The organism is Rhizobium sp. CECT 9324, assembly GCF_918741265.1.
In the GTDB taxonomy this organism is placed as follows: Bacteria; Pseudomonadota; Alphaproteobacteria; order Rhizobiales; family Rhizobiaceae; genus Allorhizobium.
In genome coordinates this window covers 2860847-2916852 of sequence record NZ_CAKKMZ010000001.1, presented here as the reverse complement: position 1 = coordinate 2916852, position 56006 = coordinate 2860847, and the positions used below count along the sequence as shown (strand labels likewise).

General features: G+C 58.7%; 53 protein-coding genes and 1 riboswitch (1 of these 54 cut by a window edge). Of the genes, 23 read left to right on the top strand and 30 right to left on the bottom strand.

Annotated elements, in window-relative coordinates; translation table 11 throughout:
- The first annotated feature begins 144 nt into the window (after positions 1-144).
- The 3 genes from LQ231_RS14265 (at position 145) to LQ231_RS14255 (ending at position 2908) form a co-directional block, all read left to right on the top strand.
- Positions 145-969 carry a response regulator gene (locus LQ231_RS14265; protein ID WP_113141659.1) on the top strand — a complete coding sequence of 275 codons (825 nt, stop codon included), beginning with the start codon at positions 145-147 and terminating at the stop codon, positions 967-969.
- 254 nt (positions 970-1223) lie between these two features.
- Positions 1224-2150 (top strand): ABC transporter ATP-binding protein, encoded by a 927-nt coding sequence (locus tag LQ231_RS14260; protein WP_113141658.1) that lies wholly within the window; start codon positions 1224-1226, stop codon positions 2148-2150.
- Positions 2147-2908: an ABC transporter permease gene (locus LQ231_RS14255; RefSeq protein WP_230171814.1), complete on the top strand. Its 762-nt coding sequence runs from the start codon at positions 2147-2149 to the stop codon at positions 2906-2908. The genes LQ231_RS14260 and LQ231_RS14255 overlap by 4 nt, the downstream gene beginning before the upstream one ends.
- A gap of 4 nt (positions 2909-2912) precedes the next feature.
- Here LQ231_RS14255 and LQ231_RS14250 read toward each other — a convergent pair whose 3' ends face one another.
- From LQ231_RS14250 to LQ231_RS14240, 3 genes are read right to left on the bottom strand one after another with little or no spacing between them, the layout of a single operon-like run.
- Complete coding sequence (locus LQ231_RS14250; protein ID WP_230173364.1) at positions 2913-3614, bottom strand: TIGR02281 family clan AA aspartic protease; 702 nt, start codon at positions 3612-3614, stop codon at positions 2913-2915.
- Positions 3611-3832 carry a DUF1289 domain-containing protein gene (locus LQ231_RS14245; RefSeq protein WP_230171813.1) on the bottom strand — a complete coding sequence of 74 codons (222 nt, stop codon included), beginning with the start codon at positions 3830-3832 and terminating at the stop codon, positions 3611-3613. The genes LQ231_RS14250 and LQ231_RS14245 overlap by 4 nt, the downstream gene beginning before the upstream one ends.
- A 35-nt stretch (positions 3833-3867) precedes the next feature.
- Positions 3868-4653 (bottom strand): adenosylcobinamide-GDP ribazoletransferase, encoded by a 786-nt coding sequence (locus tag LQ231_RS14240; RefSeq protein WP_230171812.1) that lies wholly within the window; start codon positions 4651-4653, stop codon positions 3868-3870.
- Between the two features lie 123 nt (positions 4654-4776).
- Here LQ231_RS14240 and cobT point away from each other — a divergent pair, with 123 nt between their 5' ends.
- Both cobT and LQ231_RS14230 read left to right on the top strand, forming a co-directional pair.
- Positions 4777-5799, top strand: a complete 1023-nt coding sequence (cobT, locus tag LQ231_RS14235) for a nicotinate-nucleotide--dimethylbenzimidazole phosphoribosyltransferase (protein WP_230171811.1) — start codon at positions 4777-4779, stop codon at positions 5797-5799.
- Positions 5792-6217: a diacylglycerol kinase gene (locus LQ231_RS14230; protein ID WP_230171810.1), complete on the top strand. Its 426-nt coding sequence runs from the start codon at positions 5792-5794 to the stop codon at positions 6215-6217. Before cobT ends, LQ231_RS14230 begins: the two co-directional genes overlap by 8 nt.
- Here LQ231_RS14230 and LQ231_RS14225 read toward each other — a convergent pair whose 3' ends face one another.
- Complete coding sequence (locus LQ231_RS14225; RefSeq protein ID WP_230171809.1) at positions 6218-7753, bottom strand: HAMP domain-containing sensor histidine kinase; 1536 nt, start codon at positions 7751-7753, stop codon at positions 6218-6220.
- A gap of 65 nt (positions 7754-7818) precedes the next feature.
- On the opposite strand from LQ231_RS14225, the gene LQ231_RS14220 reads away from it, so the two are divergent.
- From LQ231_RS14220 to LQ231_RS14210, 3 genes are read left to right on the top strand one after another with little or no spacing between them, the layout of a single operon-like run.
- Positions 7819-8448, top strand: a complete 630-nt coding sequence (locus LQ231_RS14220; RefSeq protein ID WP_230171808.1) for a thermonuclease family protein — start codon at positions 7819-7821, stop codon at positions 8446-8448.
- 47 nt (positions 8449-8495) lie between these two features.
- Positions 8496-9173, top strand: coding sequence for a uracil-DNA glycosylase family protein (locus LQ231_RS14215; RefSeq protein ID WP_230173363.1), 678 nt, complete (start codon positions 8496-8498; stop codon positions 9171-9173).
- Between the two features lie 49 nt (positions 9174-9222).
- Positions 9223-9711 (top strand): Lrp/AsnC family transcriptional regulator, encoded by a 489-nt coding sequence (locus tag LQ231_RS14210; RefSeq protein ID WP_113141649.1) that lies wholly within the window; start codon positions 9223-9225, stop codon positions 9709-9711.
- Here the strand turns inward: LQ231_RS14210 and LQ231_RS14205 are convergent.
- The 4 genes from LQ231_RS14205 to LQ231_RS14190 all read right to left on the bottom strand — a co-directional run bounded on the left by LQ231_RS14205 (position 9708) and on the right by LQ231_RS14190 (position 13877).
- Positions 9708-10412: a DNA alkylation repair protein gene (locus LQ231_RS14205; RefSeq protein ID WP_230171807.1), complete on the bottom strand. Its 705-nt coding sequence runs from the start codon at positions 10410-10412 to the stop codon at positions 9708-9710. The two genes, LQ231_RS14210 and LQ231_RS14205, sit on opposite strands and share 4 nt — an antisense overlap.
- Positions 10409-11278, bottom strand: a complete 870-nt coding sequence (locus tag LQ231_RS14200; protein WP_230171806.1) for an NAD(P)-dependent oxidoreductase — start codon at positions 11276-11278, stop codon at positions 10409-10411. Before LQ231_RS14200 ends, LQ231_RS14205 begins: the two co-directional genes overlap by 4 nt.
- Before the next feature lie 55 nt (positions 11279-11333).
- On the bottom strand, positions 11334-12890 hold the full coding sequence (locus LQ231_RS14195) for a hypothetical protein (RefSeq protein WP_230171805.1): 1557 nt from the start codon (positions 12888-12890) through the stop codon (positions 11334-11336).
- Between the two features lie 174 nt (positions 12891-13064).
- Positions 13065-13877 (bottom strand): methyltransferase domain-containing protein, encoded by an 813-nt coding sequence (locus LQ231_RS14190; protein WP_230171804.1) that lies wholly within the window; start codon positions 13875-13877, stop codon positions 13065-13067.
- A 261-nt stretch (positions 13878-14138) separates the two neighbouring features.
- Here LQ231_RS14190 and LQ231_RS14185 point away from each other — a divergent pair, with 261 nt between their 5' ends.
- Positions 14139-14771: a DUF2270 domain-containing protein gene (locus LQ231_RS14185; RefSeq protein ID WP_230173361.1), complete on the top strand. Its 633-nt coding sequence runs from the start codon at positions 14139-14141 to the stop codon at positions 14769-14771.
- Between the two features lie 10 nt (positions 14772-14781).
- Here the strand turns inward: LQ231_RS14185 and LQ231_RS14180 are convergent, their stop codons facing one another.
- The 4 genes from LQ231_RS14180 to LQ231_RS14165 all read right to left on the bottom strand — a co-directional run bounded on the left by LQ231_RS14180 (position 14782) and on the right by LQ231_RS14165 (position 17773).
- Positions 14782-15048, bottom strand: coding sequence for an aspartate-semialdehyde dehydrogenase (locus LQ231_RS14180; RefSeq protein ID WP_113141643.1), 267 nt, complete (start codon positions 15046-15048; stop codon positions 14782-14784).
- 211 nt (positions 15049-15259) lie between these two features.
- Positions 15260-16090 carry an ABC transporter permease gene (locus LQ231_RS14175; protein ID WP_230171803.1) on the bottom strand — a complete coding sequence of 277 codons (831 nt, stop codon included), beginning with the start codon at positions 16088-16090 and terminating at the stop codon, positions 15260-15262.
- A complete protein-coding gene (locus LQ231_RS14170; protein WP_113141641.1) occupies positions 16087-16890 on the bottom strand; it encodes an ABC transporter permease in 804 nt (267 codons plus the stop codon). The genes LQ231_RS14175 and LQ231_RS14170 overlap by 4 nt, the downstream gene beginning before the upstream one ends.
- Positions 16891-16999: 109 nt before the next feature.
- Entirely contained in the window at positions 17000-17773 is a 774-nt protein-coding gene (locus LQ231_RS14165; protein ID WP_230171802.1) for an ABC transporter substrate-binding protein, read from the bottom strand.
- A 367-nt stretch (positions 17774-18140) separates the two neighbouring features.
- Here LQ231_RS14165 and LQ231_RS14160 point away from each other — a divergent pair, with 367 nt between their 5' ends.
- Positions 18141-20489 (top strand): OmpA family protein, encoded by a 2349-nt coding sequence (locus tag LQ231_RS14160; RefSeq protein ID WP_230171801.1) that lies wholly within the window; start codon positions 18141-18143, stop codon positions 20487-20489.
- A gap of 77 nt (positions 20490-20566) precedes the next feature.
- Here LQ231_RS14160 and mobB read toward each other — a convergent pair whose 3' ends face one another.
- The 3 genes from mobB to LQ231_RS14145 form a co-directional block, all read right to left on the bottom strand.
- Complete coding sequence (gene mobB / locus LQ231_RS14155) at positions 20567-21085, bottom strand: molybdopterin-guanine dinucleotide biosynthesis protein B (protein WP_230171800.1); 519 nt, start codon at positions 21083-21085, stop codon at positions 20567-20569.
- Complete coding sequence (gene mobA / locus LQ231_RS14150; protein WP_230171799.1) at positions 21082-21708, bottom strand: molybdenum cofactor guanylyltransferase MobA; 627 nt, start codon at positions 21706-21708, stop codon at positions 21082-21084. The genes mobB and mobA overlap by 4 nt, the downstream gene beginning before the upstream one ends.
- 83 nt (positions 21709-21791) lie before the next feature.
- A complete protein-coding gene (locus LQ231_RS14145; RefSeq protein WP_230171798.1) occupies positions 21792-22697 on the bottom strand; it encodes a DMT family transporter in 906 nt (301 codons plus the stop codon).
- Between the two features lie 253 nt (positions 22698-22950).
- Here LQ231_RS14145 and LQ231_RS14140 point away from each other — a divergent pair, with 253 nt between their 5' ends.
- Positions 22951-25485: a methyl-accepting chemotaxis protein gene (locus LQ231_RS14140; RefSeq protein WP_230171797.1), complete on the top strand. Its 2535-nt coding sequence runs from the start codon at positions 22951-22953 to the stop codon at positions 25483-25485.
- 32 nt (positions 25486-25517) lie between these two features.
- Here LQ231_RS14140 and moaA read toward each other — a convergent pair whose 3' ends face one another.
- A complete protein-coding gene (moaA, locus tag LQ231_RS14135) occupies positions 25518-26504 on the bottom strand; it encodes a GTP 3',8-cyclase MoaA (RefSeq protein WP_230173359.1) in 987 nt (328 codons plus the stop codon).
- 215 nt (positions 26505-26719) lie between these two features.
- Here moaA and LQ231_RS14130 point away from each other — a divergent pair, with 215 nt between their 5' ends.
- A complete protein-coding gene (locus LQ231_RS14130; RefSeq protein WP_113141633.1) occupies positions 26720-27082 on the top strand; it encodes a DUF971 domain-containing protein in 363 nt (120 codons plus the stop codon).
- On the opposite strand, the gene LQ231_RS14125 is transcribed toward LQ231_RS14130, so the two are convergent.
- Positions 27063-27566, bottom strand: coding sequence for a MarR family transcriptional regulator (locus LQ231_RS14125; protein ID WP_230171796.1), 504 nt, complete (start codon positions 27564-27566; stop codon positions 27063-27065). The two genes, LQ231_RS14130 and LQ231_RS14125, sit on opposite strands and share 20 nt — an antisense overlap.
- A 48-nt stretch (positions 27567-27614) precedes the next feature.
- On the opposite strand from LQ231_RS14125, the gene LQ231_RS14120 reads away from it, so the two are divergent.
- Positions 27615-28541, top strand: a complete 927-nt coding sequence (locus tag LQ231_RS14120; protein ID WP_230171795.1) for an alpha/beta hydrolase — start codon at positions 27615-27617, stop codon at positions 28539-28541.
- An 85-nt stretch (positions 28542-28626) separates the two neighbouring features.
- Entirely contained in the window at positions 28627-29235 is a 609-nt protein-coding gene (locus LQ231_RS14115; protein ID WP_113141630.1) for a pyridoxamine 5'-phosphate oxidase family protein, read from the top strand.
- A 37-nt stretch (positions 29236-29272) separates the two neighbouring features.
- On the opposite strand, the gene LQ231_RS14110 is transcribed toward LQ231_RS14115, so the two are convergent.
- From LQ231_RS14110 to fumC, 4 genes are all read right to left on the bottom strand, one after another.
- Positions 29273-30337: a diguanylate cyclase gene (locus LQ231_RS14110; RefSeq protein ID WP_113141629.1), complete on the bottom strand. Its 1065-nt coding sequence runs from the start codon at positions 30335-30337 to the stop codon at positions 29273-29275.
- A 206-nt stretch (positions 30338-30543) separates the two neighbouring features.
- On the bottom strand, positions 30544-32151 hold the full coding sequence (locus tag LQ231_RS14105; protein ID WP_230171794.1) for a fumarate hydratase: 1608 nt from the start codon (positions 32149-32151) through the stop codon (positions 30544-30546).
- A 123-nt stretch (positions 32152-32274) separates the two neighbouring features.
- The gene (locus LQ231_RS14100) at positions 32275-32535 is read right to left on the bottom strand and encodes a ribbon-helix-helix protein, CopG family (RefSeq protein WP_230171793.1); all 261 of its coding nucleotides are present in this window, start codon (positions 32533-32535) and stop codon (positions 32275-32277) included.
- A gap of 83 nt (positions 32536-32618) precedes the next feature.
- Complete coding sequence (fumC, locus tag LQ231_RS14095; protein ID WP_230171792.1) at positions 32619-34007, bottom strand: class II fumarate hydratase; 1389 nt, start codon at positions 34005-34007, stop codon at positions 32619-32621.
- A gap of 510 nt (positions 34008-34517) precedes the next feature.
- Here fumC and LQ231_RS14090 point away from each other — a divergent pair.
- Positions 34518-36377 carry a L,D-transpeptidase family protein gene (locus tag LQ231_RS14090; protein WP_230171791.1) on the top strand — a complete coding sequence of 620 codons (1860 nt, stop codon included), beginning with the start codon at positions 34518-34520 and terminating at the stop codon, positions 36375-36377.
- 88 nt (positions 36378-36465) lie between these two features.
- On the opposite strand, the gene LQ231_RS14085 is transcribed toward LQ231_RS14090, so the two are convergent.
- A complete protein-coding gene (locus LQ231_RS14085; RefSeq protein ID WP_230171790.1) occupies positions 36466-37143 on the bottom strand; it encodes an HAD family hydrolase in 678 nt (225 codons plus the stop codon).
- Between the two features lie 147 nt (positions 37144-37290).
- On the opposite strand from LQ231_RS14085, the gene rpiA reads away from it, so the two are divergent.
- The 4 genes from rpiA to LQ231_RS14065 all read left to right on the top strand — a co-directional run bounded on the left by rpiA (position 37291) and on the right by LQ231_RS14065 (position 42232).
- The gene (gene rpiA, locus LQ231_RS14080; protein ID WP_230171789.1) at positions 37291-37992 is read left to right on the top strand and encodes a ribose-5-phosphate isomerase RpiA; all 702 of its coding nucleotides are present in this window, start codon (positions 37291-37293) and stop codon (positions 37990-37992) included.
- Positions 37993-38010: 18 nt separating this feature from the next.
- The gene (locus LQ231_RS14075; protein WP_230171788.1) at positions 38011-38565 is read left to right on the top strand and encodes a DUF2059 domain-containing protein; all 555 of its coding nucleotides are present in this window, start codon (positions 38011-38013) and stop codon (positions 38563-38565) included.
- 114 nt (positions 38566-38679) lie between these two features.
- On the top strand, positions 38680-40068 hold the full coding sequence (gor, locus tag LQ231_RS14070; protein WP_230171787.1) for a glutathione-disulfide reductase: 1389 nt from the start codon (positions 38680-38682) through the stop codon (positions 40066-40068).
- Positions 40069-40855: 787 nt separating this feature from the next.
- Positions 40856-42232, top strand: coding sequence for a class II 3-deoxy-7-phosphoheptulonate synthase (locus tag LQ231_RS14065; protein ID WP_230171786.1), 1377 nt, complete (start codon positions 40856-40858; stop codon positions 42230-42232).
- An 81-nt stretch (positions 42233-42313) separates the two neighbouring features.
- On the opposite strand, the gene LQ231_RS14060 is transcribed toward LQ231_RS14065, so the two are convergent.
- Entirely contained in the window at positions 42314-44053 is a 1740-nt protein-coding gene (locus tag LQ231_RS14060) for a pilus assembly protein TadG-related protein (RefSeq protein ID WP_230171785.1), read from the bottom strand.
- Positions 44054-44476, bottom strand: coding sequence for a TadE/TadG family type IV pilus assembly protein (locus LQ231_RS14055; protein ID WP_230171784.1), 423 nt, complete (start codon positions 44474-44476; stop codon positions 44054-44056).
- Positions 44477-44861: 385 nt separating this feature from the next.
- Between LQ231_RS14055 and LQ231_RS14050 the strand changes: the two genes are divergently transcribed.
- Positions 44862-45263, top strand: a complete 402-nt coding sequence (locus LQ231_RS14050) for a GFA family protein (RefSeq protein WP_230171783.1) — start codon at positions 44862-44864, stop codon at positions 45261-45263.
- A gap of 44 nt (positions 45264-45307) precedes the next feature.
- On the opposite strand, the gene LQ231_RS14045 is transcribed toward LQ231_RS14050, so the two are convergent.
- Both LQ231_RS14045 and LQ231_RS14040 read right to left on the bottom strand, forming a co-directional pair.
- Positions 45308-46195, bottom strand: coding sequence for a hypothetical protein (locus LQ231_RS14045; RefSeq protein WP_230171782.1), 888 nt, complete (start codon positions 46193-46195; stop codon positions 45308-45310).
- Between the two features lie 204 nt (positions 46196-46399).
- A complete protein-coding gene (locus LQ231_RS14040; RefSeq protein ID WP_230171781.1) occupies positions 46400-48340 on the bottom strand; it encodes an LTA synthase family protein in 1941 nt (646 codons plus the stop codon).
- A gap of 190 nt (positions 48341-48530) precedes the next feature.
- Here LQ231_RS14040 and LQ231_RS14035 point away from each other — a divergent pair, with 190 nt between their 5' ends.
- From LQ231_RS14035 to bluB, 3 genes are all read left to right on the top strand, one after another.
- Positions 48531-50210, top strand: coding sequence for an NAD+ synthase (locus LQ231_RS14035; RefSeq protein WP_230171780.1), 1680 nt, complete (start codon positions 48531-48533; stop codon positions 50208-50210).
- 42 nt (positions 50211-50252) lie between these two features.
- Complete coding sequence (locus LQ231_RS14030; RefSeq protein ID WP_230171779.1) at positions 50253-51086, top strand: hypothetical protein; 834 nt, start codon at positions 50253-50255, stop codon at positions 51084-51086.
- A gap of 41 nt (positions 51087-51127) precedes the next feature.
- Positions 51128-51320, top strand: a riboswitch (cobalamin riboswitch).
- Positions 51321-51362: 42 nt separating this feature from the next.
- A complete protein-coding gene (gene bluB, locus LQ231_RS14025; RefSeq protein ID WP_230171778.1) occupies positions 51363-52121 on the top strand; it encodes a 5,6-dimethylbenzimidazole synthase in 759 nt (252 codons plus the stop codon).
- Here bluB and LQ231_RS14020 read toward each other — a convergent pair.
- From LQ231_RS14020 to LQ231_RS14005, 4 genes are all read right to left on the bottom strand, one after another.
- The gene (locus tag LQ231_RS14020) at positions 52072-52773 is read right to left on the bottom strand and encodes a DUF2865 domain-containing protein (protein WP_230171777.1); all 702 of its coding nucleotides are present in this window, start codon (positions 52771-52773) and stop codon (positions 52072-52074) included. The genes bluB and LQ231_RS14020 overlap by 50 nt on opposite strands.
- 535 nt (positions 52774-53308) lie before the next feature.
- Positions 53309-53950: an acyl-homoserine-lactone synthase gene (locus LQ231_RS14015; protein ID WP_230171776.1), complete on the bottom strand. Its 642-nt coding sequence runs from the start codon at positions 53948-53950 to the stop codon at positions 53309-53311.
- Between the two features lie 117 nt (positions 53951-54067).
- Positions 54068-54826 (bottom strand): helix-turn-helix domain-containing protein, encoded by a 759-nt coding sequence (locus LQ231_RS27220; RefSeq protein ID WP_290371361.1) that lies wholly within the window; start codon positions 54824-54826, stop codon positions 54068-54070.
- A gap of 134 nt (positions 54827-54960) precedes the next feature.
- Positions 54961-56006: the final stretch of an NADP-dependent malic enzyme gene (locus tag LQ231_RS14005; RefSeq protein WP_113141608.1), read on the bottom strand. Its footprint extends 1267 nt past the window's final position; 1046 of the gene's 2313 nt are visible here — the last part of the coding sequence; its start codon lies off the right edge, out of view; its stop codon occupies positions 54961-54963.

The window sequence follows — 56006 nt, the reverse complement described above, 5'->3', positions numbered from 1 at the left end:
GTAGAGATGGACGGCGCCGGGCAGTGCGTTCCGCATTACTTAACTATCGCTACGCGTTGCTGCCTTAAAATTGTCGAATTAACGGTTCCGCAAACGATCACTGCTAAATGACTAAGTGTTGAATAAAACACAAAAAGGCGAGTCATGGCAGTTCTAGGTATTTCCGGGATGCAATATTCAGGGGAAACATTCCCCGACGTTCGCATCATTCTCGGGGAAGATTCCAATGTCTTCACTCAGATGATTAGCCAGCGCCTCAATGAATTGATGGGCGTGGATATCGAGATCTGCAGAACCTTCGAAGACATGCAGATGGCCAATGAACTCAATGACGAACCGGTCGTTCTTGCGATTTCGAACATCAATCTGCCGGGTGCCGAAAATGGCGAAGCGCTCGAATACATGATCGACTGCAACATTCCGACGATCGTATTCACCGGGACGTTCCATGACGAGATCCGCGAAAAACTGCTGGCGAAGGATATTGTCGACTACATTCTCAAGGACAATGTCTTTGCAGTCGATATGCTCGCTGAATCGGTCTATCGGTTCCTCACCAATCATCGCCATCACGTGTTGATCGTCGATGACAGCGCCACGGCCCGCGCTCTGCTTTCGAGCCGTCTCAAGCGCTACAATTTTCGCGTCAGCCTTGCCGAAAGCGGCGCCAAGGCGATCGAGATCCTGAAGGCCAATCCTGACATCGGTCTCGTTGTCACCGACTACAACATGCCGGACATCGACGGTTTCGAACTGACACGGCGCATCCGGTCGGTTCGCGGCAGCCATGAACTGCGTATCATCGGTGTATCGTCATCCAACAATCGCCTGCTATCCGCGCGCTTTTTGAAGGTTGGTGGAAACGACTTCATGCTGCGTCCTTTTATCGACGAGGAATTCTACTGCCGCGTCAACCAGAACCTCGATACGCTGGTGCAAATCAGGGCTGCGCAAGCGCGTAACAAATAGGCGCTCAACGGCTCATTCCATGGATGATCGGCAAGCCGGAACTTGGTTTCGCGCCTGCCGTTTGCATTTCAGGCTGGTGGCCGACGTGAACAGGCGCGCATCCAGCGGTGCGCTGAATGGCCAGGGAACCATGTTGCAGCGCAAATCGGCTCGGCTGCGTCAGATGATGGTGATACGCGGGCGTTGTCACTGGTAACCCCGTATTCCAGACCTATATTCAGGCGGCAGATAGCAATAGCGAGTCCCCCAAGCCAATGGCGCCAATCATTTCCATCCGTTCCCTGTCCAAGACCTATGCCAATGGCTTCAAAGCGCTCGACAATGTCAGTCTTGATATCGAGGAGGGCGAAATCATTGCCCTGCTCGGGCCGAACGGTGCCGGCAAGACAACATTGATCTCGATCGTCTGCGGCATCACCAATCCGTCAAGCGGCCAAGTGCTGGTCGCGGGCCACGATGTGGTCAAGGATTTCCGCAAGACGCGCGGCGAGATCGGTCTGGTGCCGCAGGAATTGACGACCGACATGTTCGAGACCGTCATCAATACCGTGAGCTTTTCGCGCGGGTTGAACGGCAAGAAACCGAACCCTGAGCTGGTCGAATCCATTCTGCGCGAACTGACGTTGTTCGAAAAACGCAATGATGCATTGCGCGAACTTTCCGGCGGGATGAAACGGCGTGTGCTGATCGCCAAGGCGTTGTCGCACGAGCCGCGCATCCTGTTTCTCGATGAGCCGACGGCCGGTGTCGATGTCGCTCTGCGCAAGGATATGTGGCAGCTCGTGTCGCGGCTCAGGCAGACTGGCGTCACCATCATCCTCACGACCCACTATATCGAGGAGGCGCAGGAGATCGCCGACCGCGTTGGCGTGATCAATCGCGGCAAGCTGTTGCTTGTCGAAGACAAGAACACGCTAATGAGAAAGCTTGGCAAGAAACATCTGACCGTACAGCTTCACGCGCGGCTGGAAGAAATCCCTGCAAGCCTTTCAGAATGGAATCTAAAACTGAACGACACAGGTGACCAGCTGATCTACGATTATGAGCTTGGCAGCAATCACGGCGCCATCGCGCGCCTGCTGCAGGACGTCGATGCGGCCGGCCTTGGTTTCGATGATCTTTCCACGCGTCAGACCTCTCTCGAAGACATTTTCGTCTCGCTGATCGGAGAAGCCGAATGAATTTCGAGGCGATCAAATCCATCTACTATTACGAGATGGCACGCACCCGCCGGACGCTGCTGCAGAGCGTGATTTCTCCTGTTCTGTCGACGGCGCTCTATTTCATTGTCTTTGGCGCGGCGGTGGGCTCGCGTATGCAGGAAGTCGACGGCATCGCCTATGGCGGCTTCATCACGCCCGGCCTGATCATGCTAACGCTGATAACCCAGTGCATCTCGAACGGATCGAGCGGGATCTACTTCCCGAAATTTACCGGCACGATCTACGAAATCCTCTCGGCACCTGTGGCGATGAGCGAGATCCTGATCGGCTATGTCGGCGCGGCGGCGACCAAGGGCATGATGATCGCGCTGATCATCCTGGCAACGGCTGCCTTCTTCGTCGACCTGTCGATCGCCCACCCGCTTCTGATGCTGTTTTTCATGCTGCTGACGGCTGTAACGTTCAGCCTCGCTGGTTTCATTATCGGTATCTGGGCGAAAAATTTCGAGCAGTTGAGCCTGGTGCCGATGTTGGTTGTTCCGCCACTGACATTCCTTGGCGGTACTTTCTATTCAGTGAACATGCTGCCGCCCTTTTGGCAAACGGTCAGCCATTTCAATCCGGTGCTGTATCTGGTGAGCGGCTTCCGGTGGAGCTTCTTCGAGGTGTCGGACGTGCATCCGCTGTTGAGCCTTGGCATGGTCAGCCTGTTCCTGCTGCTTTGCCTCGGATTTCTCGCCTGGATCTTCAAGACGGGCTACAAGCTGCGGCCCTGATGCCTCAGTCGCGCAGCCGGAGCTCATCTGTCTGCATCTGCAGCAAACCCAGCGTCGAGAGGAAACTCATGCCGAGCAGGCTCCGGTCGAGCCTGCCTTCTTCGAGCACCACGCCTTCGACGTTGGTACGAGTGATCGGTCCGAGGCGGATTTCCGGGATCCGAACCGGGGCGGCGGATGCGCGGCCGTTGGCCGTCATCACGGTGCGGGTGAAATTGATCGTTGCTGGATCGATGCCGATGCGCACGGCATCTTCATAGCGTAGAGCGACCGAACTCGCGCCCGTGTCGATCAGAACCGGTACAGAGACGGGGCCGACGGCGATGGTTGTTTCAAAATGTCCACCCAGCGATTTGTGCAGCACGACCTCCGTCGATCCGTCTGCGGTCGTCACGGTCACGGCCTTTCCGGGCGCCAAACCGGCGAGGAGCCGCTCTCCGACTGCGCTGAAATCATTGCGATAGAGATAGCCGGTAACGAGGACCAACGCGATCAGTACCCAGATCGCCAGTTGTCTGATGCTCTGGCCAAAGGAGCGGCGGCTGGCGACAATGCCAGCAGACAGCATCAGAATGATCGGCAGTGTTGCAACAAGGCTGCCAAAATCGTCGTTGCGGATACCGAAACTCTCGCCAGCATCATGATTGAAAATCAGGACGGCAAGTCCAAGTCCGAGTATCGCCAGAACCACGATCAGACGCATCAGCCTGTCTCGCGCTCGCGTGACATCCGCGTGCGACGGGTTTCGCGGCGCGGTTTTCGTTCCATCGTTGCCAGTCTTGCTGGCAGGTCTGACATGATGCCGCGGCGTTCCGAGTCGGAATAACCCGTCCAGCTGCCGATTTCGTCGCGCGTGCGGCCACAGCCGAAACAATAGCCGGTCTTGTCGTCGATCGAACAGATCAGAATACAGGGTGATTCCATCGCGGCCTTCCAGTCGGTCTCTTTATATCGGTTGCCTAAAGCGCGATGGCAAGAGTGACAAGGAACCCGATCTCGGCAATCTGCTGGCAGGCGCCGATCGTGTCGCCGGTCTGGCCACCGAGCCTCTGGCGGATATGAGCGGTAAAGCCATAGCCGAGAATACCGGCGACAAGCACGGCGAAGAGCAGGGGAGCAAGGGGCAAGGCGAGCCAACCAAGTGCGATGGACAGTCCGCCGCCCAGCGCCAGCGCAAGATTGGCGATCGGCTTGTCTGGCGCACCCGCACGCGATGCCACGCCGTCGGTGCGGGCGGTCGGAAGCCTCGACCAGTGCCACACCATCAGCGCGCGACTGACGCTTGCGGCGGCCAGCCATGCGACGATGGCAGGCGCAGCGGTGCCGAGCACGCACAGTGTCGCAAGCGCTGTCGTCCTCAATGCGATCGACAGGATCAGGGCCAGCGCGCCGTAGGTGCCGATGCGGCTATCCTTCATGATCGCCAGGGCTTTTTCCCGATCATGGCCGCCGCCAAGACCATCGGCCGTATCGCACAGGCCATCTTCATGCAGGGCGCCGGTCACCATCACCTGAACCGCCAGAGCAAGAAGCGCGGCGATTGCGGGGGGGGCGGCAAACGTCAGAGCCAGCGCCAGAACGCAAGCAGAAGGCAGTGTGATCAAAAACCCGGCGAGCGGAAAAGCGGCTGCCGTTTTTGACAGACTGCCGTCATGGTCCCTGAAGTACCGGTTCGGGACGGGCAGGCGGCTCAGAAAGGAAATTGCCCTTGCCGTTTCATCAATAGAGGCACGCCAATCCAGCATTTACCGTCGTCCGTCGAATTGGTGACCACATCTGCCGTTTTTTAAGTTGAGACGGGTGCGCGTGGCCAGTATGAGAGAGCCACAAAGCCTGATTTGCAGGAAGATTACAAGGAAGCTCGCCTCATGACCGTTACTGGCCTGCCATTCGATGATTTCCGCGCTCTGCTGCGCGAGCTGCCGGGACCGGATACGGCTGCCCTGGTTGCGGCACGTGACCGTGACCGCCAACTGACCAAGCCGCCGGGAGCGCTGGGACGGCTCGAGGAAATCGCGATGTGGCTTGCCGCATGGTCTGGCCGGTCGCCGGCGGTCACCCGTCCGCTGGTCGCGATCTTCGCCGGCAATCACGGTGTCACCAAACATGGTATTACACCATTCCCGCCTTCGGTGACCCAGCAGATGGTGGAGAACTTTGCGGCGGGTGGTGCTGCGATCAACCAGATCTGCGTGACATACGATCTGGGCCTGAAGATCTTCGATCTGGCGCTGGACTATCCGACCGGCGACATCACCAGCGAACCGGCGCTGTCCGAACGCGATTGCGCCGCCACCATGGCTTTCGGCATGGAAGCGATTGCCGGCGGTACGGATCTGCTCTGCATCGGTGAGATGGGCATCGGCAATACCACAATTGCCGCTGCCATCAACCTGGCGCTCTATGGCGGAGAGGCCGAAGAATGGGTTGGGCCCGGCACGGGTTCGGAAGGCGATGTGCTGCAGCGCAAGATCGCAGCCGTCAAGCAGGCGGTCGATTTCCACAAGGAGCATCTGAACGATCCGCTCGAAGTCATGCGCCGCCTCGGTGGACGTGAAATTGCCGCCATGGCGGGCGCCATCCTTGCCGCGCGCATGGAAAAGATCCCGGTCCTGATCGATGGCTATGTCGCAACGGCCGCCGCGTCCATCCTCAAGGCAGCCAATCCGACGGCGCTCGACCATTGCCTGATTGGTCATGTCTCGGGCGAGCCTGGGCATCTCAAAGCGATCGGTAAACTTGGCAAGACGCCGCTTTTGGCGCTCGGCATGCGGCTGGGCGAGGGGACGGGTGCGGCCCTTGCCGCCGGCATCGTCAAGGCTGCGGCCGCCTGCCATTCCGGTATGGCGACATTCGATCAGGCCGGTGTGAGCAACAAGACCGATGGCTAAGCAGAAGAAGGGGCAGACGGCACCCGAAATCCTTGCGGCCGAGATTATCCAGAAGAAGACGGGCATCGCGCATCTCTTTGCGGCCGGACAGTATTCTTCACAGGGCTTTCGTCGACTGATCAGCGAGGCCGCCTTCCGTCATGAACTTCTGGCCTTGATTGTCGGTCTCGGCCTGTTCGCGTTCGTTGGTGCCACGCCGCTCGAATACCTCGGCTTCGTGATCATGATGCTGCTGATGTTCTGCGTGGAGGCGCTGAATACCGCAATCGAGGAACTCGTCGACAGGATCTCGCCGGAAATATCCACAGTTGGGCGCAATGCCAAGGATCTCGGATCCTTCGCAGTCTTCTGCCTGATCGTCGCCAATGCGTTGCTGGTTGGCTATGTGGTCGGCTCACGCCTGATCGGCTATCTCTGATCAGGCGAACTGGCGGCGGCGAGGCTCGATTGCCTTGGCTTCGGTGACAGCGGGCAAGCTCTCGAACACACGGCTTGATGGAAGAATGGCGATGACTTCCGTGCCCTCGCGCAGTTTCGACTTGAGCTTGAATTCGCCACCATGCTTGGCGAGAATTGCCTGAACGATCGGCAGGCCGAGACCGGTGCCCTGTTCGGCGCTCTTGATCGCGATCGAGCCTTGGCCGAAAGCGGACAGGACAACAGGGATTTCATTTTCCGGAATGCCGGGACCATTGTCACGGATGGAGACATACTGGCCGCCGCCGGCCGTCCAGCCGGCCTTGACGGTAATTTCGCCACCCTGTGGCGTGAACTTCACTGCGTTGGACAGCAGGTTCAGGATCACCTGACGCATCGCCTTCTCGTCGGCCCAAACAGACGGCAGGCTCTGCTCGAACTGTTCCTCGATACGGATATTCTTGGATTTTGCCCTGAGCTGGATCATGCCGATGCCATCTTCCGCGAGCTCCAGAAGGGAAACCACCTCTTCGCTCAGCTCATATTTGCCGGCTTCGATGCGCGACAGGTCGAGAATTTCGTTGATCAGTTCCAACAGGTGTTTGCCAGAACGATGGATATCGCCAGCGTATTCCTTGTAGAGCGGATTGTTGAGCGGACCGAGGATCTCGGTCGCCATGACTTCAGAGAAGCCGAGGATGGCGTTCAGCGGGGTGCGCAGTTCATGTGACATCGACGCGAGGAAGCGTGACTTTGCCATGTTCGCTTCTTCCGCACGGCGGCGTGCTTCGTCAGACAGCGATTTTGCCACTTCCAGTTCGGCGATCAGGTCGTCTTTTTCGGTCTGGAAGGAAAGAAGTTTCAAATTCGCCTGATGCAGGCGGTTGGTGATATAGATGAAAAAGATCAGTGCCGTGGTAAAGACGGCAGTGAGGCCGAGATCGAGCATCTGGCCATTGGTCAGCGAGAGGTAGACCAGCGCCGCGACCGTAGGCAGGAAGCCGAAAAGCACGGCCTGACGCAGCAGCATGTTGGCCATTGCCGTGACGGACAGGACCAGAAGCAGGACGGCGCCTTTGTAAAACGCAAAGCCGCTGCCACCACAGGTGGCGCATTGCTGAGTGGCAAAGATCGCCCAGGAACAGCCCATTGCGACCTGTCCCGCCAAGAGATATTGCCGCCACCGCCTGTGGTTGTCGGGGGTGATGCCGGTCTTGGAGGCGCGTTTGGCGACGAGGATGCAGAGCGCATGCATGCTCAGCGCAAAAATCCCCCAGAGAAACAAACGCGGCTCCGCGGTGAGGTATGTGCCAAATCCCGCGACGAGCAAGAGGATGGCGGGCATGATGGCTGCACCCTGAAGGGTTGCTGCCAGATGCATGCCAAGGATTTCTACGTCGAACGCAGGAGAGATGCCCTGATCCGATTGCAGGCGCTCACGCGTGAGGCGCACAGCTTTCGTCGCCGCCCGGTTATGATGGGTGCGTGTCAGGTCGACAATGTTCTTGTCGGTGGATGTGGTTACGCCGTTACTCATCACTAGGTGGATTTCTACCGCTGACTGAGCCGAGTTTATCGGCCAATTCTTAAGAAGATCCTGTCATGGAAGGATTTGTTTGCCATGTGTGCAAAGGTTTTGTTGTTGAAATGGGAGGGAATGTGGCGGTGATGATCAGGCGTTTGCGGGATGCGCTTGTCGGCCTCTGCATGCTGGCGCTATCGCTGATGATTATTGCGAAGCTGGAACAGGATGCTGCCATCGAACTTGGAGGCCCATTCCAGGTTGTCGATGGTGACACACTCTCATCGCACGGTCAGCGATTGCGACTTGTCGGGATCGATGCCCCCGAACTTGGACAAAGGTGTGAAAACGGGGATATGGTCAGCTATGACTGTGGCCTTGAGGCCCGTGATGGTCTGGAGCTGTTGATCGATCGCGCGGCCTGGGCCTGTCAGGGGAGCGCACAAGATCAATATCGAAGGACGCTGGTCCGCTGCGCGTTGCAGGGAGCCGATCTCGCAGAAGCAATGGTTCGGCAGGGGCTGGTTGTCGCAGAAGGCGACTATCTGTCGGCCCAAGCCGAGGCGCAGGTTGCAAAACGGGGACTTTGGGCCGGCAGGTTCGAACGGCCCGCGGATTGGCGGCGGGCGCGTAAACTAGACGAGATGGAACCGGCCGGCGGGTTCATGACGTATGTCTCCAATCAGATTGGCGCATGGTTGAATATTTGAAGCACAGGACAGGTAAAGTGCGGCAGGACACCGAAACACGTTTGCTCATGGAGAGCGGTATCGATGCTGACGCCGTCGGTGCACTTAGCAATACAGACGCACTTGGCCATGCAATTGCGCAATGTCGCATCTGTCGTGACCATGCCTTTGGCGGCGAAGCCTGCCGCTTGCCACATGAGCCGCGGCCGGTTGCCTACCTGTCAAACACCGCACGGATCCTGATCGCTGGCCAAGCACCCGGTCTGCGCGTGCATCAGAGCGGAGTTCCGTTCGATGATGCATCCGGCGACCGGCTGCGACAATGGCTGGATGTCGATCGGGATACGTTTTATGACAGGTCGCGGTTTGCCATCGTTCCGATGGGCTTCTGCTTCCCTGGATACAATGCGGAGGGCCATGACCTACCGCCGCGGCGCGAATGCGCGCCACGGTGGCGCCAGCCCGTGATGGATGCGATGCCGCAGGTCGAACTCATCCTGGCGGTCGGGCAATATGCCCAACTCTGGCATCTCCGGGACCGACGTCGCAAGACCATGACGGAGACTGTCGAGAACTGGCGCGAATTTCTGCTCAGCAATGCGCCGGGGCCGCGTGTTCTGCCCCTGCCGCATCCAAGCTGGCGCAACACGAGCTGGTTGAAAAAGCACCCATGGTTCGAGGTCGATGTGCTGCCGGTCCTCAGGCGAGAGGTTTCGCTGTTGATAGATCGAAATAATTTTCCTTAATTTGATCGAATCCCGCTATATCTGAGAAAATCAGTTTTCAGGGCTTGTCATGGATCGTCTCGACCGCAAAATTCTTCGCATTCTCCAGGAGGATTCTACCCTGGCGGTTGCCGACTTGGCCAAGAAAGTCGGGCTTTCGACAACACCGTGCTGGCGCCGCATCCAGAAGATGGAAGAGGACGGTGTAATCCGCCGTCGCGTGGCCTTGCTTGACCCGGCCAAGGTCAACACCAAGGTCACCGTGTTTGTCTCGATCCGCACGTCGAGCCATTCCATCGAATGGCTGAAGCGTTTTTCGGAGGTCGTGTCGGAATTTCCGGAAGTGGTCGAATTCTACCGCATGAGCGGCGACGTCGATTATCTGCTGCGCGTGGTGGTGCCCGATATTGCCGCTTACGATGCGTTCTACAAGCGCATGATCGCCAAGATCGAGATCCGCGATGTCTCATCGGCATTTGCCATGGAGCAGATCAAGTACACCACTGAGCTGCCGCTTGATTACATGATGCTCGACAACAACAAGTCGAACGAGGATTAAGCAGTCGCGCTTTTCCGAAGGCGGGCGAGTGACTTCTCGCTCGTCAGTTCCGTTACAGCCTCCCGGCCAATCCACCGCTCCGTCTTGTTGTCGCCTGCGGCCAGGCGTTCGGCGCAATCGAGTGCGGGGCCATGACAGTGCAGATTGCGCTTTCCGATATTGCGGAGGGCCCAGTTCACCGCTTTCCTGACGAAGTTGCGTGGATCGGTCGCGTGTCGTTCAATCAATGCGAGGAAATCGAGGAAGGTGGAATCCGGTTCGGATTTGTTGTGAACGCAAGCGCCGGCGATCATCGCGAAAGCGGCCCGCCTGACATATTCACGTTCATCGCCAGCAAATTGCGTAACCAGAGCCTGCCATTGTTCAAGTTCGGTGAAAAGATCGGCAGCGGCATCGACGATTTCCCAAGAGTTGAAATCCGCTGCCCATTCTGCGGCTTGAGACCTCGTCATATGCTCTGGCTCAGCCGTGTAGATCGCTACCATGCGCGCATCGCGCAGTCCGGTCTTCCAGAGTTCCAGCGCGCGCGCATGATTGCGGCCGATCTGGCGGGCAATCCTCTGCAAGTCCGGATTGGATATGCCGAATGCGGTTTCGGTGGCGATGCGGAAGCGTGTCATTGCCGCGACATTGTCGTCATTGCGCAGCGCCTTCAGATGCGCAATGAGCTCTTTGGTGGTGGTGAGCAGACCAAGGGTCATTTTTCCAGGCGGGCCAGCAGGGACGAGGTATCCCAGCGGTTGCCACCGAGCTTCTGGACTTCGCCATAGAACTGATCGACGAGCGCCGTGACGGGCAGGGTAGCGCCGTTGCTTTTGGCTTCAGTCAGCACAATGCCAAGATCCTTGCGCATCCAGTCGACGGCAAAACCGAAGTCGTATTTGCCGACCGCCATGGTTTTGTGGCGGTTTTCCATCTGCCAGGAGCCCGCAGCCCCCTTGGAGATGACTTCGACAACCTTTTCAATGTCCAAGCCGGCTTTCTTGCCAAAATGAATCGCTTCGGCAAGGCCCTGCACGAGGCCGGCAATGCAGATCTGATTGACCATCTTGGTCAACTGGCCGGCACCTGCCGGTCCCATGAGGCCGACCATTCGGGCAAAGGCCTCGATGACCGGTTTTGCCTGTTCGAAAGTTGTCTCCTCTCCGCCGCACATGACAGTGAGCACGCCGTTTTCGGCGCCGGCCTGACCACCCGAGACAGGCGCGTCGATGAAACCGCAGCCTTTCGCTTCGGCAGCCATCGCCAGTTCACGCGCCACTTCGGCAGAGGCCGTCGTGTTGTCGATCAGGATCGCGCCAGGCTTCATGCCGGACAGAGCGCCATTTTCGCCGATGGTGACGGAGCGCAGATCGTCGTCATTGCCGACACAGGTAAACACGAAATCCGCATCCTTGGCCGCGGCCGCCGGGGTAAGCGCATGACGGCCACCGTGCTGTTTGACCCAGGCTTCCGCCTTTGCGGTGGTGCGGTTGTAGACGGTCACGTCGTGGCCGCCCTTGGCTTTGAGATGCCCCGCCATCGGATATCCCATGACGCCCAAACCGATGAATGCGACCTTTGCCATGCTCATGCTCCATGCCTGCGAAAATGTCGGCACAAGGCATAGCGCAAGCCTACGTCTAGGGAAAGACGAATGGCGGTTGGAGCGGGAACGTGGACGTTGTACCCGCGTTTCTCCTGATCTCGTCATCGCCGAGCAATTCGAGAGACAAGGGGCCAAGGCGAACGGAAATCTCGTTCCATAGACGCCGCAAGCGACGAACGTGCAAATCATCGCCGATCCAGTCCATCAGATGTTCGATGGCGCGGGAGGCGTCTTTCGGTGTGCCGGTAATCGATGACAAGGCCCATTTGCTGAACTCTCCTGCATCCACTTCCCGCACCAGTCCCGGCTCGTCACCCGGGATCAGGAATTTTGCATTGCTCGTATTCTGGATGCCCTGCAACAGGCTATTTGGCGCGAAGAGGACCGCGGCGTAAATGCGGTCGAACTTGTCGATTGCAACCTGTTCTGCTGCCTCCAAACTGCGTTCCTGCTTCAAGGCGCGTTCCAGATCAAAGATCGTCCGGACGTTGAACTGGCGCAGTAGCAGGAAGCGGTCCAACCCGACAACGCAGCATAGTTGCGCCTGTGCGATCCAGTCGATCGCCTGGTAGATGCCGTAGGGCGTTTCGATATGGAGCATGATCGGATTGTAAGTGGCGAGAGACTGGACTTCGGAAATGCCGCACTCCTCCAACCGGAACCGGGTAAAATAGTCGATACCGTCGATGGCATCCAGCGGGATGACCCTTGTCCAGTCCTTGAAACGGTCGTCGGTCTGCTTGATCCAATTGATCACGGTGGTCGACTTGACGAGGGCAAATTGTATTGCGCTTTCCGGCAAGAGGCCGAAGCTCAGCGCCAGCAGGATCCAGATCAGAGGGATGCCCGGATTGTGCGTAAGAACGGTGTCATTGGGTGCAGGTTTTGCGAAGTCAGCGATGGCGAGAAGCGGATTGGGCAAGGCGCGGTAGAGGATGATCGTGACGAGCACGGAGATGACGATCATCGCGGCCTGGCGGATGAATGTGTATGCCGACAGGTCGAAGACGGCCAGAGCCTTGACCAGATAGCGGAGCGAAGCGACATAGGCGCCGATGAAGGCAAAGGCCGCAACGGTTGCCGTGTTTTCTGCGGCAAACCGCACCATTTGGCTTGCTTCTGCGCCGGCAGATCCCGGCAATCCGCCGGTGATGAACAGGCTGAGCACGAGGTCACGCGCACAGGTCGCATTGCTCATGCTGCATGACGGGATGAGGGCGAGATAGAAACCGCTCGTCACGACAAGTGCGTAGGGCAGCGATGACCAGAGCAACTGGCGATCATGCCGGCGACCGAAACGATGGGTCTGCTCGATGGTAGCGGTGATCTGGGAAACCAGTTCGTCAGCGTTTTCTTTTGCCCCGGGTTCCCCATTCGGCGGCGTTCTAGATGCTTCCGGGGGCGGCGCGTATGGCTCGACATCGGCCGAGTATTTCGTCCGGACGAACTCGAACGAAGGGTTGATCCCCTGCGCGCCATCGCCGCCTGCCGTGGTGGGGAATGCGGCAATGTAGTCGCGGATCATGCGCAGGCGGCGCAAGCGGATCTCATATCGACCGAAGATCAGGCCGATCACCGTGGTTGTGGCCATCGCCGCCGCCACCCAAATTGATTCAGTCGTCAGGAACTCAATCAGTGATGTCCACCACACAGCCAGTGTTTGCATCTGCGATCCCCCATTTTGGGGCGAGCCTAGCAACAACAAGAAAGGGCGCCACCAATCGGTGACGCCCTAAGATTGTATTTGGCAATTTTGGGTTGCTTTTTATTTCTTTTTCGCGATGACCAGGTGGCCGGGAGAGGGCTCGCCATCCTGCATGCGCACGTTGATATCGGTGATCTCAACGATTTCGAAGCCGGTGGCGGCCAGGCGTTCGCGAACATAGGCTTCGGCATGGACGAAACGCTGGTGCGGGCCGACGATATAGGGGCGGCCGGCCATGATCTCGGCCGGGCGGGTTTCGGAGGAGAAAATGAACAGGCCGCCATCGGTCATGTTTTCGGCCGCGCCGAAGAACAGCGGCTCGAGTGCCCCGAGATAGGGCAGGACGTCGGTTGCCGTGATCAGGTCGAAGGCTTCGTCGTCATTGTCCTCGAGGAAGTCCTCGATTTCAGCGACATACAGGGTCTCGTAGAGATCCTTTTCATGGGCGAGCTCGACCATGTTTTCCGAAATGTCGATGCCGGTTACGTCGGCGACCATGTCGCGCAACGTGCCACCGGTCAGGCCGGTTCCGCAGCCGAGGTCGAGCATGCGCTTGAAGGGGCCGAGGCCAAGCGACTGAAGGCGCTGGCGCACCAAAGCGGGCACGGCATATCCGAGCTGTTCGACGAGGATATCCTCAAACGCTTCGGCATGCTGATCGAAAAGGGTTTCGACATAGGCGTCAGGTGCCTTGGGCGGCGCTTCGCCGCGGCCGAGGGCAGCAATGCGAACGGACGCACCACCATGATCCTCGGGATCAATGTCCAGCACTTCGGCATAGGCCTTTACCGCAGCGTCGATGTCTCCGGACTTTTCCAGCGCCAATGCGCGGTTATAGGCCTCAGCCAATACATCTTCGTCGATCTTGGCCATCGTGGGCTCCTTGTGGTCTCTGTCGTATTTTCTGTGCCGTGGCTCTAGCGGCTCGCGCCACAGTTGGCAATGTTGACGCGCGACCATGATCGCTGCCGCATCTTGGTCGGAGTTATGCAATAGGGCAACGAAGGCATGCTGGGAGAAGAATTCATGGCAAATGATCTGGAACCAACGCTCGTCAACCTCGACCCGTCCGGCTCTGAGGCGCAGCAGGGATGCGCACCGGCGCTGCCGGCAAATTCGGCCGAAAAGGCCAATATGATCATCCACTACTACCGTGGTGAAATCGGGCGCATGACCAGTTGGCGTGATCGCATCGACAGGACGTCAAACTGGTCGATGACGGTGGTCGCGGGTCTGCTGTCGGTCTCGCTCTCGACGCCGACGTCGCATCACGGCGTCGTCCTGTTCGCCATGCTGCTCATTTCGGTCTTCTTGTTGATCGAAGCGAGGCGATATCGCTTTTTCGATGTCTACCGAGCTCGAGTGCGTCAACTTGAGCGACACTATTTCGCTCAGGCGCTGTGTCCGCAGGCCGAGTTGAATACCAATTGGGCGGAAGCGATCGCTGCCAGCCTGCGCAAGCCGGTCTTCCTGATAGAGTATCACGAGGCGCTCTTTCGCCGCATCCGGCGCAACTACGGCTGGATGTATCTGATCTTGCTGATGGCCTGGGGCCTCAAGATCTCAAGTCCCAAATTGCAGCCAGACGGCCAGCCGATCGAGTTTGTTTCAAGTTTCCAGCAACTGGTGGCCAATGCCCATCTTGGTCCGATCCACGGCGCAATAATCCTCATTGCCGTTGGACTGTTCTATACAGCCCTACTGGGTGCGGTATTGTACCGCGATCCGGACGATGGCGAATTCGCGCATGGAGAGGTTCATGTCTGATCACAGCCAATCAGTGCAGAATGAATTCACCTTTCAGCGCGCGCCATTCGCTGGACCCGATCATTTTCTGGTGCACATATTGCACTGAATGAAGAGGTCCTTCGATCTTCTCCTGCCAGAAGCGCAGGAAGCCCTTCATCTCGGGAAAGTCCGGGGCCAGATCGTAATGCTGCCAGACATAGGTCTGCAGCAAGAGCGGGTGATCGGGCAGGCGGTAGAGAATTTGGGCTGTCGTCAGACCGTAGCCCTTCAGCATCAGTTCCATTTCGGTATTCATGACCGTTCGTTCCGTGTCCCAGCTTAAGGGATCGGCGCGGACGGTGGAGCGCTTCCGCAACCGACCGGGGCCGCGACCGACGCGGGCCCTGTCGACAATGGAAACACTAGATGGCTAATCAAACGTTAATCGCCAGCAAGCGGCGCAAAAAAACTGATGGAAGTCAATGCTTTGGCAGCCTTCGGCGAGAGTGCTGCCAAAGTTTGCCATGTTAGCGCTTGAGGTGTCGGGTCAATCGTGCTTCCAGCCAGGCCCAGGTGTGGCGCAAGGCCTCGACGATCGTCAGGTAGAAGATCGCTGCCCATAGATAGGTCTGGTAATCGAAGGTACGGGAGAAGGCGTAGCGGGTCTGGCCCATGAGATCCAGAACGGTGACGACGGCGACTACGGCGGATCCCTTGATCATCAGGATGATCTCATTGCCGTAGGGGCGCAGTGCCACGATGAGGGCCTGTGGCAGGATGATCTTCCAGAACGTGACAGAGGCGGGTAGGCCCAGCGAATTGGCCCCCTCGGTCTGACCGCGGGGGACGCTCTGGATGGCGCCACGCAGGATTTCGGCCTGATAGGCAGCGGTGTTCAGTGTCATGGCGAGCACGGCACAGTACCATGCCTCGCGGAAGAACCACCAAAGACCCACTGCCTCGATCTGCGCCCGAAATGACCCTAGACCGTAGTAGATCATGAAGATCTGTACGAGCATTGGGGTCCCGCGGAAAACGTAGACATAGATGTAGGAGACAGTGTTCAGCAACTTGTTCGTCGACATGCGGGCATAGGCCACGGGAACGGAGAGAAGGGCACCGAGCGAGATCGAGGCTGCGACCAGGCCCAAAGTGGTGCCAAGGCCCGAGATATAGCGTGGGCCATACCGGACGAACTTGTCTGTGTCCCAATTGCTGATCATCATATAGGCGAGGCCGATGCCGAGCAGCGCCCAGACGCTGAGCGCGACATATCCAACCACACGGGCCGGAGTGAGCAGCCTTGCTCTTGCGGGCGGTGCAGGGCGGGCGGGGATCAATTCCAGGGCGTAACTCATCGGCTGGCTCCAGAACGATTGCTCCAACGTGCAATGGCGTTGATGCCAACCGAGGAAAGCGTGGCGAGGGCGAGATAAAGGCCGCAGGCCAATGCGTAGAAGAAGAAGGCTTCCTTGCTGACCTTTGCTGCAACCCCTGTCTGGCGCAGGATGTCGGAGAGGCCGATGACGGAGACCAGGGCCGTGTCCTTCAGCAGGTTCATCCAGAGATTTCCAAGCCCGGGTAGCGCGATGCGGATCAGTTGCGGCACGACGACCAGCCACATGGTTTTTCTGCGCGACAGGCCGACGGCGCTTCCGGCTTCGTACTGGCCCTTGGGAATGGCCCGGAATGCGGAAAGCAGGACTTCGGAACAGTAGGATGAAAAGACCACCGAAAGGGCCAGCATTCCGGCGAAGAAGGCGTTGATTTCGACGCGCTGATCGCTGCCGAACCAGGACAGCATCGTCTGGATCAGCATCTGGAAGCCATAGTAGACAATAAAGAGTGTCAGGAGTTCCGGCAGTCCGCGGAAGATGGTCGTGTATATGCCGGCGGCGCTGCGAAGGCTTTTTTCCTCCGACTGCATTGCCAATGCGATCATGAAGCCGAGGGCCAATCCGAGAGGCAATGTAATGACCGCGAGAGTGATGGTGACCTTGACCCCGAGTGCTACCTCGTCGCCCCAGCCTGTTGCGCCGCATGAAACGATACCGTCGCCCGCCAAGAGCGTGAACAGGCCGACCGGCCCGCAGAACGGATCGAATGTATATTCGATCCAGGCCCAGACGGAGCCCAGCGCGGAAAACAATCCGCTCATGCCATATCCCCCATAGCGGTTTTCCCGCATTTGATTATTGCATCGGCATCAAATGCAAAATGGCGGAAGCTCACTTCCGCCATTCGCAATCGTGTCAGCGATCCGGCGGTTACTGGCCGTAAACGTCGAAATCAAAGTACTTGTCGTTGATTTCCTTGTACTTGCCACTCGTACGGATGGCAGCGATTGCGGCGGTGAACTTGTCGGCAAGTGCTGTGTCGCCCTTGCGAACAGCAATGCCGGCGCCTTCGCCGTTGATCTCGACATCGACAGGAAGCGGGGTCAGGATCTTGCAGCATGTGCCAGCGTCCGACTTGACCCATTCCGACAGGACCACGATGTCGTCGACGACAGCGTCCACACGGCCGCCTTCGAGGTCGAGCTTGTATTCGTCTGCGGTCGGATAGAGCTTGAGCTCAGAGTCAGCCATATGCTTTTCGGCATAGTTGGCGTGGGTCGTCGAGGACTGGGCGCCGAGCGTCTTGCCCTTGAGGCCTGCGACGTCGGTGATCGGCGAGTCCTTCGGTACGGCAACGGCCGGCGGCGTGTTGTAGTACTTCTTGGAGAAGTCGACCTTCTCGAGGCGTTCCGGCGTGATCGACATGGACGCGATGATCGCGTCGAATTTTTTCGCCTGGAGAGCCGGGATGATGCCATCCCAATCCTGGGTGACGAATTCGCAGGTCACCTTCATCTCTTCGCAAAGTGCCTTGGCGATATCGATGTCGAAGCCGACCAGGGTGCCGTCTGCTTCCAGATTGTTGAACGGCGGATATGCGCCTTCGGTCCCGATGATAACCTTTTCCTGCGCCATTGCTGCGCCGGCAAAGAGCGACAGTGCGGCAATCGAAGCTGCAGCCAAGAAACGTGTGGGAATACGCATGAGATCCTCTCTGTTGGTGGATGCCGTTTGTTTTTGTTGGCGGCTGTCCGTGGTCGGTGCGGCAATTGATCGGCCACACTTGGGGCCAATATTCGTCTGGTTTTTCGATTGAAATCAACTGGAAACCGTAGCAGGCCGAAAATTAGCGTGTTTTCTTCTGTTGAAACCGCGTTTCTCGCCCTATTTCCCGCATAGGCCACGTGGATCAAATCCGCTGACTGCGCGTTCAGGTGGGGTTAATTTAACGGGACCTAGGGTCTGTGCGAGGCTCGGTTCTCCAGAATCGGCGAAACAGAATAAAAGTTACTGTCTGGATGGTTTGACAATCGTCGATCGCTGACGGGGCTAAGGGAAGGAAATGCAAGGCATGTTCAAAAACAGATTGCTGACCACAGTGGCCATACCGGTGCTGTCCATGGCGGTGATGGCCAAGCCGGTGATGGCGTCGACCATCGGGTATAGCGAGACGAAATCACAGTCGCGCCAGGCGGAAGAGGGCCTGATCCAGCTTGCTCAGGCCGTTGTCTGCAGCGACGGAGCGGAAGCCGCTGACCAGGACGCCTGCAATGCGCGCGATGCCCAGCGTGCGGCTGAACAAGAAGCCGCGCGCCAGGCTGCCGAAGCACAGGCTGCGGAACAGGCGGCAGCCGAAGAAGCGCAACGTGCCGCCGCCGAAGCCGAGGCCCAGGCTGCCCAGCAAGCTGCCGAGCAGCAGGCGCAGCAGGAAGCGCAGAGGGCCGCCGAAGAACAGGCAGCCCAGCAGGCCGCGGCGGAAGAAGCGCAGCGCGCCGCCGACGCCGAGGCTCAGGCCGCCCAGCAGGCTGCTGCTGAGGAAGCCGCTCGCCAGGCTGCCGAACAGCAGGCCCAGCAGGAAGCACAGAAGGCTGCCGAGGATCAGGCCGCACAACAAGCCGCTGCCGAAGAAGCCCAGCGCGCCGAGGCTGAAGCACAGGCTCAGGCTCAGGCAGCCCAACAGGCTGCAGAGGAAGAGGCTGCCCGCAAGGCTGCGGAAGAGCAGGCGGCTCAGCCGCAGGCCGAGCAGCCTGCTGCCGTTCCTGCCGAAATGGTAACGTGTGCGGATGGATCTCAAGCTGCCACTGCCGAGGCATGCCCAGTGCCGCAGACCGCCCCTCCCGCTACAGAGCAGGCTCCGGCAGAGCAGCCGCAAACCGAACAGGCTCCTGCTGCGGAAACGCCCGCCGAGACACCGACTGAAACCCCGGCCGAACAGCCAGCCAGTGGCGCAGAGCAGCCGGCGGCGCCTACGACAGAAGCCCCCGCCGAAGCTCCTGCAGAGGCTCCCGCTGAAACGCCGGCGGAAGTGCCAGCAGAAGCGCCGGCAGGCCAGACCACCGGCGAAGCCGCACCGGCCGAACAGCCCGCTGGTGAGCAGGTCCTCGTGCCTGCCGTTGTACCGCCCGCCGATCAGCCTGTGCCCGAACTGGTCGAGACCCAGACCGAGGAGCAGAAGCAGGAAATCGCCGCAGATCCGTCGCAGACCTCGGAGACAGTCGTATTGCCGGTTGAAGGCGGCGCTGCCGTTCTCGATAGCGACAAGGATGCGGACAATGTCGGTGGTATGCAGTCGCGCGATCTGCGCAACCAGCAGCGCGCAGCGGAGGAAGTCGCCCCGGCTCCCGAGAATGACGCTGCTGCGCAGGCCCAGGGTGTTCAGGTCGAAAGCCAGACCATCCAGGCGACTGTGGCGGAAACCGGCACAAAACTCGAGGCAGCTCCGACATTCGCCGTTCCGACATCCGTGACCAACAATGCCACGAACATCACCAACAACGTGACGAACAACAATATCACCAACAACACGGTCATTCAGAACAATGTCGTCAATCAGGTGACCGAGGTGAAGGTTATCGAGCAGATCGATGATCGGACGATCATCAATGTCGGCAACCAGATCGTTGTTCGTGGCGACGACCGTCAGCGTCTGCGTTACGACGCGGAAGAAACGTTCTACGAAGAGCTGTCGCGTGGACGTACCCGCGAGACGATCATTCGCCCCAACGGTTCGCGACTGGTGACGATCTACAACCGCTATGGCGATATCGTTCTTCGCTCGCGGGTTACGCGTGATGGTGAGGAATACGTCATGATGTATTCCCCGGAAGCCGACGAAGAGCGTCCGCAGGTCTTCGTCGACGTGGGTTACTCTCTTCCGCCGATGCGCCTGACGATCCCGGTTCAAGACTATATTGTCAGCACGTCGCGCGAGCCGGATCGTGACTATTACGACTTCCTCGGCCAGCCGCCGGTCGAGCGTGTCGAGCGTGTCTATTCGATCGACGAGGTGAAGTCGTCTGCCCGTCTGCGCGACAAGGTACGCCGTATCGACCTCGATACCATCACCTTCCCGTCTGGCTCGGCCGAGGTCCCGCTCGCGCAGGCCAAGACGCTGCGCCAGGTGGCCGCGGCCATGGAGCAGTTGCTGGCCAAGGATCCGGGTGAAGTGTTCCTGATCGAAGGTCACACCGATGCCGTCGGCTCGGATCGCACCAACTTGGTGTTGTCTGACCAGCGCGCTGAAACGGTGGCTAACCTCTTGACCGAAGTCTACGGCATTCCGCCGGAAAACATGTCGGTTCAGGGTTATGGCGAACGCTACCTGAAGATCCGCACGGAAGCCGGTGAACAGCAGAACCGCCGCGTCGCGATCCGCCGCGTCACCTCGCTGGTTCGTCCGGCCGCTGCTGCCAACCGGTAATTGCCGGTTTAAAATCGCCGAATAGGAAAGGCCGCCGGAGAGATCCGGCGGCCTTTTCTCGTTGGTGATCAGGGTCGTTAGCGGGTCGGCAGGCCGGTCACCTTGGCGACGAAGTCTGCGATGGCTTGGGTATCATCGAGGTTGAAGACGGGGAGGGTGGTGTCGTCGACAGGATGGTCTGCCGCTATCGCCATGATGTGGGGGTCGCTTGGGGCGAGCGGCTCGCGATTTTTGGCCTCCAGCCGTCGGGCTTCAATCTTCGGTACAAGTTCGCGTTTGTAGCCCTCGATCAGAACGAGGTCGCACGGACCGATGCGGGCCAAGATCGCCTCGAATGATGGCTCAGGACCTCCGCGCAATTCGTGCATGATCGCGAACCGCGTGCCTGAGACGATAACCACCTCGGCGGCGCCCGCCTGGCGATGGCGGTAGCTGTCAGCACCGACCTTGTCGATGTCGAAGTCATGGTGAGCATGCTTGATGGTCGATATGCGATAACCGCGGCGGGTGAATTCCTCCACCAGCCTGACGGCAAGCCCGGTCTTGCCGGAATTCTTCCAGCCGGAAATGCCAAAGATGCGGGGTGTCTCGCTCATTTCATGCCTTTCCGGAGCAGTATCCCGGCCTGGGCCAGATCGTCTGGTGTGTTGATATTGAAGAACGGATCCTGGAGGCCGATGTCGGTTTCAATCATGGGAAATTCGACGACCGCCTGAGGATGGCGATCGATAAAGTCGAAGACCCGGCGGTGGCTCGGATCGTCAAGCCAGGCCTCCAGATCGGCTGCCAGCTCTCTTGGCCATAGAGCGACGACGGGATGCGTCCTGCCTGCCGAGGCGGCCAGCACGACGGTTCCGGCCGAAGCCTTCGTGCTCAGACGCTCGACAAGGTCCAGCGGCAGAAATGGAGTGTCTCCGGGAACGGTCAGGAGATGGGTGTAATCACCGCCATGTCGCTCCAAGGCTTTCAATCCCGCCAACACGCCTGCTAACGGGCCTGGCCGGCCGGGTCTGGTGTCGGGACAATTGGGAATGCCGAGATCAAGCGGATAATCTGACACGGCGTTGAGCCATACAGGATCTGCCTGCGCTTGCAGGCGCTCGAGAACCTGGACGATCAATGATTTTCCGCCAAGAAGCATCTGCGTCTTGTCGCGCCCCATGCGACGAGACACTCCGCCCGCAAGGATGAGGGCTGGGAGCCCGTGCGGCGTGCTCATGTCCCACCTGCTACGACTTCCGGTCGACAAGACGATTGCGTGGCCAGGGACATCGTAGTCTGCCTTGTTTCTTTATGCAGGCTTCAGACCGGTGTCACCGGTCCTGTGCGTGCCGCCAATTCTGCCTTGCGTTTGTTTTCCCGGTAAAATGTGTAGAGGCCCGAGGCAATGACGATGGTTGCGCCGAGTAGTGTCGCAAGTGTCGGTATTTCGCCGAAGAAGACGAAACCGAGCAGTACCGCCCAGAGGAGGCTGGTGTAGCGGAATGGAGCGATGAAGGAAATTTCACCGGTTCTCATCGCCATGATGATCGATTGGTAGCCGACGAATAGAAAACCTGACGAGACGAGAAGTGTGCCATAGGCGCCATATGATACCGGTTGCCAGCCGCCATAAACCGGGATCAGCAGCAGTCCGGCAAACGAAATGCTGGCAGCGGTGAACAGGGTGACCGTGAACGAGGAGACATTCGGGTCAATCTTCTTGGTGACCAGATCGCGACCTGCTGCCGTGACCACGCTGATCACGACATAAAGAGCCGCCAGCGTGAAGCCTTCGGGGCCTGGCTGAATGATGATCATCACGCCGACGAAGCCAACGCCGATTGCGGTCCAGCGGCGCCAGCCGACAGGCTCGCGGAAAAAGAGCGCGGCACCCAGCGTGACGGCGAGCGGCAGAGACTGCAGGATGGCAGATGCGTTGGCGAGCGGGATTTGGCCAAGTGCGGTCAAAAATGTAATCGCGGCGATGGTCTCGAGGGCGATGCGACAGAGGATGAGCGGCTGAAACAGGTTGCGGATGTGACCCAGCGCGCCGAGCCGTCTCGCGACGAGATAGACCATGACTGTTGTCAGGGCACCCCGAACGAACATGATCTGGCCGACGGTCATTTCGCCGGTTACGGACTTGGTCAGCGCGTCGTTGAAAGTGAAGCCGGCCATCGAGAGCGCCATCAAGGCTGCGCCTCGCATATTGTCGGATAATGCCATTTTTAAAAGATCCTGAAACTTGCAGGCACCCTTCTAAACCAAGGTCGGAGAGGGCGGAACCGATTTTCTGGCAAAAAATATAAAAGTTCAGGTATCCGAACTGCCATGAAATGCCAAAAAACGAGCGGCGGTTAACCTTTGTTCAAACTTGGCGGGTGAAGCTCGATCAGCATGTTCCACATGAGGTGGAGCGCCCGTTTGACGCCGCGCAGATGTTTTTAAGCGTGGGCGCTGACCTCGTTCCGAGGGTTTCATGAGTTTCATTGATCGCCTGCTGCAGAGCCGCAGAATTGTTACGAAAGTTTTGTTGTTTGTCGTTCCTCTCGTCCTGCTCATGGCAGGTGTTGGACTTCTGGGTTACCGGACGGCCATTATGTTGAACGGCCACATGACCGTCACCCGCGCCACGATCGGCAATATCAGCGATCTTGAGCAGGTTCAGGGTGGCTTGCAGGAATTCAGCCTTGATCCGACCGAGGCCAGCCGCAAGAATGTTCTGGCTGCCGTCGACATGCAGGAAAGCGGCCTTGCAGTGCTTGATGGCGTTCTTGCGGATCAGGCACAGAATGCCGATCTTAGCGATCTGCGCGCGCTTCCGCAGCGCATGCGCGATCAGACAAAGGCGATGTGGGATAACCATCAACAGCGCAGCGCCTTCGATACCGGGCTGGTCGATGCGGTCGAAGCCTTGCAGGGCGATGGCAAGCAGATCGTCAAGCAGGTGGATTTCGTCCGCAAGGAACTTGCCGATAAGGAGCGTTTCGCCAAGGAGTTGCTGTTCGACGCATCGGCGTTCCAGTCTCTGATCGATCGTCTCGGTAAGCTCCGGGTTGCGGTTCAGATGGGATTTACACCGACAGAACAGCTCGATGAGGCCAAACTCTATGCCGGCGCGATGCAAAAGGATCTTGCCAAAGCTCAGGCAATCGCCTCCGAAAAGGGTAAAGTGCTGATCGACGAGGTGGCCGGCTCCATGAGCCGGATCGACGCGATCTTGAAATCGACAGATTCCGATGACGCCAAGGCGCAAGGCCTGAACAAAGTGTTGTCCGAGCTTGTCCTGATCGAACAGAAAATCACGCTGCAGGCTTCCAAAAACAGTGATGTGGCCGCCGACCGATTTGTCGGCCTCGACAAGCTTGTCGCGGACCAGAAGGAACTCATGAGCCTGGTCGATGACGCGGCCATGGAGATCGCAACGCTGGAACTGCGCGTGCAGAAAATGCTCGGAAGCCTGGATGAGGCCTCGCGCGGGATTGTTCTGTCGAACGTCTCGGCGCTTGCCGAGATGGCTGCGCGGATTTCCGAGCTTGGATCAAAGAATAGTGCGCTGCGCGATTTTCCGAAGACCATTGCACCACGCCTGAAGACGATCGAGGACAATTCGCAGGCCCTCCTGATGGCCGGAGAGAGCTGGCAGGCACTGCGGCTCGCATCCACCGACTATGTCTCGACGGCGATGGCATCCCTGCGCGATTTTGTCAGCAATGCGCAGGAGGTCGGCAAGGAAGACAGCGAACGATCGGCAAGCATCTCGATCATCACGATGGTGATCGGAACACTGTTGGCGATTGTCGGCGGTCTGATGTTGATCGAAACATTGCGTGGGCCATTGAAGCGGATCACCGGTGTGATGTCGCGCCTGGCGAATGGCGACCTGTCCGTGCCCATCGAGGGGCGCAATCGTGGTGACGAGATCGGCGACATGGTTCGTTCCGTGACGGTGTTCAGAGATGCCGCGCTGGAAAACAGGCGCCTGGAAGAAGAGGCAACACAGTCGCGCCAATTGTCGGCGCGCGAGACTGAACAGCGGGCAGAGGAGCGTGCGCGGGTCGAGGCTGATCAACGCGCAGCCCTCGAGGCACTGTCATCGGTGCTCCAGGCGCTTGCCAATGGCCACCTCAATGTCAACATGCGGGAAGATCTGCCGGCGGACTTCGTGGCCATGGCAACCACCTACAACCATGCCGTCGAAGCGCTGCGTCTGACGCTCGAGGACGTGCGTGGTGCCAGCGCGGACATCAATGCCGGCACGGAGAACCTTGCCGTCTCAGCCGATGATCTTGCCCGCCGCACCGAACAGCAGGCTGCGGCGCTGGAAGAGAGCGTGCGCGCGCTGTCGCATCTGAGCGACGTGGTTCGATCAACGGCGGATGGCGCCGGTCGGACCGCGCGCTCGGTGGCCTCGGCGCGAGATCATGCCCGGCAGTCGGGCGTCGTGGTCAAGAAAGCGGTCGAGGCGATGGCCGAGATCAGCCGCTCATCCGACAAGATCTCGACCATCATCGGCGTCATCGATGAGATAGCCTTCCAGACCAACCTGCTGGCTCTCAACGCCGGCGTCGAAGCGGCGCGCGCCGGCGAAGCCGGGCGTGGATTTGCTGTCGTGGCACAGGAAGTTCGTGACCTTGCCCAGCGCTGCGCGAATGCGGCCAAGGAGATCAAGGCGCTGATTTCGGTCAGCGGGGGCCAGGTCAAATCGGGTGTGGAACTGGTCGAGAACACCGGCGAGGTCCTGCAGACGATCATTAATCAGGTCGAGGAAGTTCAGGGGCTTGTCGAAACGATTTCAGCCGCAACTCGTGAACAGTCCACCGGCATCAGCGAGGTCACGAGCGCCGTTCGCGATGTCGAACTGATCACCCAGCAGAACGCCGCCATGGTCGAGGAAAACAATGCTGAAATCCATGGGCTTCGCCAGCGGGTCGAAAACCTGATGGCCAAGATCGAGCACTTCCGGACCGAGGCACCGCATGCACAGCGGCAGCCGCTGCGACGGAGTGCCTGAGGTCCTCTTGATATGAATAGAGCCGGCGGCGGTTAGCCGCCGGTGACGCTCATGTGGCGACCGACCGCGGGTTTTCGATGATCGCGGTCGATGATGAAATCATGCCCCTTGGGCTTGCGGGTGATCGCTTCGTCGATTGCCGCCGACAGATAGGCATTGTCATCGGATGCACGAAGCGCTGTGCGAAGGTCTGCCGCATCGTCCTGGCCGAGACACATATAGAGCGTGCCCGTGCAGGTCAGGCGGACGCGGTTGCAGCTCTCGCAGAAGTTATGCGTCAGCGGCGTAATGAAGCCCAATCGTCCACCGGTTTCCCCGACTTCGACATACCGCGCCGGCCCGCCTGTCTTGTAGGGGATTTCCCTCAGCGTGAAGCGTTCTTCCAGCCTGCTGCGCACAAGCGACAGCGGCAGATACTGGTCGGTGCGATCCTCGCCCGTTTCACCCATCGGCATGGTTTCGATCAGCGTCAGGTCCATGCCTTCTGCATGGGCGAATGACATCAGGTCAGGAATTTCCGCTTCGTTGAAATCCTTGAGGGCCACGGCGTTCAACTTGACATGAATGCCTGCAGCCTGGGCTGCCTTGATGCCTTCCATGACCTTGTCGAGTTCACCCCACCGGGTGATCGACTTGAATTTGGCAGGATCCAGCGTGTCGAGCGAAACATTGATCCGGCGCACGCCGCAGTCGGCCAGTTCAGCGGCATGGCGCGCAAGCTGCGAGCCATTGGTCGTCAGTGTCAGTTCGTCGAGACCGTCGCCGAGGTGACGTGACAGGCCGCGGATGAGAAACATGATGTTCTTGCGGACCAGCGGTTCGCCGCCGGTCAGCCTCAGCTTGCGCACACCCTTGGCGATGAAGGCGGAACAGAGGCGGTCCAGCTCTTCCAGCGTCAGCAGGTCCTTCTTTGGCAAAAAGGTCATGTTTTCCGCCATGCAATAGGTGCAGCGGAAGTCGCAACGATCGGTAACCGAGACCCGCAGATAGGTGACGCTCCGGCCAAACGGGTCGATCATCGGCGCGGTTCGCTCTGCGAGCGGCGCTGCAGTTTGCCATGAGGCAGGGCTGTGATCCAATTTCAGGTCTCCCGATGTTTGCCGTAATGTGGGCTCGCACCGTCGAAGCGTCAAGCGAACTGACCTGAATAGTCATTCAAATTCTCTTGCACGGGGTTGGCCAAGGCCCTACCTGTGCTGCACAATTTTGCGAATTTGATCGAGTGAGAACCGGCATGAGCGACACCTGGCCCAGCGAACTCAAGGTTTCTACAGACCGCCGTCTTTTGACCGTCAGTTTCAATGACGGGTTCGTGGCGCAATTGCCGGCCGAGATGCTTCGGGTTCTGTCACCGTCAGCCGAAGTGCAGGGGCATGGTCCGGGGCAAAAGGTGACCGTGCCGGGCAAGCGCAACGTCACGATCAAGTCGATGACCCCGACCGGAAACTATGCGGTGCGTATCGGCTTCGACGACGGGCATGACACCGGGATTTTCACCTGGATCTATCTGCGCGAACTTGGAGACGGCGGTGCCGCGAAATTCGCCGAATATGAAGGTGAACTCGCCACCAAGGGGCTCAGCCGCGATCCTCGCTGATTGGGGCAATGTCATGCGCGTCCTCGCCAAGATCGGCAGCCAACATCCGCTGAATCAGCTTGTCCATGCTGTCGGCCATCTTCAGGCAGTCCTCAAGCGGAGTTGCAGACAGCGTGCGCTCGATCAGATCTGTCTGGATGAGCATCGCCTGCTCGGTGAGAGCTCGTCCCTCAACGGTCAGGGACAGCCTTAATATGCGCTTGTCGCGCTGATCGGGGCGGCGCTCCAACAGACCACGTTTTTCCATTTGTGGGAGCAGCATGCTCATATTGGAGCGGCCGACAAGCAGCTTGCGGGCCAGTTCCTGCTGCGAGATCGCCTCAAAACGGTAAAGATTCACCAGGATATCGAGATGCGGCGGCTTGATGTCCAATGGAGCGAGCGCCCGTGTGAGCGCCTGTTGCATCAGCTGGCAGGCGCGGCCGACGGAGATCCAGCTGCGAAAACGGGGGTGATCCCAAGGGAAGGCTTGATTTTTGTTCATTCTTGTACTTTATTGTTCAATATTGAACATTAAATTGGATCTCCGACTATGACATCCTTCGCTTTCAAGGTCATCCGTTTCGGATTCTCCCGACTGGAGGCGCTGTCACCCAGGCTGTCCGGCAGCCTCGCTTTCAAGCTCTTCTGTCGCACACCCGGCCGTCAGCCGAAAGGGGAGAAAGCAAAGCGCGTGTTTATGGCGGGCCAGCAGACGCTGAAAAATGCCGCGCTCGTGCGGTTGCCGACGTCTGTCGGCAATGTTGGCACCTATCATCTGGCGAGCGGAACAATCCGGCGCGGGACACCGCGGCTGCTGGTGGTTCATGGATGGGGCTCCCGGGCGGAATACCTGGTCGATCTTGCCTTGGGCCTGAGTGCGGCAGGCGCCGAGGTAGTCTTGCTTGACCTTCCGGGGCATGGCGTATCCAGCGGACGCCGGCTTGATCTCCGGCTCGCCGCCGAGGCCATCGGCGCCACGGAGCGGCATTATGGTCCCTTTGACGGTGTGGTTGGACACTCCTTCGGTGGCGCGGCCGTCATGACGGCTGCAGGTGGGGTGTTTGGCGAGCGGTCAAGTCTCAGAGCTGAACGCATCGTGCTCATCGGAGCGCCTTCCAGCATGGGTGAGGTGTTTGCCGGATTCGCGTCGACGATCGGCCTTGGCCGGCGCAGCATGGCGGCCATGCGTGCGCGGGCTGAGCAGTATGTCGGTGTCGGGGTCGAGCAACTCGACACGGTCACGGCGGCGCGGCGCATTGATCGTCCGCTGCTGGTGGTGCATGCAGAGGACGACAAGGAAGTGAATGTCGGTCATGCGCAGCGCTATATTGGCTTGTCGCCGAAGGTGCGGCATCTCTGGGCCAATGGCCATGGGCACCGGCGGATCGTCAGTGCTCCCGAGGTGATCGGTGCAGTTGCCGATTTTCTCGTGAGGGATCCGGCGAACGACGCTTCCGGACACCGTGCAGTGTCATAGGCTTGTCATCACTCTTTTCTAGGAGCCTGTGACATGGAATGCTGCCTTCAGCGCGGCAATGCCCGCTACGCTCAGGAGAGGCAGCATGAACGTGATCCGGACAGCAGAACAGTTGAAGCAGATTTATGGTGATGTATCCGAGGCCTCGGTTGCCAAGGTCACACGGGTTCTGACGGCGCAGTATCGCCAGATGATCGAAATCTCTCCCTTCGTTGCCTTGGCCACCGTCGGACCGGAGGGACTCGATTGCTCGCCACGCGGAGATCGTGGCGCCGTTGTGCGTGTTGAGGACGAAACGACACTGTCCATGCCCGACTGGCGCGGTAACAATCGCGTCGATTCGCTGCTCAATATCGTGCGGGATCCGCGCGTTGCCCTGATGTTCCTCATTCCGGGTTCGAACACAGCAATACGTGTCAATGGAAAAGCGGTCGTCTCGGTTGAGCCGGCACTGCTTGCCAGCTTCGAAATGGACCTGAAACACCCGCGCAGCGTGATCGTGATTTCGATCGATGAGGTCTATTTCCAGTGCGCGCGCGCTATCATGCGTGCGGATCTGTGGAACCCGGACGTTCGGGTTGATCCTGGCCAGTTGCCGACACCCGGCGATCTTCTGAAGGCGGCAAAGGCCGATTTCGACAAGGAAACGTACGACCGGGAATGGCCGGCGCGTGCGGCGAAGACCATGTGGTAGTTGCACATAGCCCGCGCACTCAAGCGCGGGCGCACGCTTACCGCTTGTAGATCAGCCAACTCTTGGTGAAGTCCTTCTTCATTCCGTCTTCGTAGAGCTTGGTGCGGTTGCGACCTGCATTCTTGGCGCAGTAGAGCGCGATGTCCGATTTGGCATACAGTTCGCCCGCGTCCTCCGCATCGGTTGCCATGCAATAGCCGAGGGAAATGGTCACAGGACCGTAGTTGACGCCGGTCTTGGAATTCTTGAACGGGGTTGTTTCCAAGGCGACCCTGACCCGCTCGCAGATCTGATTGACTTCCTCGACAGTGTTGCCGTCGATGATGATGGCGAATTCCTCGCCGCCAGTGCGGGCAACGAAGCAGTCCTTGCGGACGTTGGCCCGGATGACATTCGCGACCGTGGCCAGAATCTTGTCGCCGACGGGATGACCGTATGCGTCATTGACCTTCTTGAAATTGTCGATGTCGGCCAGGACCAGGGCGGAAAGTGTATGGCCGTCGTTGGCGTAGACGGCAGACAGCTTTTCATCAAAGGCGCGCCGATTGGCAATACGGGTCAATGAATCCGTGTTGGCGATCCGTTTGTATTCGTCGAGTTCCTTACGGACGAGATCCATTTCATGCGATTTTTGCGACACCTGGGACACGGTTCGCTCACCATGTGCCATGGTGCTGCCGGTGGCTTCGGTCAGGATGGTGATCGCACTGCGCAGAATGTCCGCGCTCGAATTGCTTTTGGAATTGATGCGGCTGTAGGTTTCGCCCAGCAGTTTGTTGTAGCTTTCCAGCGAGGTCTGTTCCTGTTGCAGGACCCTCAGCAGGCTTTCAAGCTCACCGATCAGCTTGGTGTGGGCATTTTCGATTGCGCGGCCCTGATGGCTGCCGAAATATTGCTCGCCGATAGCGTCAAGTTCGTCCTGCGTCGCTTTGCTGCCAAGGGCCGCAAGCTCGCGGGTCAGTGCCGGATTGGAGCCAATATAGGCCTCGTAAAATAGCTCGTAATTGCGCGGAATGGGAGCGACGCCCATTGTGCGCATTGCGAATGAGATCTGTGCCGCCACGTCAGTTACCTGCGCTTTGGGCGGTGGCGCCGTCGTCATCGGCCAACTCCAGTAGATTGGTCGGACCTTCTAGTCCCAAGAAATTGTTTATCGATAAAAACTTTGAAAATGTTTAATTATATCGATGTGACAAATCATGCACGCAAACTTGCATTGCGACTGCCAGGCTGCGCAAGCCTTTGTTTTTAAAGCAATGTATAGGCCCGGTTAGCTTTTTGGTCGCCAGGCCTGGCGGAAAATTAGGTTCAGCCGAGATTGAATTCCTGGAAGAAATCATTGCCCTTGTCATCCGTAACGATGAAGGCAGGGAAATCTTCAACCTCGATCTTCCAGACCGCCTCCATACCCAGTTCCGGGTACTCGAGAACCTCGACCTTGCGGATGCAGTCCTGGGCAAGGCGTGCGGCCGGACCACCGATGGAGCCGAGATAGAATCCGCCATGGGTCTTGCAAGCTTCGCGCACGGCGCGTGAGCGGTTGCCCTTGGCGAGCATCACCATCGATCCCCCGAAGGACTGGAACTGGTCTACGTAACTATCCATGCGACCGGCCGTGGTCGGGCCGAAGGAGCCCGAGGCAAAACCAGTCGGGGTCTTGGCCGGGCCTGCGTAGTAGACCGGATGGTTTTTCATGTAGTCCGGCATACCTTCGCCCTTTTCCAGTCGCTCGCGGATCTTGGAATGGGCGAGGTCGCGGGCAACGATGATGGTGCCCGTGAGTGACAGTCGCGTCTTGACCGGGTGCCGGGTGAGTTCGGCGAGGATGGCGCTCATCGGCTGATTGAGGTCGATCTTGACCATCGACGACGACAGGGCCGCCTCGTCGATCTCGGGCATGTATTTCGACGGATCGGTCTCGAGCTGCTCGATATAGATCCCGTCCCGGGTGATCTTGCCCATGGCCTGACGATCGGCGGAACAGGAGACACCGAGGCCGATCGGCAATGAGGCGCCATGACGGGGCAGGCGGATCACACGAACGTCATGACAGAAATACTTGCCTCCGAACTGGGCACCGACACCCATGGACTGGGTCAGCTTGTGGATTTCCTGCTCCATCTCGATATCCCGGAAGGCATGCCCGCTCTCGGAGCCCTCCGTGGGGAGACAGTCGAGATAGCGCGCCGAAGCGAGCTTGACCGTTTTCAGCGTCATCTCGGCAGACAGGCCGCCGATGACGATCGCCAGATGGTAGGGGGGACAAGCTGCTGTTCCCAGCGTGAGGATCTTCTCCTTGAGGAAGTCGATCATGCGATCCTTGGTCAGAAGCGAGGGGGTGCCCTGATAGAGGAAGGTCTTGTTGGCCGAGCCGCCGCCCTTGGCCATGAACAGGAACTTGTAGGCGTCCTCGCCTTCCTCGTAGATGTCGATCTGCGCCGGCAGGTTGGTCTTGGTGTTCTTTTCCTCGAACATCTTCAAGGGCGCCAGCTGCGAGTAACGCAGGTTGCGGCGCTCATAGGCATCACGAACGCCGGCGGCCAGCGCCTCGTAGTCGCCGCCATCGGTCCAGACACGCCGGCCCTTCTTGCCCATGACGATCGCCGTGCCGGTGTCCTGGCACATTGGCAGGACACCGCCGGCTGCGATATTGGCGTTCTTCAGCAAGTCGTAGGCGACAAAGCGATCGTTGTCGGTCGCTTCCGGATCCTCAAGGATCGACGCTAGCTGCTTCAGGTGGCCAGGGCGGAGCAGGTGGTTGATGTCGGAGAGGGCGGCCTCTGCCAGCAGTCTCAAGCCCTCCGGATCCACGTTGAGGATCTCCTGGCCCTTGAAAGTTTCGACAGACACATAGTCGGAGGTCAGCTTGCGGTAGGGGGTTTTGTCTTCGCCAAGAGGAAAGAGATCGTCAGCCATCAGTCCAGAGCCTTTCAGCGGCAGGTTGTCGGATGGCGGCTGTTTACGGTGATGGGGGTTAAATTTCAATGATTCTAAAGAAGGGAGGCGTTTTGACGAGCGAGCGTGGCGAGCCGGGTGAAGTCAGGCCAGGTCACCCAACGTACGCAGGAACGTCGCTGTGTTCACACATTCTCGCCCGCCCAAGGTCAATGTTGTTTCGTAGGCTTTCTTGAGTTCCAGCTCGAACTGCTGCTGATTGAACGCGGTCAACCACAGCACCAGTGCTTCCTGCATAACCTGGCTGGCATTGGCAAAACGACCGGCACAAATCAGAACCTCGATCCGGGCAACGATGTCCGGATCAAGGTAGATCGTCAGCGGTTGTTTGGCGATCTCCAACATGGATGTTGGTTTAGCATTATTGCATGTAATGCGGAACGGCTTAACTTAAGCTGTGCACAGTTTTGATTCGCGATCAGTCGGTCTCAGTTTGGCCCGATCATCAGTTCCGGCCGAACAAACTGGTCGAATTCCTCATTGCTCAGATACCCGCCGCCAACGGCCTCTTCGCGCAGGGTCGTGCCATTCTTGTGGGCGGTCTTGGCGATCTTGGCACAGGTGTCGTAGCCGAGCTTGCCATTCAAGGCCGTCACCAGCATCAGCGAATTCTCCACACCCTTGCGGATATTGTCTTCGCGCGCTTCGATGCCGATAACGCAATTGTCGGTAAAGGAGACGGCGGCATCGCCGAGCAACTGGACCGACTGGAGGAAATTGTAGGCCATCATCGGATTGAAGACGTTCAATTCGAAATGGCCCTGGCTGCCGGCAAACGTGATTGCTGCATTGTTGCCGAAGATGTGCGCGCAGACCTGGGTGAGGGCTTCCGACTGGGTCGGATTGACCTTGCCCGGCATGATCGATGAGCCCGGCTCGTTTTCCGGCAACGACAGTTCGCCGAGACCGGCGCGTGGGCCGGATCCGAGAAAACGGATATCGTTGGCAATCTTGAACAGCGCTGCGGCCGCTGCATTGATCGCGCCATGGGCAAAGACCATCGCGTCGTGAGCGGCAAGTGCCTCGAACTTGTTGGGAGCGGTGACAAACGGGATCGAGGTGATCAATGCAATTTCCTCAGCCACCTTTTCGGCGAAACCGATCGGCGCGTTCAAGCCAGTGCCGACAGCTGTGCCGCCCTGGGCAAGTTCGTATAGGCCGGGCAGCGTGAGTTCGATACGCTTGATCGACGAGGCGACCTGAGCGGCGTAGCCGGAGAATTCCTGGCCAAGCGTCAATGGCGTCGCGTCCTGGGTGTGGGTGCGGCCGATCTTGATGATATGGGCGAAGGCCTTGGCCTTGGCGTCGAGCGCATCGTGTAGATGCTTCAGGCCGGGCAGCAGGTGGTGGATGACATGTTCCGCGGCAGCGATATGCATCGCGGTGGGGTAGGTGTCGTTCGACGACTGGCTCATGTTGACATGGTCATTCGGATGAACCGGTTTCTTCGATCCCATGACGCCGCCCAGCATCTCGATTGCGCGATTGGAAATAACTTCGTTGGCGTTCATGTTGGACTGGGTGCCGGACCCGGTTTGCCAGACGACCAGCGGGAAATGATCGTTGAGCTTGCCATCGATGACCTCCTGGGCCGCTTGCACGATCACATCGCCAATCGCGGGGTCAAGCTTGCCGAGCGCCATGTTGGCACGGGCCGCGGCCTGTTTAACGATGCCCAGCGCTCGGACCACCGGAAGCGGCTGCTTTTCCCAGCCGATCTTGAAATTACCCAACGAGCGTTCCGCCTGAGCGCCCCAGTAACGGTCGGCGACCACGTCAATCGGGCCAAAGGTATCGGTTTCAGTGCGGGTGGTCATGGTCGTCCTGTTTTGCTGTGCGCGCTTGCGCGCCGTCGGTGGATCGTCGAGTTGCCTGTGCTCAATATCTAGGTCGTATATCTCCTAGCGCAACCGCATAAGATTAAGGTGAGTGGAGATGTCAAGATATGTGTAGCGATGAAGGGCATCGTTGGCGTATCGAAACAGGTGTGATGTACGGGACCTGGCAAAGCGGCACATGCGGTCTGTCTGCGATATTGTGTCATATTCGGCACGGATCACAACAATTTGTGCATGTCAGCACCCTGTCCAGCCAGTGCCTCGCTTCTGCTTAAATTCTCCGTCAATCAAAAATTAACGAATATTTCCACTTAGTTTGCTGTGTTGGCCACATGTCTGCTTCGGCTGATTCACACAAAGTTGAGACCCCGAGCTGGATCCAATTGCGGGGTACAACTTTTCAAGCAAAAGCTGATCGGTTAGTGATCCGCGCAACAGGCTGTCGATGCCTCGAGTCCTTGTGGCTCGGATATTGAAATGAGAGCGAGAATGACGAGAAACAGGAAATTCGTGGTAACCGCGCTTTTGGCTGCGGCAACCGCCCTTGGCGGCCTTCCACACGAGGCTGGCGCGACAACGCTTCTCGATCTTCTTCGTGGCGGCCCTGGAAAGCAGACGAAGCGTCAGGCTGCGTCAGCCGCACTGGAACAGCAGGCTCAAGGCGGCCTGGAAATGGGCGACCCGGAACCGCTGCCAAAGGTTTCAGGACCCCGCTACTATACCTACAAGCCCGAAACGCAGCGTGCCATCAAGGTCAAGCTGCCGGTTGCCGGCGAGGGGGCTCAGGCACCGGAAGGTCAGGTCCTGGGCGCGCGCCGTTTTCTAACGGAAGCCTCCGTGCGAGCCACCGACGATGTCGCGAAGTCGGTCGAGACCTATTACGGTAATCCGAACAAGCCATTGATCTGGGTGACGGACGCCGGACTGACGGATCGTGCCGGCCAAATGATCGACGCGCTTTCGAAGGCAGGTGATGCAGGTCTGTCACCGGAAGACTATGCCGTCGTGCCGCCGGCCGAAGCTGGTGATCCGGCCGATCCGGAAAAGCGCCAGCGCGAATTGATGGCTTTCGAACTGGCGCTTTCGGCCAAGGTTCTGACTTACGTCAACGATACCACGCGCGGCCGCGTCGATCCCAACAAGATTTCCGGCTATCACGACTTCAAGCGCAAGGGCGTCAACCTCGCACCAGTTCTCGATATGCTTCGCTTGAGCCCGGATGTCGGCGCATACCTGCGCAACCGGGATCCGCACAACGCGCAATATGTTGCCTTGCGGAACGAACTCTTGCGCTTGCGTGCGGAAGACAGCCAATCGGCTCCAGTCATCACTGTGGCACCGGGCACATTGCTGAAGCCTGGGCAGAGCAATCCAGAGCTTGTCAATGTGATCGGTCTGTTGAAGCAGAATGGTTCCGACACACTAAAGAGCCAACATTCGGCTGTCTTGGCTGCCTATGCAGGCACACCGGATTATACGCCGGAGCTGGTGGCACTGGTCGAGACGTTCCAGCAGGAAAACGGCCTCAAGGCCGATGGTGTTGTCGGTCCGGCAACAGTGCGGGCCATGGTCGGCGATAGCAATGCCGAGAAGATCCAGAAGCTGATTGTCGCCATGGAGCAGATCCGCTGGCTGCCGACCGATCTCGGACAGCGGTATGTTTTCATCAACCAGCCCGCTTATACGGCTTATTACATCAACGATGGCCTCGAACAACTCAACATGCGGGTCGTTGTCGGCTCGCGTTCGAACCAGACCTATTTCTTCCAGGATCAGATCGAAACTGTCGAATTCAACCCCTATTGGGGCGTGCCGAAGTCGATCATCATCAATGAGATGTTGCCGAAGCTGCGCTCCGACCCGAGCTATCTCGACCGCCTGGGTTATGAAGTCAGCTATGGCGGGCGCAAGGTCGCGTCGAGCCAGATCGATTGGTACGCAACGCACTCGGTTGATGTGCGTCAGCCGCCGGGGGGAGACAATGCCCTTGGCGAACTGAAGATCCTGTTCCCCAACGAACACGCCATCTACATGCATGACACGCCATCGAAGAGTTTCTTCAATCGTGACATGCGGGCACTCAGCCACGGTTGCGTACGTCTGGCGGAGCCCCGCGTCATGGCCGCCGCGGTCATGGGGACGACGGTCGAGGAAATCGGCAAGCAGATAGCCTCAGGGCAGAACCGCGCGGTGCAGGTGCCGCAGAAGATCCCGGTCTATGTGGCCTATTTTACCGCTTGGCCGAATAAGGCCGGCGCCGTCGAGTTCTTTGACGATGTCTATGGTCGGGACGATGCGGTTGACAAGGCCCTGACGATCACGACGGATGCCCGCACACCGCGGTCGTAAGCAAGACGATTGCTTGCTGATAAGAATCGAAATGGCGGGCCTTGGCCCGCCATTTTCAGTTGTGCTGCTTGCTGCTGCCGGGTTCGGTTCAGGTGTTTTCCACCAACTCATTGACGAGCGCGACGGTCAGTTCGTCGAAATGGTTGATGATCCGGCTTGCGCCAAGGTGTTCGATCGGCGTGTCGGAATACCCGAACGGCACAGCGATCGATGCGATGCCGGCGTTGCGGGCTGCCAGAATGTCGTTGATGCTGTCGCCGATCATCAGTGCGCGCGCCGGATGACCGCCCGCTTTCTCGATCGTTCCGGTCAGATGTCGTGCGTCCGGTTTGCGCACGGGGAAAGTGTCTCCGCCGGTGATTGCGGCGAAGTGGTGCGTAAGGCCCAGTTTTTCGATCAGGGGGCGGGCAAGCTCTTCCAACTTGTTGGTGCAGACCGCAAGCGTGAAGCCTTCTGCCGCGAGCCGCTCCAAGGCGGCTACCAGTCCCGGATAGGCGCGGCTTTCGCCCGGCATCCCTGCCTTGTAATGATTGATGAAACGTTCGAGCAGCTCCGGCAATTCTTTCTCATCCAGCGGCACGTCACGGAGCGCAAAGGCCCGCGTGATCATTACGCGTGCGCCTTGTCCGACGAGATGTGTCAGGTCGTCATATCCGACGGGGGCAAGGTTCTGGACGGCAATGGTATGGTTCAGGCTGGCAACGAGATCGGGAGCGGTATCGACAAGTGTGCCGTCGAGATCGAAGACGATGGTGGTTTGTGTCACGGAAGCTCCATACGCTGGGCAGCAAGGTCCGTTCGGCGTTAGGGGAAATCCGCAGAAAAGGCAACGGCGGCGATATGGGGAGGGCTTTCGTTTGTCGGACGAGGCGTGTAAACAGCATCCGACGAAACGGATGGGAGCTTTTGGCGCATGGACGCCCGCGAAATGAAGATCAAGGCCGCGGCCGCGGCTCTGGAACATGTCGAAGATGGCATGCGCCTCGGTATCGGCACTGGTTCGACAGCGGAAGAGTTTGTGCGGTTGCTGGCAGAAAGAGTGGCCGCCGGGATCAAGGTACAGGGCGTGCCGACATCCGAGCGGACGGCACGGCTTTGTGTTGAGCTGGGCGTGCCGCTGAAATCGCTTGATGAACTGCCGGAACTTGATCTAACCATCGACGGCGCCGACGAGATCGACCAACGCCTGACCCTGATCAAGGGCGGCGGCGGTGCGCTCTTGCGCGAAAAGATCGTCGCGGCAGCGTCTCAGCGGATGATCGTGATTGCCGACGCGACCAAAGTGGTGGACACCCTTGGCCGCTATCCTTTGCCGATTGAAATCAATCCTTTCGGCCAGGTTTCGACACGCGTTGCAATCGAAAAGCTTGCAGCCCGGCTCGGCCTGACAGGTGAGTTGACACTGCGCGCCAGAGGCGAAGACGATGTCTTTATGACCGACGGCGGACATCTCATTCTTGACGCATCTTTTGGCCGTATTCCTGATGCAGACGCATTGGCTAGCCAGCTCAATGCCATCCCCGGCGTGGTGGAACACGGCCTATTCATCAACTTGGCCACTCTCGCCATCATCGCCGGTCCGGCGGGTGCGCGGGTGATGGAGCCGAAAAACTAAACAGGAGCATTGAATTTCATGATCAGCTTTTCGGATATGAGCCGTTTCGCATCGGTCGCCGTCATTGCGGGCGGCGTGATGCTGGGAGCGATTTCCGCCAAGGCCCAGGATGTCGCGCCGGAGCACATTCAGGCCGCGCGCGCAGCGATTGCCTCGCTTGGCGTGACCGACCGCTTCGATGCAATCCTGCCGAACGTCATGAACCGGCTCACGGGCCAGTTGATTCTGGCATATCCCAACCTGCAGGACATCATTTCTGCCAAGGTTGAGGAAGAAGCGTTGAAGCTTGCGCCGCGCCGCGCTGATCTCGAGCAGGAATCGGCGCTGGTGTATGCCAAGGCATTCTCTGTCGAAGAACTGCAGGCGATCACCGCATTCTATAGCAGCGAAGCCGGCAAAAAGCTTTTGAAGGATGGGCCGATCGCCACCCGGGAACTGCTGAAGGCTGCCGACATCTGGACGTCGGGTATTGCCCGCGACCTTGAGAAGCAGGCCAATGAATCGCTGCTCAAGGAGGTTGGTCCGACACAGCCTGCCGTGGCGCCGCCGACTGCGGAAGCGCCCAAGCCGTAATCGGATGATCGCCACCAAATAGATGAAGCCCGGACCCTGGTCCGGGCTTTTCTTTTGGTATGCACCCACCCTATATCAGGACCGTCCCGCACTTTGGGGCGGCAAGGAGAAAAAATGTCCAGTTTCGACTATGACCTGTTTGTGATCGGCGGCGGCTCCGGTGGTGTGCGCAGCGCGCGCCTTGCGGCATCGCTCGGCAAGAAGGTTGCGATTGCGGAGGAATATCGTTTCGGTGGCACCTGCGTCATTCGCGGCTGCGTTCCGAAAAAGCTGTTCGTCTATGCCTCGCAGTTCCACGAACATTTCGAGGACGCGGCCGGATTTGGCTGGAGCGTGGGTGAAAGCACCTTCGACTGGAAGAAACTGATTGCCGCAAAAGATCTGGAGATCACCCGCCTTGAGGGCCTGTATCGTAAGGGCCTGGACAATGCCGGCGCTGAGATCATCTTGTCGCGCGCCGAACTTGTCGGTCCCAACAGCGTGCTGATCAAGCAGACCGGTAAGGTTGTCACGGCCGAGAAAATCATCATCGCCGTGGGCGGTGGCGCGAACCCGCATGCGGCCCTTCCGGGTCATGAACTCTGCATCACGTCGAATGAGGCTTTTCATCTGGAACGGCTGCCACGCTCGATCTTGATCGCAGGCGGCGGCTATATCGCTGTGGAATTTGCCAATATTTTCCACGGTCTCGGTGTGGAAACGACATTGATATATCGTGGTGCCGAAATTCTGAGCCGGTTTGACCACGACATGCGCCGTGGCCTGCATGAGGCGATGGAAGCCAAGGGCATCCGGATCCTGTGCCATGACCATATCCAGTTGGTGACAAGGACTGAGAGCGGAGATCTCGAGGTCGAAACGATGAACAATGGCAAGCTTGCCGTCGGGCAAGTCATGCTGGCTCTCGGTCGCGATCCTTTTACCAAGGGCCTCGGGCTTGAAGCCGCCGGTGTCGAGCTCAACGAGCGCGGTGCAATCATCGTCGATGCTTATTCGCGCACGAATGTACCGGGTATCTTTGCGCTCGGCGATGTGACCGATCGTGTCCAATTGACGCCGGTCGCGATTCATGAGGCCATGTGCTTCATTGAAACCGAATATAAGAACAACCCGACGTCGCCAGACCATGAACTGATTGCGACGGCGGTTTTCTCGCAGCCGGAGATCGGCACGGTCGGCATGTCGGAAGACGAGGCAGCAAAGCGCTTTGATGAGATCGAAGTCTATCGCGCGCAGTTCCGTCCGATGAAGGCAACGCTGTCCGGTCGGGCTGAAAAGATGATCATGAAACTGATCGTCAACGCTGCGGACCGCAAGGTTGTTGGTGCGCACATTCTCGGTCATGACGCAGGCGAGATGGCGCAACTGCTGGGCATTACGTTGAAGGCCGGTTGCACGAAAGACGATTTCGACCGGACCATGGCGGTTCATCCGACAGCGGCAGAAGAACTGGTGACGATGTATAGCCCGAGTTATCGCATTAAGAACGGCGAGCGGGTTTAACCTGATGAAGGTCTGCGCCGCGCCGGTGGTGGCGGGGCCCGAAGACAAAGAGGCGCGGCAATGCCGCGCCTCTTTTGAAAAAGCCTTGATGTGGCTGATTTTGCCTGTTGGTCAGGTCCAGGCCAGCACCGGCGCCGCAAGAGCGGCGAGCGCCAGCAGCGACAACGCGATGAACCGCATGCGGTTTCTTCTTCGCGTAAGGGCACCATTCCAGTCATACGCCATAACTCGATCCTCATGATCTACGCAGGAAACCGAAGTTTCCAATACAGTTCGCAATGCCCCCGCTGGTCGGGGTAGTCAGCGAGACTTGCGTGAAGCTGACCATGGGAGGCGGTCGCGAGGTCATTCCGGTCCAGTGTTGATTATCGATTTCGAATGTGCGGCGGACACTGTCGTCTGGCAAGAGCACGCGATTGTATCGAATTGAAACAGGCTGTGAATAATGTGTGTAACTCTTGTGCGCTGCGAAAACTCATTCTCCGCATTGATCAAGCGATGCAGGCTGCGCGCATGGCGTATAGCCCAGAGCCCAACCGGTCTCGGCACCCCTCTCAACGAAAACGCAACTGGCATGCCAAGTCACGGTTGTCGCGGTGTAGGCTCTTCACGTCATGGAGGTGGAGACGGCACGGTTTGGAGTGGCTATTTGGGTATCGGAGCCATCCAATTATCGCTTCGAAAGCCCTTAAACTTCGGCTTTGCAAGCCACATATAACGGTCTATAAGCCCCCATCCGACGCGGCCGGGAGGAGGCCGCATTTCTATTTCAGGACAGGTGACGACCATGGCGCAGAATTGGACCCCGAACAGCTGGAGGCAGAAGCCGATCAAGCAGGTTCCGGCCTATCCGGACCTCGACGCATTGAAGGCTGCAGAGCAGCAGCTTTCGACCTATCCGCCGCTGGTTTTTGCGGGCGAGGCTCGTCGTCTGAAGAAGTCGCTGGCCCAAGTCGCACAAGGCGAGGCCTTTCTGCTGCAGGGCGGTGACTGCGCCGAAAGTTTCGCCGAACACGGCGCCGACAATATCCGCGATTTCTTCCGCGCCTTCCTGCAGATGGCGGTCGTTCTGACTTTCGGCGCGCAGCTTCCCGTCGTGAAGGTCGGCCGCATCGCCGGCCAGTTCGCCAAGCCGCGCTCGTCCGACATGGAAACGATCGGTAACGTCGAGCTGCCGAGCTACCGTGGCGACATCATCAACGGCATCGAGTTCACCGAAGACGCGCGTATTCCGAACCCGGAGCGCCAGCTGATGGCGTATCGCCAGTCGGCCGCGACGCTGAACCTCTTGCGCGCCTTCGCCATGGGTGGTTATGCCAACCTGGAAAACGTGCACCAGTGGATGCTTGGCTTCGTCAAGGATAGCCCGCAGGCCGAGCGTTACCGCAAGCTGGCCGACCGCATTTCCGAAACCATGGACTTCATGAAGGCCGTGGGCATCACTTCGGAAAACAATCCGAGCCTGCGCGAGACCGATTTCTTCACCAGCCACGAGGCCCTGCTTCTCGGTTACGAGGAAGCGTTGACCCGCGTCGATTCCACCTCGGGCGACTGGTATGCTACGTCGGGCCACATGATCTGGATCGGTGACCGCACGCGCCAGGCCGACCACGCACATCTGGAATATTGCCGCGGCATCAAGAACCCGATCGGTCTGAAGTGCGGCCCGTCGCTGCAGGCAGACGATCTGTTGAACCTGATCGACATCCTGAATCCGCAGAACGAGGCCGGCCGCCTGACGCTGATCTGCCGTTTCGGCCATGACAAGGTCGCCGAGCACCTGCCGCGCCTCATCCGCGCGGTCGAGCGGGAAGGCCGCAAGGTCGTCTGGTCCTGCGATCCGATGCATGGCAACACGATCACGCTCAATAACTACAAGACCCGTCCGTTCGAGCGTATCCTGTCGGAAGTCGAAAGCTTCTTCCAGATCCACCGTGCGGAAGGTTCGCATCCGGGCGGCATCCATATCGAGATGACCGGCAAGGACGTGACGGAATGCACCGGTGGTGCGCGTGCCGTGACCGGCAACGATCTCGCCGATCGCTACCACACCCATTGCGATCCGCGTCTCAATGCCGACCAGGCACTGGAACTCGCCTTCCTGCTCGCAGAGCGTATGAAGAGCGGCCGCGACGAGAAGCGGATGATGGTTGCCAACGGTTAAGCTGTTCGTTCAGCAAGAATATGCAAAGGGCCGATGCGAGAGCTTCGGCCCTTTCTTTTTCGGCGCTTCGCGCGGCCTTGCCTATTGGACGAGAACCGACTGCATGCAGCGTGCGTCGGTGACCCTTATATCCGCCTCGCCAACCCTGACGCCGAGCGTCAACAGCGTGTTGTAGAGGATCTTGTCGAGCGGCACCGTCAGGGCCGAAAGGGTGTCTGAAAGGGCAGACTGGATGGCTTTGGGACTGGCGATGCTCAGTGGTCCCAGCCGGATGTCGAGATCGAGGTTCTTCAGCAATGAGGCCTGCAGCGATGTCAGCGTGTCGCTCGTCGATATTGTCTTGAGCGTGCCATCCTTGATGTCGGCAGCGCTGAAGATCAGGGTTCTCTTGTCCATATTGGTTGCCGTGACATGTGCAATCGCGTCGATACCGAGCAGGGGGGCTGCGACAAGATTTGCCTTGGTCACGCGGGGCGTGGTTCCGAAATTGGCAAATGCCTTGGAGTTGACCTCTCCCAAGGCCAGTTCCACAATACCGGGTACCGCTTCAACCTTCACGTACGGCACATTGCTGGCACTTCGGCAGATTACGTCGGAAATCTTTGCCTCCGCATAAGCGACCTCGAGATAGACCGGGACCTTCACCTTGATTCCGGCAAGTGCCAACAGACCCTCGCTGGTGATTTCGATCGCCAGTCTCGTTTGCGCGGTGCGGATGATCGTTCCCGGCGCACCGACAGCCGACCGTGGCGATACGACCGCCGGCTCGCCGATCGCAAGACTGAGTTTGGCGGATGCAAGGCCCGGGACCTTGGCGCCGAGGTCGAGATCGATTTGCGATTGACCGTTTGCCGCGCTTGCTGCGGTCGTCAGCAGTTCAAAGACTTCGAGGTCCAGCGCCATGAAATCCGAGCTGCCGACGAGATTGTGGGCCAAAGGCTCTAGCCCGATGACTTCTGCCAGCTTCAGGGTGAGCTTGGTTTTGGATGCAGTGCGTACCAGGGCTTCGAGCGCCGTTCGGGTACGGGGTTCCAAGCCTGATGTGCCGAGGATCGCCCGAAGCAGGCTGCCATAGGCTATGTCCGTTTCCAGTATTTCGCCGTAGGTCAATGCCGTGAGGCCGAGATCGACCGCAAGCGCGTCAATGACGCCGAGCGCATTGACCTGGGTGTCGAGCAGTGCACGGTAATCCATGACATCCAGGTCCACAGTGGTTCCGAGCAGGCCGGACAGGACAGAGTTGAGAACCCCGTCATGCAGGCTTGCGAGGCGCGAACCGATCGAGAATGCGGCGACCTTGTTCGCCGCTGCGGTGCCGACCGCGCCGAGTGAGGGTGGTTCGGCAAAGGCGCTGGCGAAATAGAGATTGCCCTTGCCGTGGATCTCGACGCGCGCGGCATCTGCTTGGCTGCGGGTTCTCACAAAGCGGGCAGCCACGGAAAGTGCCGGATCGGCGGTATATCGGCCAGGAGTGACGGTTGCCAGGATGGCCGGAACTTCATTGGGATCGTATGGAACGAGACCCTCCTCGGTCAGAAGGCCCTTGGCGGTCGCAACCGGGATTTTCAGGCCATTCATCTGGAAATAGTCAAACGTAGCCTGTTCTGGATCTGCGAGATTTGCGGCGGCGGCGATTGCCGCCAGATCTGCGGCCTGCTGCATTTCGCGCTGCTGAAGCGTGAGACTGCCGTAGTCGACGCCGAGTGCCAGCGCCGCGATGATCAGGGGTGAAACCAGTGCTGCGGATATGGCGATGTTGCCATCGTTGTCGCGCGCAAGAGACCTGAAGCCCAAGAGACGTTCACGGAGACGTTCGCCCATTCATATTCCCCCCACCCTGATCGTTGAAAAGCGCCGGATCGTGCTGTCAGGCATGGCGAAGCTGTAAAGGTTCCAGATCGGCAGTCCTGAAGCGTCGTAGTAGATGTTGACGGTGAACTGGTTCGGATTGTCGGGGCTGTCATTGACGGCGACCGCGAAGGCTTCCGAATCCAGGAACGCGTAGTCCGAGGTGGCCGTTTTGACATAGTCTTCGGCAAGGTGCTGGCGCTCACGCAGGCTCAACCCTGCAATCGCGGTTCTGGCGGCATCGGCGGTGATCTGCTGAACGGCATGGCTGGCACTGAGGTAAATCGCATAGCCTAGCATCGAAAACACCACGAGAAAGAACAGCGGTGCCAGGATGGCGAACTCGATGGCCGATGAACCGCTAACATCTTTGAGGAAACGAAAACGGCTAAGCATCGGCCTCTCCATTTGATATTTGTAATTTAGATTTATATGGAAATACGGAACCGTTTAATGGTTGGTTACTCGGTTGTATCAAAAGTATCAATGCACGCTTATGTTTAATTCAAATGCTTGTATTGGTTGTGTTTTTTAATTTTTCCTGATGTCTCTGGTTGCGCTAACAAGACGCTGGATTCTGCGGTTGTTCGCTTGCGCCACGACGGTTCGCTCACCTGAGGGCCCAAAAGGCGTTAACATTTGTGCGGTTTTCCCTTCATTGTGACGGCCTTCTTTGCGGCGTCGTACCTAGCCAAACTGCCAAGCTTTGCATCAAATTACTTGATTTGACCCGAAGCCGGACATCCGCGATCCTGATGTCTCGTACATTTAGGAGGGTGGATTGAGCGAGATTCATAGTGGCGGCTGCCTGTGCCAAGCCGTTCGTCTGACCGTAAGGGGAAAGTTGAACCCTGTCAGTTTTTGCCATTGCTCGCAGTGCCGACGGCAGACGGGCCACATCTATGCGACAACTGACGCCGCGATGGATGACGTCGTGATCACCGGGGCAGATGCAATCTCGTATTACCGTTCAAGCCCGGAGGCGCAACGTGGTTTTTGCCGCCTGTGCGGATCGGCATTGTTCTGGCGGGCGGACGATAGCGGGAGGATGTCGATCATGGCAGGGCTTTTTGATCAGCCCACCGGCATTGCAGGTGGCTATCATATCTATTGCGCCGACAAGGGAGACTACTACACGATCAATGATGATCTGCCGCAATATCCGGCGAGCAGCACTGTCTGAACCTATCTCACCATATGGATATCCAGCGGATTTAGCAGATCATCTCACGCTGCCGCTGCGTCCTGATCGATCGTCAATTGTTGCCGGCTCTTGCGATAGGCGATTTCCAACGCTGCAAACTTGGCGGATTGCCAAGTGAAATAATCCTCGATGAAGCGCTGGCTCAGCCAAAGGTCACCGCGCCGACGCGGCAGTTCCCAGCCCAGCAGTTCTTCGCTTTCCGCTTTCTTGAACATGCGCTTCAGATTGGTCGCTGAAATCATGTAGATCTCGCTTAATTCGGCAAGCGTCACCACGCCAACCACGGTTCGCTGTGCGGTGCGGTCAAAATCGCCCAGACGCGCAATCAGGTCATGCAAAATCATGCCCCCGAGATCTGACCACAGAAAATGGCCGATGCTATCGGGCGGATCGCGCCAGAGCGGATCAGCAACCAGGATTTCGGCCGCGATCGGCTGACCGAGACGGAAGATGCGCGGATCCGCCACGGTCGTCGCCTCTCTATTGCCACCATCGAGACGGTCGAGGCAGGCCATGTGGCCGACGAACCAGCGCATCATCGCAGCGTTGCTGATTTCGGTCGTTTCGAGAACACGCACCCGCTTGTCAGGGATATCGGGAATGTCACGCAGGAATTTGTAGGCTACTAACTCGGAGAGATAGGCGGTCGCGGTGTTGCGGCTGGCAGCGCCGAGCCGCATGACGATCTCGACGAAGCGCGTCGCCGTCAGTCCGGACAGCGGATCGTCGTCGCGGCGGCTGAGTGACAAAGCGAACATTGCATGGGTCATCAGCCACTTGCGATGCGACGCCTTCAGACGTGCCAACCGTGGCGTCTCGTTGTGAATGGCAATGAGATGTTGGGCGATCTGTTTCTCGATTGCGGGAAACAAGGCGTGAGATGCGATTTCGGCACGCGTAAGTTGCGGCATGGTTGGTGCTCTGTTGAACAGTGTCACGTTCAAGACTGCCGCGCGAACGAAAATCCGGTCAAGATGAGCGGACTAAGACACTATCAAGCGCGCAGCATTTTTGAACAAAAAAAGTCTATGAGATTAAATTGACTTTTCCGCAATAGTGCACCGATCCATGACTTGTCAACATAGGTGACTTGGGAGGTGACAAGTATCGCCTGCTCACGTCACCGGCTGTAGTCTTTCGGCTTGTTCGGGGAAGAACCGTTCAGTTCCAAAGCCTTCACCAAACATCATATCATGTTGAAGCAAGCGATAGTCACGGATGGTGGGATCAATGCGGCCGGAAACGGACCAATCTGGCTGAGCTCGGTTGTTGCGCTCGATCAACTGGTGGCGGTCGATCACAGTATAACGTTCCTGCACACGGCCGAGCATGCCCGTATAGAACGGATGTCGATATCCGCTCATCCGGACGATGAAATGCGGCAGTTGCGAGGGGCTGACCGAGCCGAGGTTCTTCTGCATGCCGCGCTTGGAGGACCACACAACCAGTGGTGTTTCATGCTCGCGTTTCATCGTCGCAACGGAGGCTTTGCGGGTCGCGACCTGATCGGCCATGTAGCCGCTCTCGGTATAGACCGTGCCGAGCGGCGGCAGGTGGTCGCCAAAAAGCACGATGATGGTTTCCCGCCGGCGCTTCTTGGCCCAGTCCATCAGCATCTTAAGGCTCTGGTCTGCTTCCTTGACGCCCTGCGTATAGGTGGCCAATGCACTCGCGCTCCCGTCGGACAAGGTCGGGGCGTCAACCTCGATCGAGTTCTTCTTGTAGCGATTGCTCTCGTAGGGACCATGGCCCTGCAGCGTAACGGCAAAGAAGAAAAACGGCTTTGCGGTATTGTCGGCCTGACTGATGATATGGCGCGTCAGCGCATCGTCGGACGCAAAGATGCCGCGCTTTTCCATCGCAGGCATGTTTTCCTCGGATTGGAAGCTTTGGAAGCCGAGTGCCTGATAGACGTTCTGGCGGTTCCAGAACCAACTCTGGAACGGGTGGAACGCCTTTGTGACGTAACCCTTCGATTCGAAGAATGTGGCAAGCGACGGCAACGGGCGGCGGATATATTGCTGATAGGGAATGCTGCCGTAGGGCAGGAACGCGTTGCTGAACCCTGTCAGGGCCTCGAATTCAACATTGGCGGTCATGCCGCCGAATTCCGGCGAGAATACATTGCCAGACTGGTTGGCACGCATGGTCGGCATCGGATCGCCGGAATAGCGGATGCTGGACATGCGCGTCGGATCCCAGAGCGATTCGCTCATGATCATGATGACATCGGCCTGACGTCCCGAAAAGAACGTCGCGGGCAGGCGGTCGGTCGGAATGTCTGAGACCGCGAGATTGTTGTAGCCGTCCGGCGCACCGACATTGGCCATCGGGACATTAAAAGCGAAGGCAAGCAGGAAGCCATTGTGACGATAGTTTTCCTTCTGGTCCCACATCATCGGCACGATATTCAGCCGATCGCGGACATAGGAAAATGCCATCGGATCCATCAGCGTGACAAAACCGGCGAGGATCGGGGCTGCGACCAACGTGCGACCAATGCGGACCACGGGAAGGATGCGCGGGAAAAGTCGGCGGCTGACGAAGATCAAGTAGCCAAGTGCACCAAGGATAGCCAAAGCCAATAGCGCCATGCCCGCCGCCGCAAGCGGACGGGCAGCAACCATGACAGGCAGAAGTTCCACGATCTGGCGACCGAACAGCAGGTCGCTCGGAAACAGCGGATCTGACAGGAACAGTTGTTTCTGTCCGGACAAGAAGGCGGGCAGGAGCGACAGCGGTACGATCAGCAACGCCGACTGATAGGCACGCCCGACGATGGCATCGCCAAACAGCATCATCAAAAAAAGCATGCCTGCTGCAATCATGCCCGGGCGAGCGGGCGACAGCATGTAGTCGGCGATATCGTTCAGGCTTCCGCGCGCCAGCCATTCGCTGAGAACAATGGTGACGATCGCCAGCAATGCTGTGTTGATCAGCGGGAAAACGATGCGTCCGGCACGCCCGGTGGCACGCGCTTCATCTCGGCGGGGTGTGGTGCCGACAGCTGCTGCCAAAAGGCTGGAATTTACCGATTTCGCACGCGTATCAGCCACAGAGTTCTCCGCGAGAAAAGCCAATTTCATCAAAGGTTCGCATAGCTGTCACATATTCGTCATGAACGCTACATGAACTGTGCCAAAGGCCCGATTGTTCCCCGTTTTTGATCGATGGTTGGGTGGCGACCGCACGCTTGGTTGGCAGACGCCGTTGCGATCCGTCAATCGAGCGGTTAAACCGTTGATCATGAGCGAAACATTGCAAAAAACAGATGTCCTGCGCATTGCCATTGCGCAACTCAATCCAACGGTTGGCGACGTCGTCGGCAATCTGGCGAAGGCGCGCGCTGCGCGGTCGGAAGCTGCAATTCAGGGCGCTGATCTGCTTCTTCTGACGGAGCTGTTCATTTCCGGCTACCCGCCTGAGGATCTCGTGCTGAAGCCAGCGTTTCTCAGCGCGTGCCTGTCTGCCGTCGAGCAACTGGCGGCAGAAACTGCCGACGGCGGCCCTGGTGTGATCATCGGGTTCCCGCGTCAGAGCGAGAAGGGACGGCATAATTCGGTGGCCATTCTTGATGGCGGCAAGATCCTTTCGTTTCGCGACAAGATCGATCTGCCGAACTACGGCGAATTCGACGAGAAGCGCGTCTTTGTCGAAGGCGAGATGCCCGGACCGGTCAACTTTCGCGGCGTGCGCATCGGCGTGCCGATCTGCGAGGAAATCTGGAACGATGCCGGCGTCTGCGAGACGTTGGCCGAAACCGGGGCCGAGATCCTCTTGGTGCCAAACGGTTCTCCTTTTTATCGTGGCAAGGTCGATGTGCGTCATCAGGTGGCCCTGCGCCAGGTGATCGAGACCTGCCTGCCGCTCATCTTTGCCAACCAGTTGGGTGGCCAGGACGAACTTGTGTTCGACGGTGCAAGCTTTGCCTTCAATGGTGACAAATCGCTGGCGTTTCAGATGAGCCAGTTCGAGGAGACATTGTCTGTCACGACCTGGAAGCGGACCGAAAGTGGCTGGCGCTGTGATGAAGGGCCGATGTCCCGCATTCCGGAGAAGGAGGAGGCAGACTACCGCGCCTGCGTTCTCGGTTTCCGCGACTACGTCAACAAGAACGGCTTCAAAAGCGTGGTGCTCGGCCTTTCAGGCGGGATCGATTCGGCCATTTGCGCGGCAATTGCTGTCGATGCTCTGGGGGAGGAGCGGGTGCGCACCGTCATGTTGCCTTATCGCTACACGTCGAAGGACTCCTTTGCTGACGCCGAAGCCTGCGCCAAGGCACTGGGTTGCCATTATGATATCGTGCCGATCGCCGATCCGGTCGAAGGCTTCCTGTCGAGCCTTGCCGAAATGTTCGAAGGCACGGAAAGCGGGATTACCGAAGAGAACCTGCAAAGCCGTGCGCGCGGGACGATCCTGATGGCGATCTCCAACAAATTCGGCTCGATGGTGGTTACCACCGGCAACAAGTCGGAAATGTCGGTCGGCTATGCGACGCTCTACGGCGACATGAATGGCGGCTTCAATCCGATCAAGGACCTGTACAAGATGCAGGTCTACGCGCTTTCCGCCTGGCGCAATGCCCATGTGCCGCCGGGCGCACTCGGTCCATCGGGCGAAGTGATCCCAGCCAATATCCTGTCCAAGGCGCCGTCGGCCGAACTTCGACCGAACCAGACCGACCAGGACTCGTTGCCGCCCTATCCGGTGCTGGACGATATCCTGGAATGCCTGATCGAGAAGGAGATGGCGGTCGAGGACATCGTTGCCCGCGGCCACGACATCGCAATCGTGCACCGGGTCGAGCACCTGCTCTATCTGGCCGAATACAAGCGTCGACAATCGGCGCCGGGGGTCAAGATCACCCAGAAGAATTTCGGCCGCGACCGTCGCTATCCGATCACCAACCGTTTTCGCGATCGCTGAGGGGCTGCGAAACCGATTTCGCGGCTGCATGGAGGAGACGTGATGCGCAGTTCGGTCGAGATCTACAATATCCGCACACGGCTGAGCCGTGTGGTCTGGCAGACCGCCGATCTGGTCGAGGCACCGAACTGGTCGCCGGACGGCTCCTATCTGCTGATCAATGAAAACGGCCTGCTCTACCGGCTTTCGCCGAAGGGTGGACAAGCACCGGTACAACTCGACACCGGTTTTGCGATCGAATGCAACAATGATCACGGAATATCGCCGGACGGATCTCTGGTCGTCATCTCGGACAAGACGGAGCACGGCAAATCCTGCATCTATGTGCTTCCCGCCATAGGCGGGCAGCCGCGCCAGGTGACGGCAAAACTGCCATCCTATTGGCATGGCTGGTCACCTGACGGTCGCAACCTTGCCTATTGCGGCATTCGCGAGGATGTCTTCGACATCTACTCGATTTCCGTGGATGGCGGCGAGGAACGCAGGCTGACCATGGGCGAGGGGCGGAATGACGGGCCGGATTGGTCCGCCGACGGCGAATGGATCTATTTCAACTCCAGCCGCAGTGGCCTGATGCAGATCTGGCGCATGCATCCCGATGGCAGTGATGTCGAACGCATCACCTACAGCGATACCGGTGACTGGTTCCCGCATCCTTCGCCGAAGGGCGACAAGCTTCTGTACCTCTCCTATGCGCCGGACGTGTTCGATCACCCGCGCGACCACGAGGTCAGTCTGCGGCTGATGGATATGGATGGCGGCTCGCCAGAAACCCTGTTCGAACTCTTCGGCGGGCAGGGCACGATCAATGTGCCGAACTGGTCGCCCGATGGCGATGAATTCGCCTTTGTCCGCTATTTCCCCGTCACCGACTGATGCTCGTCGCAGGCTGATGCTTGCGTCCTCCAGCGATCGGTCTACAAGATTGACGATCAGGTGCCCGCAGTCTTGCGGGAGAATCGGGAAGCCGGCGCAAATCCGGCACGTGCCCAACGCTGTAAGGTGGATGCGCGCGCAAGGGGAAACCCGGCCACTGGTGGACAAGACCGGGAAGGCGGCGTGTGCAGCAGATGCCAAGTCAGAAGACCGGCCTGATGAGATAGACTTGCCCGCGCGGACGGCGGGCGGTTGCGCATTGTTGGGGATTTGACGATGCACGACGAACCGAACGAGTTTCTCGTCCGGGCCGGTTGCTTTTCGACGGAGGAAAAGCATGCCGTCTACCGGGCCATCCATACGCGCCGCGATGTGCGTGATCAGTTTCTTTCCGATCCCTTGCCGGACGACCTTGTCCGACGCCTGTTGGGTGCTGCGCATGCCGCGCCCTCCGTCGGCTTCATGCAGCCGTGGAATTTTCTGCTGGTGCGCGATGATGAGCGGAAGCGTGAAATCTGGGACGCTTTCGACCGGGCCAACCGCGAGGCCACTGCGATGTTCGATGCCGATAAACAAGCGGCCTATCGTGCGCTGAAACTCGAGGGGATCCGCAAGGCACCCCTCGGCATTTGTGTGACCTGCGATCGGGATCGCGCCGGTCCCGTTGTGCTGGGGCGCACACACAATGCACGCATGGACAGTTACTCGACTGTCTGCGCCATCCAGAACCTATGGCTCGCGGCGCGCGCCGAGGGTGTCGGACTCGGCTGGGTGAGCATTTTTAACGAGAGCGAGTTGAAGCGGATCCTGGGCATTCCCGACCCTATTGAAGTCGTCGGCTATCTTTGCCTCGGCTATGTCGACACGCTCTACTCGGCACCGGAGCTTGAGGTCAAAGGCTGGCGATCGCGCCTGCCGCTCGACGAATTGGTCTACGAAAACAGCTGGGGAGACCGGCCTTCCGCGTTCAACACTGCGGCCGGTGTCATTCCTGTAGAGGCTGCGGACCAGGTGCCGCCGGCTTCCTCAGATTGATCGCCCCCGTCGCCGGAGGCAGAAACTGTGGGCCGACCTTGCGGATATTCGAGGCGCTGCCATCATAGGCGCGTTCCAGCGGCGGTGCGACGGTTGCAGAAGCCGATTGGCTCTGCGGCTTTGGCGCGATGGTGAGGATGGAAGACTTGTAGTCCGGAGCAGCCTGCCTCGGGCTCAATCGTTGTCTTGCCTGCTCATGATAACGGGCAAGATCGCATCCACATTGCTTGGTTTCCCCGGCCGTGCGGTTGCGATAGGCGAATGCGTTGGGAAGGTCGCGATATGGCCTGCCGGTCACTGCCGAAATCATGTCCGATGTCTCACTGTACTCTGGAGCGTGGAAATACAGTTCGGTTTCGGTATTCGGGCACATCTGCTGGCACTGGCCTGCGTCCCGGGCGAAATTCATCGCCGAAGTGTTGGACGAAATCGGAAAAAAGCCGCCATCGCAGGTACGCACACACAGAGTGCGGATATTGCCGGTGGGCAGCGGGGCTGGCTGGTCGGACAGGACACCCGGGGCGTTGCGGCTGACTTCATACGGTTCGGCCAACGTGTCGAGATAGGGGACGCGCTGAGCTTCCTCTGGCTCGCTCGCAAGCGTCGCGTCGGTGTCGGGGCTGCAACCATTGGCCACCAATGCTTCGCTCAATCTCGTCCGCGAGCCCTGACTTGCAGCGCTGCCTGATCGAATTTCCTGTAGTTTTGCTGTGAGGATGTCCCTGTTTTCTTCCATCCTGTCGATTGCCTTGGAAAGGTCTCCGCAATCGTTTCCTCCGTCCGGGCGCACAATCACGACCGCGGAGGTCAGGCAGCGTAACCTCTTCTGGTCCTGCTTCGCCTTGCGAAGCTCCAGATTTTGTTGGGCAATGGCGCTGGCATAACGATCGATTTCGGGATTGTCACCGATGATTGTTGACGCGTTCGCAAGTCGGTCGCGCAGTCGCTCACAAACGACCGACGCCGAAGCCGAATTGGGCAGGACCCAGGCCAAGCAGAACGCAGCAACTAGAAGTCTTGGTATCCTCGTCGGCAAAATCGATTTCCCGGTGGCGCGTCGCACTCCGTGTGCCCGCGCCTGCTCCTACACCAGCTAGGCGAGAATACGCCAGTTAAAGCTAAAGTAAAATGACGATGCCGACATTGACCGCCATCGCTGCTGCGCCGTTGGCGGTCAATCCTGTTGTTTAAGCCGCGCGTGCCATTTCGAGCGTCATCGGTTGCTCCAGGACGCTGCCACGGATCGATGCGATGCTTTTCATCCGGGTGAGCAGGTCGTCCGTGATCTGCCAGCCAACGGCAACCGCCTGCACGGAACCGATCCTGTGCGGGGCGGCAATACGCGTGCCCGGGCAGCCCATGCGCTTGAACATGCGCTCCAGGAATATGTCGGTGACGGTTACGATGTGGCTCAGTCCTGATGCCAATCCGAGTTCTCCGACGCCGCACATCAATTCGGCTGCGGCAATGGTGACCTGGTTGCTGGCGCGGTCCTGCGAGATTTCCGGATCGATACAGAAACGGCTCGATTCCCAGATTGCTGCGCTGCGAATTTCTTGGCTCCCGCCCAGCAGGATGGGAAACGTATCGTCGAGCATGTTCGGTCCAAGGGTTGGCAGCAGGCGAAGAGCGCCCCGCAGACGCCCGGTGTCCCCGTAGGATAGTACGTAAAGCGGATTGGCCTGGTCGTAGTGATCAATTTCCCACTCGCCGAGAACGCCAACGTCCCAATTCAGGAGATCGTGGAAGATTGTTTTGCGCAGGCGATGCATGGCGTCGATTTCGGACGGATAGCGTTTGCGGTTGGCGCCGTTAATGATCCTGATCATTCGTCACTCCTTCAGTTGAATGGAGTGCCGAGGATGGCGATTGCAGTTGACCGATGAAACTTTCGGTAGAGACAGCTACGCGTCTGCAATCAAATATTCCATGAGGTCGGAGAAGGGCTAAATCAGTTCCAATGCCTCGTGCGGATTCGCAATCAGATTGCGCCAGAGCGCTTCGGCAACTGCCTGCGGGTTGGTCATCACGTTGAGTTTTCGGCGGGCATTGGACATGAAAAAGCGCACGGTGCGCTCGGTGATCCCGAGAATTGCAGCAATTTCCCAGTAATTCTTGCCGGCTGCCACCCACGACAAGGTCTCAATCTCTCGCCGTGTGAGCCTGTCAGGCGCATGCCGCGGATATGCGTCTGGACGCTTGCGTGCAAGCATTTTTGCGTGAAAGCTGACAGCTAGGGCGGCAATGTCGCGATCATGCACCCGGCGCAGATGCGTCCACTCATGCTCTTCCATATCGGCCTGTATGACGAGGAAAGCGGCTCGGCCATTGTGAGACAGCATGGGGTAGCACGCAGCGACCGAGTTCAGACGAAGTAGGCGTGCAAGTTTTGCGAGGTTTTGCCCTGCCAGGGTTTTGGGGGCGATATCCCGCCAATCGAATGGCTGAACCGCCAAGTCTGCATGTCTCAGCGGGGCCAGCATGAGTGTGTCGCGCAGATTGTTCGTCAGCTTGTTCAGAGTTGCCAACGGCGTGTGGTAAAGACTGTGGGCGACAATGCGACTGTCAACGATCATTCCGTCGAAATAGAGCAGGTGAACGAGGGAATACGTCTGGCGCATGCGATTGAAAAATTGCGCAGGCTCGACACGCTGATCCTGCTCGAGCCAATCACGCAGTCCGAAATAGGCCTCCGCAGATGCCATGGAAAAAACCCTAAAACCAAGGGTTCAGAATGGTTTGGCTTGCTGCGAATTGTCCAGCGGCAATCTGTCCTTGCCGCTGGTAATCGGCCGAAAACCTTGAAGGCCGTCGTCCCGCGGTGGGGCGGGCGACGACGTTATGCCGGTTGCGAGGCTTCCACGACCGCCAGGGCCGCCATGTTGACGACGCCGCGCGACGTCACCGAGGTTGACAGGACGTGAGCCGGCATGGCGGCACCCAGAAGGATAGGACCGACATGCAGTGCATCCATCATGGTGCGCATGATGCCAAGCGAGATGTTGGCAGCATCGAGATTCGGGAAGACGAGCAGGTTGGCTTCGCCCGTCAACGTACTGTCCGGCATGGCCCGTTTGCGCAGTGCTTCCGACAGCGCCGATCCGCCCTGCATTTCGCCATCCACCTCCAGTTCGGGTGCCTCCTGACGCAAGATTCCGAGCGCACTGCGCATCTTTGTGGCGCTTGGCGAGGGGCGCGAACCGAAATTGGAGTGCGACAACAAGGCTGCTTTCGGGGCAATGCCGAAGCGCCGGATTTCCTCGGCGGCGAGCCTTGTCATTTCCGCGATTTCTTCAGCCGAAGGGTCGTCGGTGACAAAGGTGTCGGTAAAGAAGATCGCGCCACGCTGCGAGATCAGCAGGCTGAGACCTGAAAAGTCGCGCACGCCGGGGCGCTTGCCGATAATCAGCCGGACGTCACGCACATGGCGGTCGAAACGGCCTTCGACTCCGCAGATCAAGGCATCGGCATCACCGCGCTTCACTGCAAGTGCGCCGATTACCGTGGTGTTCGTGCGGACAATCGTGCGGGCGGCTTCCGGGTTGATGCCGGCGCGGCCGACAATGGCAAAATAGTCATCGACATAGTCGCGGTAGCGCGGATCGTCTTCCGGATTGACCAATTGGAAGTCGACACCCGGACGGATACGGAGGCCGTAGCGCTTGAGGCGGGTCTCGATGATTTGTGGACGACCGATCAGGATTGGTTCGCCGATGCCATCTTCAAGCAGGACCTGGGCAGCGCGCAGGACGCGCTCATCTTCGCCCTCTGCGAATATGACGCGTTTTTTGGTGGCTATTTTTGCCGCAGCGAAGATCGGCTTCATCACGAAGCCGGAGCGGAAGACAAAGCGGTTCAACTGGTCGAGATAGGTATCGTAGTCGC

What these genes read in the sequence shown, in the direction of transcription:
- LQ231_RS14100 (WP_230171793.1), bottom strand. Translation starts at nt 32,535, where the DNA reads ATGTTGGAGATCGCCAAACAACCGCTGACGATCTACCTTGATCCGGAC.
- LQ231_RS14170 (WP_113141641.1), bottom strand. Translation starts at nt 16,890, where the DNA reads ATGAGCGGATTGTTTTCCGCGCTGGGCTCCGTCTGGGCCTGGATCGAA.
- LQ231_RS14205 (WP_230171807.1), bottom strand. Translation starts at nt 10,412, where the DNA reads ATGACCCTTGGTCTGCTCACCACCACCAAAGAGCTCATTGCGCATCTG.
- LQ231_RS14045 (WP_230171782.1), bottom strand. Translation starts at nt 46,195, where the DNA reads ATGCCGCAACTTACGCGTGCCGAAATCGCATCTCACGCCTTGTTTCCC.
- LQ231_RS14185 (WP_230173361.1), top strand. Translation starts at nt 14,139, where the DNA reads ATGATCATCCACTACTACCGTGGTGAAATCGGGCGCATGACCAGTTGG.
- LQ231_RS14110 (WP_113141629.1), bottom strand. Translation starts at nt 30,337, where the DNA reads ATGACGACGGCGCCACCGCCCAAAGCGCAGGTAACTGACGTGGCGGCA.
- LQ231_RS14175 (WP_230171803.1), bottom strand. Translation starts at nt 16,090, where the DNA reads ATGAGTTACGCCCTGGAATTGATCCCCGCCCGCCCTGCACCGCCCGCA.
- cobT (WP_230171811.1), top strand. Translation starts at nt 4,777, where the DNA reads ATGACCGTTACTGGCCTGCCATTCGATGATTTCCGCGCTCTGCTGCGC.
- LQ231_RS14065 (WP_230171786.1), top strand. Translation starts at nt 40,856, where the DNA reads ATGGCGCAGAATTGGACCCCGAACAGCTGGAGGCAGAAGCCGATCAAG.
- LQ231_RS14120 (WP_230171795.1), top strand. Translation starts at nt 27,615, where the DNA reads ATGACATCCTTCGCTTTCAAGGTCATCCGTTTCGGATTCTCCCGACTG.
- LQ231_RS14165 (WP_230171802.1), bottom strand. Translation starts at nt 17,773, where the DNA reads ATGCGTATTCCCACACGTTTCTTGGCTGCAGCTTCGATTGCCGCACTG.
- LQ231_RS14225 (WP_230171809.1), bottom strand. Translation starts at nt 7,753, where the DNA reads ATGAGTAACGGCGTAACCACATCCACCGACAAGAACATTGTCGACCTG.
- mobA (WP_230171799.1), bottom strand. Translation starts at nt 21,708, where the DNA reads ATGAGCACGCCGCACGGGCTCCCAGCCCTCATCCTTGCGGGCGGAGTG.
- mobB (WP_230171800.1), bottom strand. Translation starts at nt 21,085, where the DNA reads ATGAGCGAGACACCCCGCATCTTTGGCATTTCCGGCTGGAAGAATTCC.
- LQ231_RS14265 (WP_113141659.1), top strand. Translation starts at nt 145, where the DNA reads ATGGCAGTTCTAGGTATTTCCGGGATGCAATATTCAGGGGAAACATTC.
- bluB (WP_230171778.1), top strand. Translation starts at nt 51,363, where the DNA reads ATGCACGACGAACCGAACGAGTTTCTCGTCCGGGCCGGTTGCTTTTCG.
- LQ231_RS14130 (WP_113141633.1), top strand. Translation starts at nt 26,720, where the DNA reads ATGAGCGACACCTGGCCCAGCGAACTCAAGGTTTCTACAGACCGCCGT.
- LQ231_RS14220 (WP_230171808.1), top strand. Translation starts at nt 7,819, where the DNA reads ATGGAAGGATTTGTTTGCCATGTGTGCAAAGGTTTTGTTGTTGAAATG.
- LQ231_RS14035 (WP_230171780.1), top strand. Translation starts at nt 48,531, where the DNA reads ATGAGCGAAACATTGCAAAAAACAGATGTCCTGCGCATTGCCATTGCG.
- LQ231_RS14215 (WP_230173363.1), top strand. Translation starts at nt 8,496, where the DNA reads ATGGAGAGCGGTATCGATGCTGACGCCGTCGGTGCACTTAGCAATACA.
- LQ231_RS14055 (WP_230171784.1), bottom strand. Translation starts at nt 44,476, where the DNA reads ATGCTTAGCCGTTTTCGTTTCCTCAAAGATGTTAGCGGTTCATCGGCC.
- LQ231_RS14125 (WP_230171796.1), bottom strand. Translation starts at nt 27,566, where the DNA reads ATGAACAAAAATCAAGCCTTCCCTTGGGATCACCCCCGTTTTCGCAGC.
- LQ231_RS14145 (WP_230171798.1), bottom strand. Translation starts at nt 22,697, where the DNA reads ATGGCATTATCCGACAATATGCGAGGCGCAGCCTTGATGGCGCTCTCG.
- LQ231_RS14105 (WP_230171794.1), bottom strand. Translation starts at nt 32,151, where the DNA reads ATGGCTGACGATCTCTTTCCTCTTGGCGAAGACAAAACCCCCTACCGC.
- LQ231_RS14030 (WP_230171779.1), top strand. Translation starts at nt 50,253, where the DNA reads ATGCGCAGTTCGGTCGAGATCTACAATATCCGCACACGGCTGAGCCGT.
- LQ231_RS14210 (WP_113141649.1), top strand. Translation starts at nt 9,223, where the DNA reads ATGGATCGTCTCGACCGCAAAATTCTTCGCATTCTCCAGGAGGATTCT.
- LQ231_RS14230 (WP_230171810.1), top strand. Translation starts at nt 5,792, where the DNA reads ATGGCTAAGCAGAAGAAGGGGCAGACGGCACCCGAAATCCTTGCGGCC.
- moaA (WP_230173359.1), bottom strand. Translation starts at nt 26,504, where the DNA reads ATGATCGACCCGTTTGGCCGGAGCGTCACCTATCTGCGGGTCTCGGTT.
- LQ231_RS14200 (WP_230171806.1), bottom strand. Translation starts at nt 11,278, where the DNA reads ATGGCAAAGGTCGCATTCATCGGTTTGGGCGTCATGGGATATCCGATG.
- LQ231_RS14195 (WP_230171805.1), bottom strand. Translation starts at nt 12,890, where the DNA reads ATGGCCACAACCACGGTGATCGGCCTGATCTTCGGTCGATATGAGATC.
- LQ231_RS14260 (WP_113141658.1), top strand. Translation starts at nt 1,224, where the DNA reads ATGGCGCCAATCATTTCCATCCGTTCCCTGTCCAAGACCTATGCCAAT.
- LQ231_RS14075 (WP_230171788.1), top strand. Translation starts at nt 38,011, where the DNA reads ATGATCAGCTTTTCGGATATGAGCCGTTTCGCATCGGTCGCCGTCATT.
- LQ231_RS14140 (WP_230171797.1), top strand. Translation starts at nt 22,951, where the DNA reads ATGAGTTTCATTGATCGCCTGCTGCAGAGCCGCAGAATTGTTACGAAA.
- LQ231_RS14160 (WP_230171801.1), top strand. Translation starts at nt 18,141, where the DNA reads ATGTTCAAAAACAGATTGCTGACCACAGTGGCCATACCGGTGCTGTCC.
- LQ231_RS14015 (WP_230171776.1), bottom strand. Translation starts at nt 53,950, where the DNA reads ATGATCAGGATCATTAACGGCGCCAACCGCAAACGCTATCCGTCCGAA.
- rpiA (WP_230171789.1), top strand. Translation starts at nt 37,291, where the DNA reads ATGGACGCCCGCGAAATGAAGATCAAGGCCGCGGCCGCGGCTCTGGAA.
- LQ231_RS14240 (WP_230171812.1), bottom strand. Translation starts at nt 4,653, where the DNA reads ATGCTGGATTGGCGTGCCTCTATTGATGAAACGGCAAGGGCAATTTCC.
- LQ231_RS14190 (WP_230171804.1), bottom strand. Translation starts at nt 13,877, where the DNA reads ATGGCCAAGATCGACGAAGATGTATTGGCTGAGGCCTATAACCGCGCA.
- LQ231_RS27220 (WP_290371361.1), bottom strand. Translation starts at nt 54,826, where the DNA reads ATGGCATCTGCGGAGGCCTATTTCGGACTGCGTGATTGGCTCGAGCAG.
- LQ231_RS14245 (WP_230171813.1), bottom strand. Translation starts at nt 3,832, where the DNA reads ATGGAATCACCCTGTATTCTGATCTGTTCGATCGACGACAAGACCGGC.
- LQ231_RS14060 (WP_230171785.1), bottom strand. Translation starts at nt 44,053, where the DNA reads ATGGGCGAACGTCTCCGTGAACGTCTCTTGGGCTTCAGGTCTCTTGCG.
- LQ231_RS14115 (WP_113141630.1), top strand. Translation starts at nt 28,627, where the DNA reads ATGAACGTGATCCGGACAGCAGAACAGTTGAAGCAGATTTATGGTGAT.
- LQ231_RS14090 (WP_230171791.1), top strand. Translation starts at nt 34,518, where the DNA reads ATGACGAGAAACAGGAAATTCGTGGTAACCGCGCTTTTGGCTGCGGCA.
- gor (WP_230171787.1), top strand. Translation starts at nt 38,680, where the DNA reads ATGTCCAGTTTCGACTATGACCTGTTTGTGATCGGCGGCGGCTCCGGT.
- LQ231_RS14255 (WP_230171814.1), top strand. Translation starts at nt 2,147, where the DNA reads ATGAATTTCGAGGCGATCAAATCCATCTACTATTACGAGATGGCACGC.
- fumC (WP_230171792.1), bottom strand. Translation starts at nt 34,007, where the DNA reads ATGACCACCCGCACTGAAACCGATACCTTTGGCCCGATTGACGTGGTC.
- LQ231_RS14180 (WP_113141643.1), bottom strand. Translation starts at nt 15,048, where the DNA reads ATGAATACCGAAATGGAACTGATGCTGAAGGGCTACGGTCTGACGACA.